Annotated in this window: 38 protein-coding genes and 1 riboswitch (2 of these 39 running past the window's edge); of the genes, 28 read left to right on the forward strand and 10 right to left on the reverse strand. The window is 35.3% G+C overall.

Going from position 1 to position 57,671, the window contains the following annotated elements:
• The 6 genes from ACNFU2_RS15680 to ACNFU2_RS15705 form a co-directional block, all read right to left on the reverse strand.
• Nucleotides 1-101 carry the start of a sugar 3,4-ketoisomerase gene (locus ACNFU2_RS15680; protein ID WP_273650484.1) on the reverse strand. 301 nt of this gene lie to the left of the window's left edge, so 101 of the gene's 402 nt are visible here — the first part of the coding sequence; the start codon lies at nucleotides 99-101; the stop codon falls past the left edge of the window.
• 110 nt (nucleotides 102-211) lie between these two features.
• A complete protein-coding gene (locus tag ACNFU2_RS15685; protein ID WP_273650485.1) occupies nucleotides 212-1,474 on the reverse strand; it encodes an ABC transporter ATP-binding protein in 1,263 nt (420 codons plus the stop codon).
• Nucleotides 1,475-1,492: 18 nt separating this feature from the next.
• Complete coding sequence (locus ACNFU2_RS15690; protein WP_273650486.1) at nucleotides 1,493-2,341, reverse strand: ABC transporter permease; 849 nt, start codon at nucleotides 2,339-2,341, stop codon at nucleotides 1,493-1,495.
• 171 nt (nucleotides 2,342-2,512) lie between these two features.
• Nucleotides 2,513-3,376 carry a glucose-1-phosphate thymidylyltransferase RfbA gene (rfbA, locus tag ACNFU2_RS15695; RefSeq protein ID WP_273650487.1) on the reverse strand — a complete coding sequence of 288 codons (864 nt, stop codon included), beginning with the start codon at nucleotides 3,374-3,376 and terminating at the stop codon, nucleotides 2,513-2,515.
• A gap of 75 nt (nucleotides 3,377-3,451) precedes the next feature.
• Complete coding sequence (gene rfbB, locus ACNFU2_RS15700) at nucleotides 3,452-4,531, reverse strand: dTDP-glucose 4,6-dehydratase (RefSeq protein ID WP_273650488.1); 1,080 nt, start codon at nucleotides 4,529-4,531, stop codon at nucleotides 3,452-3,454.
• A gap of 131 nt (nucleotides 4,532-4,662) precedes the next feature.
• Nucleotides 4,663-5,979, reverse strand: a complete 1,317-nt coding sequence (locus tag ACNFU2_RS15705; RefSeq protein ID WP_273650489.1) for a UDP-glucose dehydrogenase family protein — start codon at nucleotides 5,977-5,979, stop codon at nucleotides 4,663-4,665.
• A 214-nt stretch (nucleotides 5,980-6,193) separates the two neighbouring features.
• Here ACNFU2_RS15705 and rimP point away from each other — a divergent pair, with 214 nt between their 5' ends.
• The 15 genes from rimP (at nucleotide 6,194) to pckA (ending at nucleotide 31,208) form a co-directional block, all read left to right on the forward strand.
• Nucleotides 6,194-6,661 (forward strand): ribosome assembly cofactor RimP, encoded by a 468-nt coding sequence (rimP, locus tag ACNFU2_RS15710; RefSeq protein WP_273650490.1) that lies wholly within the window; start codon nucleotides 6,194-6,196, stop codon nucleotides 6,659-6,661.
• Nucleotides 6,662-6,677: 16 nt separating this feature from the next.
• Complete coding sequence (gene nusA / locus ACNFU2_RS15715) at nucleotides 6,678-7,913, forward strand: transcription termination factor NusA (protein WP_172282359.1); 1,236 nt, start codon at nucleotides 6,678-6,680, stop codon at nucleotides 7,911-7,913.
• 78 nt (nucleotides 7,914-7,991) lie between these two features.
• Nucleotides 7,992-10,952: a translation initiation factor IF-2 gene (infB, locus tag ACNFU2_RS15720; protein ID WP_273650491.1), complete on the forward strand. Its 2,961-nt coding sequence runs from the start codon at nucleotides 7,992-7,994 to the stop codon at nucleotides 10,950-10,952.
• A 306-nt stretch (nucleotides 10,953-11,258) separates the two neighbouring features.
• Entirely contained in the window at nucleotides 11,259-14,126 is a 2,868-nt protein-coding gene (locus tag ACNFU2_RS15725) for a SusC/RagA family TonB-linked outer membrane protein (protein ID WP_273650492.1), read from the forward strand.
• Between the two features lie 19 nt (nucleotides 14,127-14,145).
• Entirely contained in the window at nucleotides 14,146-15,753 is a 1,608-nt protein-coding gene (locus tag ACNFU2_RS15730; RefSeq protein ID WP_273650493.1) for a RagB/SusD family nutrient uptake outer membrane protein, read from the forward strand.
• A 17-nt stretch (nucleotides 15,754-15,770) separates the two neighbouring features.
• Nucleotides 15,771-16,574 (forward strand): hypothetical protein, encoded by an 804-nt coding sequence (locus tag ACNFU2_RS15735; RefSeq protein ID WP_273650494.1) that lies wholly within the window; start codon nucleotides 15,771-15,773, stop codon nucleotides 16,572-16,574.
• 30 nt (nucleotides 16,575-16,604) lie between these two features.
• Nucleotides 16,605-17,255, forward strand: coding sequence for a hypothetical protein (locus ACNFU2_RS15740; protein WP_273650495.1), 651 nt, complete (start codon nucleotides 16,605-16,607; stop codon nucleotides 17,253-17,255).
• Nucleotides 17,256-17,568: 313 nt separating this feature from the next.
• On the forward strand, nucleotides 17,569-20,550 hold the full coding sequence (locus ACNFU2_RS15745; RefSeq protein ID WP_411249982.1) for a SusC/RagA family TonB-linked outer membrane protein: 2,982 nt from the start codon (nucleotides 17,569-17,571) through the stop codon (nucleotides 20,548-20,550).
• 5 nt (nucleotides 20,551-20,555) lie between these two features.
• Nucleotides 20,556-22,007 carry a RagB/SusD family nutrient uptake outer membrane protein gene (locus ACNFU2_RS15750; RefSeq protein ID WP_306613438.1) on the forward strand — a complete coding sequence of 484 codons (1,452 nt, stop codon included), beginning with the start codon at nucleotides 20,556-20,558 and terminating at the stop codon, nucleotides 22,005-22,007.
• A gap of 66 nt (nucleotides 22,008-22,073) precedes the next feature.
• Nucleotides 22,074-24,014, forward strand: a complete 1,941-nt coding sequence (locus ACNFU2_RS15755; RefSeq protein WP_418122255.1) for a putative porin — start codon at nucleotides 22,074-22,076, stop codon at nucleotides 24,012-24,014.
• Between the two features lie 14 nt (nucleotides 24,015-24,028).
• Complete coding sequence (bshC, locus tag ACNFU2_RS15760) at nucleotides 24,029-25,615, forward strand: bacillithiol biosynthesis cysteine-adding enzyme BshC (RefSeq protein WP_418122257.1); 1,587 nt, start codon at nucleotides 24,029-24,031, stop codon at nucleotides 25,613-25,615.
• Between the two features lie 38 nt (nucleotides 25,616-25,653).
• Nucleotides 25,654-27,603, forward strand: a complete 1,950-nt coding sequence (locus ACNFU2_RS15765; RefSeq protein WP_306613440.1) for a LysM peptidoglycan-binding domain-containing protein — start codon at nucleotides 25,654-25,656, stop codon at nucleotides 27,601-27,603.
• Nucleotides 27,604-27,671: 68 nt separating this feature from the next.
• Entirely contained in the window at nucleotides 27,672-28,547 is an 876-nt protein-coding gene (gene fabD / locus ACNFU2_RS15770; protein ID WP_172282380.1) for an ACP S-malonyltransferase, read from the forward strand.
• A gap of 11 nt (nucleotides 28,548-28,558) precedes the next feature.
• A complete protein-coding gene (locus tag ACNFU2_RS15775; protein WP_418122260.1) occupies nucleotides 28,559-29,461 on the forward strand; it encodes a GYDIA family GHMP kinase in 903 nt (300 codons plus the stop codon).
• 130 nt (nucleotides 29,462-29,591) lie between these two features.
• Nucleotides 29,592-31,208, forward strand: coding sequence for a phosphoenolpyruvate carboxykinase (ATP) (pckA, locus tag ACNFU2_RS15780; protein ID WP_172282384.1), 1,617 nt, complete (start codon nucleotides 29,592-29,594; stop codon nucleotides 31,206-31,208).
• Between the two features lie 50 nt (nucleotides 31,209-31,258).
• Here the strand turns inward: pckA and ACNFU2_RS15785 are convergent, their stop codons facing one another.
• The gene (locus ACNFU2_RS15785; protein WP_273650502.1) at nucleotides 31,259-31,663 is read right to left on the reverse strand and encodes a type II 3-dehydroquinate dehydratase; all 405 of its coding nucleotides are present in this window, start codon (nucleotides 31,661-31,663) and stop codon (nucleotides 31,259-31,261) included.
• Nucleotides 31,664-31,908: 245 nt separating this feature from the next.
• Nucleotides 31,909-32,005: riboswitch (SAM riboswitch) on the forward strand.
• Nucleotides 32,006-32,088: 83 nt separating this feature from the next.
• Between ACNFU2_RS15785 and ACNFU2_RS15790 the strand changes: the two genes are divergently transcribed.
• Both ACNFU2_RS15790 and ACNFU2_RS15795 read left to right on the forward strand, forming a co-directional pair.
• Nucleotides 32,089-35,004: a SusC/RagA family TonB-linked outer membrane protein gene (locus tag ACNFU2_RS15790; protein ID WP_306613443.1), complete on the forward strand. Its 2,916-nt coding sequence runs from the start codon at nucleotides 32,089-32,091 to the stop codon at nucleotides 35,002-35,004.
• A 24-nt stretch (nucleotides 35,005-35,028) separates the two neighbouring features.
• Nucleotides 35,029-36,522, forward strand: a complete 1,494-nt coding sequence (locus tag ACNFU2_RS15795) for a RagB/SusD family nutrient uptake outer membrane protein (protein ID WP_306613445.1) — start codon at nucleotides 35,029-35,031, stop codon at nucleotides 36,520-36,522.
• A gap of 452 nt (nucleotides 36,523-36,974) precedes the next feature.
• Here ACNFU2_RS15795 and ACNFU2_RS15800 read toward each other — a convergent pair whose 3' ends face one another.
• From ACNFU2_RS15800 to ACNFU2_RS15810, 3 genes are read right to left on the reverse strand one after another with little or no spacing between them, the layout of a single operon-like run.
• Nucleotides 36,975-44,009: an RHS repeat-associated core domain-containing protein gene (locus ACNFU2_RS15800; protein ID WP_418122264.1), complete on the reverse strand. Its 7,035-nt coding sequence runs from the start codon at nucleotides 44,007-44,009 to the stop codon at nucleotides 36,975-36,977.
• 36 nt (nucleotides 44,010-44,045) lie between these two features.
• Nucleotides 44,046-44,546 (reverse strand): hypothetical protein, encoded by a 501-nt coding sequence (locus ACNFU2_RS15805; RefSeq protein ID WP_418122266.1) that lies wholly within the window; start codon nucleotides 44,544-44,546, stop codon nucleotides 44,046-44,048.
• 7 nt (nucleotides 44,547-44,553) lie between these two features.
• Nucleotides 44,554-45,408, reverse strand: a complete 855-nt coding sequence (locus ACNFU2_RS15810) for a cell wall anchor protein (RefSeq protein ID WP_306613451.1) — start codon at nucleotides 45,406-45,408, stop codon at nucleotides 44,554-44,556.
• Between the two features lie 266 nt (nucleotides 45,409-45,674).
• On the opposite strand from ACNFU2_RS15810, the gene ACNFU2_RS15815 reads away from it, so the two are divergent.
• Nucleotides 45,675-45,998, forward strand: a complete 324-nt coding sequence (locus ACNFU2_RS15815; protein ID WP_306613453.1) for a DUF6660 family protein — start codon at nucleotides 45,675-45,677, stop codon at nucleotides 45,996-45,998.
• 139 nt (nucleotides 45,999-46,137) lie between these two features.
• The gene (locus ACNFU2_RS15820) at nucleotides 46,138-50,496 is read left to right on the forward strand and encodes a CusA/CzcA family heavy metal efflux RND transporter (protein ID WP_418122270.1); all 4,359 of its coding nucleotides are present in this window, start codon (nucleotides 46,138-46,140) and stop codon (nucleotides 50,494-50,496) included.
• A 1-nt stretch (nucleotide 50,497) separates the two neighbouring features.
• Complete coding sequence (locus ACNFU2_RS15825; RefSeq protein WP_306613457.1) at nucleotides 50,498-51,742, forward strand: efflux RND transporter periplasmic adaptor subunit; 1,245 nt, start codon at nucleotides 50,498-50,500, stop codon at nucleotides 51,740-51,742.
• Between the two features lie 45 nt (nucleotides 51,743-51,787).
• Nucleotides 51,788-52,528, forward strand: a complete 741-nt coding sequence (locus tag ACNFU2_RS15830) for a methyltransferase family protein (protein ID WP_306613459.1) — start codon at nucleotides 51,788-51,790, stop codon at nucleotides 52,526-52,528.
• Nucleotides 52,529-52,558: 30 nt separating this feature from the next.
• On the forward strand, nucleotides 52,559-53,431 hold the full coding sequence (locus ACNFU2_RS15835) for a bestrophin family protein (protein ID WP_172284652.1): 873 nt from the start codon (nucleotides 52,559-52,561) through the stop codon (nucleotides 53,429-53,431).
• Between the two features lie 20 nt (nucleotides 53,432-53,451).
• A complete protein-coding gene (locus tag ACNFU2_RS15840) occupies nucleotides 53,452-54,348 on the forward strand; it encodes a cation diffusion facilitator family transporter (RefSeq protein ID WP_273651073.1) in 897 nt (298 codons plus the stop codon).
• Nucleotides 54,349-54,363: 15 nt separating this feature from the next.
• Entirely contained in the window at nucleotides 54,364-54,783 is a 420-nt protein-coding gene (locus ACNFU2_RS15845; protein ID WP_172284650.1) for a Fur family transcriptional regulator, read from the forward strand.
• Nucleotides 54,784-54,827: 44 nt separating this feature from the next.
• Nucleotides 54,828-56,792 (forward strand): heavy metal translocating P-type ATPase, encoded by a 1,965-nt coding sequence (locus ACNFU2_RS15850; RefSeq protein WP_306613462.1) that lies wholly within the window; start codon nucleotides 54,828-54,830, stop codon nucleotides 56,790-56,792.
• A 135-nt stretch (nucleotides 56,793-56,927) separates the two neighbouring features.
• Entirely contained in the window at nucleotides 56,928-57,287 is a 360-nt protein-coding gene (locus ACNFU2_RS15855) for a hypothetical protein (RefSeq protein ID WP_306613464.1), read from the forward strand.
• A 108-nt stretch (nucleotides 57,288-57,395) separates the two neighbouring features.
• Nucleotides 57,396-57,671 carry a YHS domain-containing protein gene (locus ACNFU2_RS15860; RefSeq protein ID WP_172284645.1) on the forward strand — a complete coding sequence of 92 codons (276 nt, stop codon included), beginning with the start codon at nucleotides 57,396-57,398 and terminating at the stop codon, nucleotides 57,669-57,671.
• On the forward strand, nucleotides 57,658-57,671 hold the beginning of the coding sequence (locus ACNFU2_RS15865; protein ID WP_373428015.1) for an SCO family protein. Its footprint extends 670 nt past the window's final position; 14 of the gene's 684 nt are visible here — the first part of the coding sequence; the start codon lies at nucleotides 57,658-57,660; the stop codon falls past the right edge of the window. The genes ACNFU2_RS15860 and ACNFU2_RS15865 overlap by 14 nt, the downstream gene beginning before the upstream one ends.

A 57,671-nucleotide genomic window follows, 5' to 3' on the forward strand; every position in this document is an offset into this window, starting at 1 on the left:
TTTATTTCAAAAGGAGTGTCTTTTTGTGTTTCTGCAACAGTAATATATCCCAAATCCTGGGAGCCAATTTTAGAAAAATTTATGATATGTGGGATATCCATCGAATGAATATAATTAGTTAGTAATAAATTATTTCAAGTAAATGTATAAATTTTATATAACAAAGGATGTAATGGACTTTAATAATATGTTATCCAGATATCCATTATTTTTACATTTTCTCATAATTTACATTATGTGTGATTTTTGGAAATAAAACTCCTGGAGATTTAATTATTTCCCCGAATTGATTTTGCATTCCATTTACTTCAAAACCAAAAATTTGTGTTCTGAATGCTATGTCTGATCTATTAACACCCCAGAAAAAATCAAAATAATAGGAATCCTCATTAAGGGTATATGGAGGTATTTCAAATGTAACAGTATAATCTCCTTTTTGAGATTCTCTGTTAGTACTTAACATCAGTCCAGTACTCATTACTGTAAGATCGTGGCTATTTTTAAGAAGAAAGGAAAGATCAATATCGACATTCGCCATCTTTGACATAAAAGAAACAGTTACAAGGATACCCGACTTTATATTAATCATATCTCCATTAATTGGTTCGGTTTTGAAGGATTTAATTAAAATCTTTTCATTTTCAAGTTTTATAGGATCATCCAAATAATTGTAGAAAAATTTGGCTTCATTATTTTTTTGATATTCTATAATACATTTATTAATATCCCCTTGATTAATTAATAAGCCTTTATCTAATAATAATGCAGTGTTACAAAGCTCTTTAATAGCAGTAATATTATGACTTACAAAAAGTACAGTTCTTCCTTCTCCTTTGGTGACATCACCCATTTTCCCCAGGCATTTTTTTTGAAATTCTGCATCTCCAACAGCCAAAACTTCATCTACAATAAGAATTTCCGATTCTAAATGGGCAGCCACAGCAAATGCCAGACGTACATACATACCTGATGAATATCTTTTTACCGGAGTATCTATATACCTTTCTACGCCAGAAAAATCAACGATCTCATCAAACTTTCTTGTGATTTCCTTTCGGGTCATACCCAAAATTGCCCCATTTAAAAATACATTTTCCCTGCCTGTCATTTCCGGATGGAAGCCAGTTCCAACCTCAAGCAAAGAAGCTATTCTTCCTTGGGTGTAGATTTTTCCCGTTGTGGGTTTGGTAACTTTACTTAAAAGTTTTAATAGTGTTGATTTTCCTGCACCATTTCTGCCAATAATTCCTAAAGCATCCCCTTGCTTTGTTTCGAAATTAATATCTCTAAGTGACCAAACATATTCGGAATCTCCTTTTGAAGTTCTATCATTAGCTTCTCCAATTTTCAAATAAGGATCTTCTTTACCTCTTAACCTGTACCAGAATCTATTAAGGTCATGAGAAAGTGTGCCTGTTCCAACTTGTCCTAAACGATATTGTTTTGATATATTTTCTGCTTTTAAAGCGAGCATATTTTTTTAGTTTAATAATTATACAGTATCCATAAATGTTTTTTCAACCTTATTGAAAACAACAACTCCTATCCCCAAAAGAATAAGGATGATTATAGTACTTATTCCAAGCATCAATGGTGAAAAATCTCCAACACCTAACCATCCATACTTAAAACATTCAAAAATACCGGTTAATGGGTTGTAATAGGCTAACTTTTTAAAATATCCGGGTAGTGATGATACAGGATAGATAACCGGAGTTGCATACATGTATAAGCTTACACCAAAGCCCAATAGCATGTTAAGGTCTTTGTATTTTGTTGTAAGAGAAGAAAAGATCATACCAACACCTAATGCGAAAAGGGCCATAAGAACGACCAAAAGCGGAGTAGCCAAGATCCATATGTTAAAATGAATATCTCCTTTAGCGAGATAGTATCCCCAAACAATGATGAACAAAAAGAATTGAACACCAAGACGCATTAAATTTGAAATTACAATTGAAATAGGGGTGACAAGTCTCGGGAAATATACCTTTCCGAAGATAGCCGCATTTCCTGCAAATGTATTTGAAGTACCAAGTAGTGCACCTGAAAAATAGTTCCAAAGAGTAACCCCAGCTAGATAAAATAGCAATGGTGGTGCACCGTCTGTAGGTAAGTTAGCAAGTTTCCCAAAAACAATCAGATACGTAATTGTGGTGAAAATCGGATTAATAAAAAACCATATAGGTCCCAGAATCGTTTGTTTGAAACTGGATATAAAATCCCTTTTCACAAACATATAAATAAGATCTTTATATCTCCATACTTCTTTGAGCCTTAAGTCAAATAAAGTATGGTTGGCCTCAATGGTTTCTGTCCACTTTTGTTGTGGTTCATTCATTTGTGTTAAGTTTATGCAAATTTATAATAATTAATTTTCTCATAGTTCTATATATTATGAATTGTTATTCATGTAAAAACTAAAAATAATAACTAATATATTGATATTTATTATTATAAACAAAAGCTGTAATCATTGAAGATAACAGCTTTATAAATTCCTGATTTAAGATTATTTGTTTACGAGTTGCGTAAGGTATTTGCCATATCCGCTTTTTCCGTACTTTAAAGCTGTCTGTAATAACTTTTCCTCGTTAATAAATTTATTTCTAAATGCAATTTCTTCAATACATCCGATTTTAAATCCTTGTCTCTTTTCAATAACACTTACAAACTCTGAAGCATCATGAAGAGAATCAAAAGTTCCGGTGTCAAGCCACGCTGTCCCTCTGTCCAAAACCCCAACTTCCAGCTTGCCTTTTTTAAGATAAACATTATTTACATCTGTAATTTCAAGCTCACCTCGTGCAGAAGGTTGTATGTTTTTTGCAATTTCAACAACTTCATTGTCATAAAAATATAAACCGGGAACTGCATAATTGGATTTTGGATGTGTAGGTTTTTCTTCTATAGAAACAGCTTTAAAATCATCGTCAAACTCTACAACTCCATATCTTTCGGGGTCGGAAACGTGATAGGCAAAGACAACTCCGCCATCAGGATTTGTTTTGTTTTTTAAAAGGGTTCCCATTTCAGATCCATAAAAAATATTATCTCCCAATACTAGTGCTGCCGGATCATTCCCAATGAAAGAATCTCCAAGAATAAAAGCCTGAGCAAGACCATCCGGGCTTGGCTGCACCACATATTGAATATTGCAACCTATCTGAGATCCATCTCCTAGTAGTTTAACGAAACCTTCCTGGTCATGAGGGGTTGTTATAATTAGTATATCCCTTATTCCCGCTAATAATAATGTAGATAAAGGATAGTATATCATTGGTTTGTCATAAACAGGCATTAACTGTTTACTTACTGCAATGGTAAGAGGGTAAAGTCTAGTACCGGAACCACCGGCTAAAATTATTCCTTTCATGTATTTGTTTTTTTATTTTTTCAATTATGTTCTATTGGAACATTGCATTTGGTGAAATGATTATTTTTTGATGGTTTAGTTGTATTGTTTTTCGTAGTATTTTTGATAATCTCCCGAGGTTACGTTTTCTAACCACTCTTTGTTTTCAAGATACCAGTCAATTGTTTTTGATAATCCCTGCTCAAATGTCACTGATGGTTTCCATCCCAGGTTTTTATTCAGCTTTGATGCATCAATAGCATAACGCTTATCATGGCCTGGTCTGTCTTTTACAAAAGTGATTAATTTTTCAGAGTAACCAGATGGTTTTCCAAGTTTTGCATCCATTTGCTTGATTAATTCTTTTACCAGATCAATATTTTGCCATTCATTAAATCCTCCGATATTATAAGTTTCACCTGTCTTGGCTTCATTAAATATCTGATGAATTGCTTTTGCATGATCAATAACAAATAACCAGTCGCGGGTATATTTACCATCGCCATAAATAGGTAACGGTCTTTCATTAATAATATTGGAAATGCAAAGAGGAATCAACTTTTCCGGGAAGTGATTGGGACCATAATTGTTTGAACAGTTGGATACGATAAAAGGCATTCCGTAGGTATTTCCATAAGCTCTTACTAAATGATCAGAAGCTGCTTTAGAAGCGGAATAAGGAGATTGTGGATCGTAAGATGTTGTTTCCAGGAAGAAACCAGTTTCTCCTAAACTGCCGTATACTTCATCCGTGGAAACATGATAGAATAAATTCTTTCTGATTTCATCTGGAAATCTTCCATGGGTATGTTCGGGATTAAGCGTCCAGAATTCTTTACACAAGTTAAGAAGATTGGCAGTACCATTTACATTCGTATTAATAAAAGCCATGGGGTCAGTAATACTTCTGTCTACGTGACTTTCTGCAGCTAAATGTATAACAGCATCAGGGTTATATTTTTCAAAAATTATTCTTAATTCTTCCGGTTTTGTTATGTCTGCTTTTTCAAAAACGTAATTGGGTTCGTTTTCGATATCTTTTAAATTTTCTAAATTTCCAGCATAAGTAAGGGCGTCCAGATTGATTATCGTGGTGTTAGGGTTATTCTTGACAAATTCTCTAACAACGTGGGAGCCAATAAAACCTGCTCCTCCCGTAATAATTATATTTTTCATTTTAATATTTTGAAACAGTTAAGATTAAAGTTACTAAGGTATTAATATAAATTCTATACCTGCTATTATAAATATAGGGTATTGAATTTTTTATACAGAAAATAAACGGTACTTTGTTTTTGTTATTGAGCTTATGGATTCGGGATAGTTTGTCTTCCAATACTTTTATAATAGAATCCATGTTGTTTGGGAACCTCCAAAGGATACATATTTCTTCCGTCAAATATAACTTTATTGTTCATTTTTTCGACCATCAGATCAAAATTAGGATTTTTGAATTCCGGCCATTCCGTAGCAATAAATAATGCGTCAGCTCCTTCTAAAGCATCGTACATCGTTTTTGCATATTGGATCTGGTCTCCAATAATCTGACGAACATTGTTTTCCGCGACTAGATCATACGCGGTTATTTTAGCTCCTTTTTTCAACAAAAGATTAATGTTGTCCAAAGAGGAAGCTTCACGTATGTCATCGGTATTTGCCTTAAAAGCTAGTCCCCAAATTGCAATCTTTTTTCCATTAAGATCTCCTCCGAAATATTTTTCAATATCAGAAACCAGAATAACTTTTTGAGTTGTATTTACATTTTCTGTAGCTTCTAAAATCTGGAAATTAAAATCTTCCTGCTTCCCAGATTTAATTAATGCCTTCACATCTTTAGGGAAACAACTTCCCCCATACCCAATTCCGGGAAACAAAAAGCGGTGACCAATTCTGTCATCACTTCCCATTCCCAGTCTTACTTTGTCAACATCAGCGCCTACTTTTTCACAATAATTGGCAATCTCATTCATGAATGTAATTTTCACCGCTAAAAATGAGTTTGATGCATATTTGGTAAGTTCAGACGATTTTTCATCCATGAATATAATAGGAATTCCTGTATTGGTAAAAGGCTGATATATCTTGGACATGATATTTTTAGCTCTCTCTGAACTTGATCCGACAACAACTCTTGCAGGGTTCATAGAGTCCTCTACAGCAAAGCCTTCCCTTAAAAATTCCGGATTGGAAACAACATCAAAAGGAATGTTTGTTTTTGAAGAAATAACTTCTCTTACTTTTTCTGCCGTTCCCACGGGAACTGTACTTTTGTTAACAATGACCTTATATTCAGTCATCAGTTCGCCAATACTATTGGCAACACTCAACACATAAGAAAGATCAGCAGATCCGTCTTCCCCGGGAGGAGTAGGTAAAGCAAGGTATACGACTTCGCTTTTATCTAATGCTTCTTTTAAATTGGTGGTGAAAAATAACCTTTGAGACTGAATGTTTCTATGGAACATCTCTTCAAGGTTCGGCTCATATATGGGAACAATGCCGTTTTTCATGCCTTCAACTTTTTTTTCATCAATGTCAACACAGTATACTGAATTGCCAAGTTCTGCAAGGGTAGTTCCGGTAACTAATCCTACATAACCTGTTCCTACAATTGTTATATTCAAAATGTTTGTTTTTAAAATTCATCACAAAAATAATAAAAATACTGTCAACCCCTCTTTAAATTTAATGTTAATACATTGTCGGGTTATTTATCTGATAATAAGATGATTTTGCTTTTTTAGAAAAAAAATCTTATATTTGCATTGGATTTACGGAAAAAAATGGGAAGGCTTCGGAAGAAAGCCTTTTTTCGTACTGTAAATCAAGCATAAAATTATGGAGTTTAGAAAGAAAATTGAAGAATTATTAAATGAATTCCTTGAAACCAGAAAAGATTTATTTCTTATTGATCTGAAGTTTTCTGCAGGGGATGATATTACAGTGATTTTAGATGGTGATAATGGAGTTTCTTTGCAGGATTGTCTTGATGCAAGCCGGGCAATAGAGTTCAATATGGATCGTGAAGAACATGATTTTAGTCTTCAGGTTATGTCTGCGGGACTAAGCGAACCATTATCTACTCCCAGACAGTTTAACAAAAATATAGGAAGAGAAATTGAAATTGTTCTTGAGGATTCTTCTAAAATAGAAGGTGAATTGTCAAAAGTGGATGAAGAAAAAATCACACTTATTTTACGATACCGAAAACCAAAAGATATTGGAAAGGGTAAAGTAGATGTGGAGGAGGAAAAGGAAATTCCTTACTCTGAGATAAAAAAAGCATTAGTAGTAATTAAATTTTAAAAAGAAAAAAGAATAAATGGATAATATAGCGTTGATTGAATCCTTTGGTGATTTTAAAGACGAAAAAGGGATCAGTAAAATTGATCTTATGGCAATTATTGAAGATTCACTGAAAACTCTTTTGAGAAAAAGGTTTGATTCAGATGATCATTTTGATGTGATTGTAAACCCTGATAAGGGGGATTTTCAGATATTTTTAAATAAAACAATCGTAGAGGATGAGATGTCGGAAGACGATGATTTGGAAATTGAAATTTCTGAAGCTAAAAAAATCGATCCGACTTTTGAAGTAGGGGAAGACTTTACAATGGAGATTCCTGTTGCACAGCTGGGAAGAAGAAATATATTAACTTTGAAGCAGATTCTCGCTACAAAACTTCAGGAGCATAATAATGCAATGTTGTATGAGCAGTTCAGAGACAGAATTGGAGAGATTGTTGTTGGAGAAATTCATCATATTCGTCACAAACATGTAATTTTGTTAGATGATGAGGGTAATGAATTTATTTTACCAAAAGAAAACCAGATTCCTTCTGACTTCTTTAAAAAAGGAGAGAACATCAGAGCTATCGTAGAGTCAGTTGATTTTAAAGGTTCAAAGCCACAAATTATTATTTCCAGAACTGCACCTAAGTTCCTTGAGAAATTATTGGAGCTGGAGATTCCTGAGATTCAGGATGGAACGATTATGCTTAAAAAAGTGGTAAGAATTCCTGGTGAAAAGGCTAAAATTGCCGTAGATGCTTATGATGATAGAATTGATCCGGTTGGTGCTTGTGTGGGTGTAAAGGGATCCAGGATTCATGGGGTTGTAAGAGAGTTGAAAAATGAAAATATAGATGTTATTCAGTGGTCTAAAAATCCTGAAATTTTAGTTAAGAGAGCGTTAGGTAACGTTACAATTAACAAAATAGACATCAATGAGAACAGTAGCTATGCGTTAGTTTATACACCTGTAGAAGAAATTTCTAAAGTAATTGGAAAGCAAGGTCAAAATATCAGACTGGCTTCTTGGTTGACAGGGTATGAAATAGATGTTTATAGAGAGTCTAGCGAGGATGACGATGTTGATTTGAGAGAATTTAATGACGATATCGAGCAGTGGATTTTGGATGAATTTAAGAAAGTAGGTCTTACTACTGCGAAATCAGTATTGGATAAGGATACTGAAAGTCTTTTAAATATGGTTGACCTTGAAGAAGAAACCATCGAAGATGTAAAGCGCATTCTGAGAGAAGAATTTGAAGATTAAGATTTTAAATAAATTTTAATAAAAAGTAAAAAAGAAATACTTTAATTTTAGAAATTAAAAAAACAGTAAATAATATAAATGCCAAAAATAAGATTAAATAAAGCGGTTAAGGAATTCAACATTTCGATGTCCAGATTAGTAGAGTTTTTACAGTCAAAGGATTTCGAGGTTGAAAACAATCCTAACGCTCAATTAGAAGAAGCGGCATATTCTGCATTGGAGGCTGAGTTTGCCAAGGATGGCGAACAACGTAAAGCTTCCCATGAGGTGGTGATCATTAAAGTTCCGGAAGAAAAACTGGAAATAGAAGAAAAGAAAACCCCTGAAGTAATAAGAGCTAAAGCTAATAAACCAGAAACTAAAATTTTAGGTAAAATAGATTTGGATTCTAAGAAACCTGAGGCTGAAGAGATTTCTGAGGCTCCGGTTGTTCCTGTAACTCCTCCGGTTGAGAAGAAGGAAGAGATAGTGTCAGAACCGGAACCTGAAACTAAAGCAGCTACAGAGAAACAGGAATTTAAAGTTCTGGATAAAATTGACTTGTCACAAATAGAGTCAAGAAACAGACCAGTTAAAAAAGATAAACCAAAAGTGGAGGAGAAAAAAGCTGAAGAAAAACCAATTGAAGTTGTGAAAGAAACTCCAAAACCAGTTGTTGAAACTGAGGCCAAACCAATTGATGCTGTGAAGGAAGAATCTGTAAAAGATGACGAGCAATCTCAGGAGCCTCAGAAAATTGAAACCGTTTATCAAAAATTAGACGGACCTAAGATTGTTGGTGAAAAAATTGATTTAACGCAATTTGCTCCTAAGCCTAACTCAGGTGCGAAGAAGAAAAGAAAAAGGATTGAAAAACCTGGAGGACCTAATCAACAGAATACAGGGAACAATCAACAGGCTGGAGGAAACAATCAGCAAGGGGGGCAAGGAAACCGTCCGCAAGGGGGTAATCAAGGCAACCGCCCACAAGGTCAGGGTGGCCAAGGTAATCGCCCGCAAGGTCAAGGTGGTCCTGGTGGAAACCGTCCGTACAATAATAACAATCAAGGAAACCGTCCACAAGGTCAGGGTGGTGGATTCAAGAAAGGGGGTCAGAATAATAGACCGGGGCAAAGAACAATGCCTGTGGAGCTAACTGATGAGCAAGTAAAGAATCAGATTAAAGAAACCCTTGAGAAGTTAACTAATAAAGGAGGTAAATCTAAATCTGCTAAGCATAGAAAAGATAAGAGAACTTATCGTAGAGAGCAGGATGAACGTCAGCAAGAGATTGATGCACAGGATAGAACATTAAAAGTTACTGAATTTATTACAGTAGGGGAACTTGCCAGTTTGATGAACGTTTCTCCAACAGAAGTTATTTCCGCATGTTTCTCTCTAGGTGTTATGGTAACTATGAACCAGAGACTTGAAGCTGATACCTTATTATTGGTAGCTGATGAATTTGGTTATAAAATTGAGTTTTCGGATGCTGATCTTGAAGAAGCAGAATCTGAAGAAGATATGGATGCAGAGGAGGATCTTTCTCCAAGAGCACCAATTGTAACCGTAATGGGACACGTTGACCACGGTAAAACATCCTTACTTGATTACATCAGAAAAACCAATGTTATCGCTGGTGAATCAGGAGGTATTACACAGCACATTGGAGCATATAATGTGAAGTTAGAAAACGGGCAGAGGATTACCTTCCTGGATACTCCTGGTCACGAAGCCTTTACGGCTATGAGAGCAAGGGGTGCTCAGATTACCGATATTGCTATTATTGTAATTGCAGCCGATGATGATGTAATGCCTCAGACTAAAGAGGCGATCTCTCACGCGCAGGCAGCAGGTGTACCAATGATTATCGCTTTGAATAAAGTTGATAAGCCGGGTGCAAATCCTGATAATATCCGTCAGCAATTATCTGGTATGAATATTTTGGTTGAAGAATGGGGTGGTAATGTTCAGGCGCAGGAAATTTCTGCGAAGTTTGGTAATAATATTGATCTTTTATTGGAGAAAGTGTTGCTTCAGGCAGAAATGCTTGAACTGAAAGCTAATCCGAATAGAAATGCTCAGGGAGTTGTAATTGAAGCTTCTTTAGATAAAGGAAGAGGATACGTAGCTACGATGCTGGTGCAAACCGGAACTTTAAGAGTTGGTGATTATGTACTTGCAGGGAAAAACCATGGTAAAGTGAAAGCAATGCTTGATGAACGTGGTAGAAACCTTAAAGAGGCAGGGCCATCAATCCCGGTTACTATTTTAGGTCTGGATGGTGCTCCAACAGCAGGGGATAAATTTAAAGTCTATGCTGATGAGAGTGAGGCAAAAACTATTGCCAATAAGAGAGAGCAGCTTCAAAGAGAGCTTTCTATCAGAACTAAGAAACATACAACGCTTGAAGAACTTGGAAGAAGAATTGCTCTAGGTGAGTTCAAGGAGTTGAATATAATCCTGAAAGGTGACGTGGATGGTTCTGTTGAAGCGTTATCAGATCAATTGCAAAGGTTGTCAACGGAAGAGATCAGTGTTAATATCTTACATAAGGGAGTTGGTCAGATTACAGAATCTGATGTTAACTTAGCTACAGCTTCGGATGCTATTATCATTGGATTTAATGTTAGGGCTGGTGGTAATGCTAAAGAATTAGCAGATAAGGAAGAAATTGAGATCAGAACTTATTCTGTAATTTATGCAGCTATTGATGAGGTTAAAGAGGCAATGGAAGGTATGCTTTCTCCTGAAATTAAAGAACAGGTAATTGGTAATGTGGAAATCAGAGAAGTATTTAAAATTTCGAAGGTGGGAACAATTGCCGGATGTATGGTTCTTTCAGGGAAGGTTACAAGAAGTGCTAAGGTAAGAGTTCTAAGAGACGGTATCGTTAAATTTGACGGGGAACTGGAGAGTTTAAAGCGTTTTAAAGATGATGTGAAAGAAGTAACCAAAGGTTACGAATGTGGATTGAATTTAAAAGGTTATAACGATATTGAAATCGGCGATATTCTTGAAGTATATGAAGAAGTTGCAGTGAAGAAGAAATTGAAATAATTTATTAATTATCTAAATATTTGAAAACCACTTTTTTATAAAAGTGGTTTTTTTTGTTTAAAAACATAATTTATATTGATTCTAAATTGTTTTTTTAACATTTTATTATATTATCATTATTTAAGTTAAATAGTTATAATAATGTTTTTTTTATTTAATATTTATATGTTTTTATTATAAATAATTATTCAATTTAATGTGATTTTTGAATTAAAGTTAAATTTGTTTTATATTATTAATTTAATGTATTTGTAAATATTAGTATTAATTAACATATTTGTCTTGTATATATTAAAATATGTTAATATGAATGTTAAATTACGGGTGGTGAGTGCTGGCGCGTTGTTTTTTATATGTGGCCTATATAATGCACAAACTGTTAAAAAAAATGATACAATCAAATCAAAAGATATTGAGGAGGTTGTAGTTTTAGGGTACAATAGAACTTTAACTAAGCCTAAGGATGTCAGTGCGAATACTACTGTAAATGCGGAGGTTTTAGAGAACAGACCAAATGTTAGTTTTCTAAACTCATTACAAGGTTCTGCTCCTGGTGTTACTATTGCGTCTAATTCGGGTTCTCCTGGTTCTGCAAAAATTGATCTGGTTATTAGAGGGATTTCATCACTTTCGGCAGATACAGAGCCATTAGTGATTATTGATGGGGTTCCTACTGGGGCTAATCAGTTTAGGAATTTAAATTCGGAGGATATAGAATCTATCTCAATTTTGAGAGATGCGGCAGCGACTTCAATTTATGGAAATAGGGGAGCAAATGGAGTATTGTTGATTAGAACTAAAGGAGGTAAGTTTAACTCAAAATTGAGATTAAGCTATAGTACTATGACTGGGGTTAGTGTTATGCCTAAAAACAAATACAATATGGCAAATGCTCAGCAGTTACTTAGGATTCAAAAAAATAATAATCAAACAAGTCTTACAGGGGGAAAGCTTACTGATGAAGAAATTGCAAACTATCCAATTAATACAAATTGGGAAAAAACTTTCTTTAAGGCAGATGTAACCCAGCAACATAATGTTTCTGCAACTTTTGGTGGTGAAAATACATCGGTATATTCATCATTAGGATATTTGGAGCAAGGAGGTTTGGTTCCGAATACTAATTTTAAGAGATTTACATTTAGAAATAATATCACAGGTAGATCAGCTGATAAGAGGTTTAATTATACTGCTATAGTTGGTTTGGGGTATTCTGCTAGAAAACAGCTGAATCAAGAAAGTAATTCGGGTATAAATGGAAATTATGTTCAAAATCCATTAATAGGATCTTTTCTGGCTTTGCCTTATATTGCTTCTGGGCAATATGCTAATGGTCGCGATTTATTTAATGCAATTGGGACTAATTCCGGAGCGGAGGGTAATTTTGCTTACATTCTTGAGGATGTACTTAGGGGTGATCAGTCCGTATTTGGGCGTTTCAATGAAACTTCTATTTTCACTAATGTAACTACATCCTACAAACTTACAGATGACTTTACGCTTAATAATAGAACGGGGGTAGATGTTAAAATAGGGAATTCAATGGCAGGAAGAAATCCTAATGGGTATCTTTCGTTGGTGGTTGCTGCAACAAATGGGACAGAGTACGGAGGTAGTGAGACTATTGGTAACTCCAGAGAGCTGAACTTTACTACAGTTTCTAGCGTTAATTATAATAAAGTATTAGGAGATCATACTATTGGAGTAGGAGCATATTTAGAGTATAATAAGGTTCATTTCTATTCAAGTAGTCAAACTCAAAATGGTTTAGATCCAAGATCATTTGCGATTGGGTCAGGTGTCGGGTATATTGCTTTCGATCCTGTGAGAAATATTTATCTACCATCGGTTTCGGCATTTAAGGCTACTGCTGGTTCCCTTTCTTATTTTGCAACGGCAGATTACGATTATAAAGATAAATATGGTTTTAGTGGAACATTAAGACGGGATGGTAGTTATAGATTTGCTCCTGGTAATAAATGGGGAACGTTTTGGTCTGTCGGAGGACGTTGGAATATTGATAAAGAAAACTTTATGCAGGGATCAATATTCGATATGTTGAAGTTGAGAGCTTCTTATGGTACCCAAGGGAATGCTAACGTAATTGCGGCTGGAGATGATACGAATCCTATGCTTTTAGGAACTGGTATTACAAGGGATTTGAATGTGGTTGGAAATGGGTATTCCAACACTTCAGGTTATTTTGTTAGTAATATAGCAAATCCTACACTTCGATGGGAAGAGGTTAAACAAACAAACTTCGGGTTGGATTTTAAATTGTTTAAGAATAGGCTGGAAGGTAATTTTGATGTCTACAGAAAAGATACCGATATGCTTTATTATAATATTCCTTCATCAGCAATTACCAGTCAATATACTTATAGAGGTAATTATGGAGCTTTAAAAAATGAAGGTTTTGAAGCGGTGCTGAGATATAATATTTTTAACAAATCAGATTATAAGTTAACAATATTTGCTAACGGTTCATATAATAAAAATACTATTAAAAAACTGTCAATTCCAGTAAGTACAGGATCTTTACTTTTAGTAGAAGGAGGTAGCATCAATGAATGGAATCTAGTGCCTTATTTAGGGGTGAATCCTAATAATGGAAATGAGTTATATTTGGATTCAAACGGAAATGTATCAGAACAAGCATTAGATAAAGACAGAAGAAAAACGGGGAAAAACTATTTTCCAAAGTACACGGGAGGTTTTGGCTTTAATAGTGAATATAAAGGGTTTTTCTTAGATGCATTATTCTCATTCCAAGCTAAGTTCTGGAGATCAGACAATCAGTTGGCATGGGCATTAAATCCATCATATATGCGTGCTGGAAATAATGTTTCTGCTGATTTGCTTAATGCGTGGACCCCTACTAACACTAATACAGATATTCCTTCGTTAAATGCGCCCATGTCTAGCATTACTGATAGACTTCTGTATGATGCATCCTTCCTGAGGATGAAGAATGTAACTCTAGGGTACAATGTGCCTAAAAAATTCTTTAATGAAAAATCTATACTGAAGGCTGCTAGAATCTTTATTCAAGGTGAAAATATTTTTACCTGGACAAAATGGAGAGGGTATGACCCTGAGGGATTGGGTACATTTCCTTTAAGTGTTTATCCAAACCCAAGAACGTTCTCAATTGGAGCTAATTTAGATTTTTAGTAATTATTAATTATTCAATATGAAAAGTATTTTTAAAACAACAATATTATCCTTAGCTGTTATTGTAAGTGTATCTTCTTGTAATGATGCATTGGATATCACGCAGGCGGGAGAACTGAATGGTGAGTCGACATTCACTAATACAAACGATTTAGATAAATACCTTAATGGTGCTGTATATACTAGTTTAGATATTACCAATAATTTATTTTTATCTGCTCAAATAACTGATGAGTTGGGGATGGGGCCTCAGAATTCTGAGTTGGCACTTAGTGCTCATCAATTTTACCTTGATATTACTAATGGGCCTACTTCTGGTATCTGGCTCGGGAATTATACAACAATAAATAGGGCTAACAGGCTTTTGGTAGGAGCCAAGGGTATAGTGCCGGCAGAGTCTGAACGAGCTAGATATAATAATGTGGTTTCGCAGACCAGACTAATAAGAGCATTTTCTTATTTTACTCTTTTGTCCTATTTTTCTACAGACATGAAAGATCCTAATGCTTTAGGGGTTATGCTAATAGAAGATGTCCCTGAGTTGACAGAAACTAAACCAAGGGTTGCGAATTCTCAAATTTTTGCATTAATTGATGCGGATGTCGCCTTTGCAGAAAGTAATTTGACAACCAGTGGTGATTATTACAGGATTACGAAAAATTTTTTAAATGCCTTTAAAGCAAGGTATTATTTATACAGAGGTATGTATCCTCAAGCTAAAGCTGCGGCACAGGCGGTGTTAAATACTTCTGGTTTATCACTTACGGTGGCAAGTCCTCCTAATCCAGGTAATTTGGCTCAAAATAATCAGGCTCATAAAGATCTGAATGCATATACTTCCAAGAATCCATACGTTAAAATGTGGAATAATACAGATACTGGTAATCCGAGAGAATTAATATTTTCTTTAAACAGGCCGCAACTTCAAAGCTGGGGAAATATTGTAACTCTGTTTGCAACCAATGCGTCGCAGGCTAATGGATCTATTTTGTATGATATGGGTAGAAAAACTTTTAACCTGTATGCTAGTACTCCTGGAGATATTAGGAGGTTTGCCTATATTGATCCTACTGCTGTAATTAATTCCAATTACGCGACTATAGATAATTACAGAGCTCTGGATGTGCTTGTGATAGATAAATATCCTGGCAGAGCAACTTTGGCGCCTGATCCAATTCCTACAGACCCTACACGAGAAAAGGTTTTAAGTCAGAATGTATTAAGAAACGATATTCCAATTTTCAGGTTATCTGAGATGTATTTTATTTTAGCTGAATGCGCTGTTGAAGAAGGTAGTTTCACTACGGCTGCAACACTTATAAAGAATGTTAGGGATGCGCGTAACTACCTGGGTCCTGTGGATTTACCGGTATATTCAAGTAAACAGCAGGCATATGTTGATATCCTTTTGGAGAGAAGGAAAGAGCTCTATTTGGAAGGGCATAGATATTTAGACTTAAAGAGATTGGGGGCAATTGCTGGAGTGGCTATTGATAGGGATCCCACAGACGATGTGAAAACGATCCCGGTGACTATACCAATTAATGATTATCGTATGAGGTCGCTGCCTATTCCAAGAGCTGAGCTGCAAGGAAATCCAACAATTCAACAGAATCCTGGGTATTAATTAAAAAAAACTTAGAAATGAAAACAATAAAGTATATATATCTATTTCTTGTTTGTCTTGTTATGTCATGTACAAATGATGAAATTCATTACGAAGGTGAGCCATATTTACATTTTGTAACAGCAGGTTCGGATCAGTTAATAGAACAGGGTAGTGGACATAAAGATGTTGAAGTTAAATATGGAACAATTTCGCAGGTATCTGGAGATAAGGAGGTGAAATTAGTTTTAGATCCAAGTTCAACTGCAAAAGAAGGAGTTGATTTCCAACTTGTGAAAGGTACTGATAATCCTTCTGGTAAGGTTAATGGAGTTTTCGTTGTGCGATTGTTGGAAAGCGGAGCGACCAGTGTGGCTAAAAAAGCTGTTTTTAAATTACAATCGAATTCTATTCAGAATGCTATTATAGATTATCAAACATATACAATGAGTATGTCATTGAAATGCTCGGCTACGTTGATGAATGGTAATTTTAAAAATACAGAGGCTTTTTGGAATACTCCAAATGGAAATTATGATATTGTTCAATCGTCAACGACGAATCAATTGAAGGTAAAGGACTTTTTAGACGTAGGTATAGATTTGGTGTTAAATTATAATCCGGATACATATGTAGTTACTATTCCGGATCAATATACGGGATCAAACTATAGTGCTGCTCCATATGCCGGAGCTCCTATTTGGGTTAAGCAATCTACTGATGCTTCACAAGTTTCATCATTTAATCCGTGTACAAAGACTTTAACTGTGTATGGGAATTATTACCTTAAAGGTACTACGGCGGCTTACGGAAACAAAAAAGAAGCGTTTGTAGGAAATTAACAACCTCAATAAAAAAAGAAAATATTTAAAATGAAAAAGACGGGAATTATATTGTCATTTTTAGGCTTTAGCTTCTGTTTTGGGCAAAGTGCTGTGCTTTACAATCTTAATAACAATAGATTGTTGTCTAATTCGGTTAATAAAATTGGCGTTGGAGAAAGTGCCGATAATGATAATTATGATGGGTCTCCTTTTTTAGAAAAAGAGTTTTTGCCATCAATGATTAAAGGAGAGAGTGGAGCTTTTCTTTTAAGATATAATATCTATAATGATGAAATTATCTTAAAGAATGATGATAAATATTATAAAATTCCAAAAGAAGAGGCTGATTATTTTAAAATCAATAATGAATATGTTGTGAGATTGATTAATGGGAAATATTATATTGATTCCTCTTCGGATAAAAATAATTATGTAATTGTTCGAAAAGAGAATATAACCTTTACGCCAGGAAAAGTTGCGGAGAATACCTATGATCAAGCTAGGCCCCCGAAGTTTTCAAGAACTAAACCAGATTATTTTTTGTTTGATATGGCTAAAAAGGTAATTACTCCATTGAAAAAAGATGAAATTAAAGCATTATTTCCTAATAAATCCGAGGAATTAGATCAAAATTTTAAAAAAAATAAATTCAAAAATATTGATGATCTTAATAGTTTATTAAGCATTATTGCTGGTTAAATTAAGCATACAAATAAATTCAGAAGAGCCTATTGAAAAATAGGCTCCTTTGGAATTTATAACCGTCTGATAATTTATAATAATTCTAAATAATATTTTTAAGGATGATAAATGTTTGTTAAAGATATTTTGAACTGTGGAAAATTTGTTTTATTGAAATGTTAAATGTTATTTTTTGTTAAATTTTAATGTACGAAGTAAAATATTAATTTTTATATATCGTATTTATCATAATTATCGCCAAATTAAAAAGTTGCCAGTATTAATATTTATTAACATATTTGCTCTCTTAAATATATTAAAATTTGTTAATATGAATGTGAAATTACGTGTATTAAGTGCTGGCGCATTGTTTTTTTTAGGGCATACAGCTTTTGCACAGAAAACAAAAAAAGATTCTGTTACTAAAGAGCAGCAGATCGAAGAAGTTGTTGTTGTTGCTTATGGTACTCAGAAAAAGCAGAGTATTACAGGGTCAATTACGACAATTAATGCAAAACAGTTAGAGGATGCTCAGGCATCAAATGCTGTTCAATCTTTAACCGGAAAGGTTGGTGGGGTACAAATCTCCGCTAATTCGGGACAACCAGGAGATCCTCCGCAGGTTAGATTTAGAGGTATTGGATCTCTTTCTTCTTCAAATAATCCTTTGTATGTTGTCGATGGGGTGCCTTTTAATGGTAATATTAATGCGATTTCAAATCAGGATATTGAAACCATTTCATTTTTAAAAGATGCATCAGCAAACGCATTATATGGTAGCCGAGGTGCAAATGGGGTTATCCTTATTACAACAAAGAAAGCTAAAAAAGGTAGGTTCTCAGTTACTTTTGACACTAAGTTCGGGGTGAACTCACGAGCCGTTAAAGAATATGATATCATTACTGATCCGGGAGAATATTATGAAGTTTTCTATAATAGATTGGTAACTGATGGTGTTTATAAAGGAATGTCGATGGGTAATGCCGTGACAAATGCAATAAACACAATGATCCCTGATTATTTGGTTTATAATAATTATAATGTCGCTGATAATCAGATTATAGACCCTGCGACAGGGAAAATTAATAAAAATGCAAAATTGTTGTATCATGATGATTGGAACAAAAATCTATTTAAAGATAGAGTTCGTCAAGAATATAACATTAATATAGCTAATTCTTCTGATAAAAATGATACTTACTTGTCTTTTGGTTATCTTAATGATGAAGGGTATGTTATAAATTCTGGATTTGATAGGTATACAGCTAGATTAAATAATGAATTAAGACTTACTTCTGATATTAAAGTTGGTGTTAATTTAAACTATGCTAGAACTGAACAAAATGCACCTATCCAAGGTGCTTCATCTAGCCAGTATAGTAACCTTTTCAGTTGGGCAAGGAATATTGCTCCAATTTATCCGATATGGGCAAGAAATACAAATGGAGGTTTTATACTTGATTCTAACGGTCAAAGAGTATATGACTTTGGAACTCTTACTGGACCAATGGGATTAGCCCGCCCTTATGGTGGAACTTTAAATCCATATGGAACTACTTTATTAGATATTAAAAGAAATTCGGAGGATAATTTAAGTGGTAGAGCTTATGCTTCTGTGAATTTCCTTAAAGATTTCAACTTCACATATAATTTAGGGTATGATTTATTAAGTGGCTATTACACTAATTATTCTAATAACATTGGTGGTGATGCTGCAGGGTATGGAGGTACTATTACTAATGCAACAACAAATGATTATACTGTGACCAATCAGCAATTATTAAATTGGAATAAAACATTTGGAAAACATAGTATAAGTGCAATGGTTGGTCATGAAACTTCCGATTTTACCAGCAAGATGATAGCGGGAGTTAAAAATAATATTGCAATTCCAGATCTTCCAATATTAAGTAATGGAACTAAATATTCCGCATTAAATGGGTTTAACGATTTATATAAAGTAGAAGGTTATCTTTCAAGAGTTAACTATAACTATGATAATAAATACTTTGTAAATGCAAGTTTTAGAAGAGATGGTTCTTCTGTGTTTGCTCCAGAAAACAGATGGGGTAACTTTTTCGGACTTGGAGCAGCATGGGTTGCTACTAATGAGAATTTCTTGAAAGGAAATAAAGTGGTAACAAATTTAAAGCTTAAAGCAAGTTACGGGGAGCAAGGAAACGATAATATCTTGTATGCTGGGAATGTAAACCTTAATAATAGAACATATTTCGGATATGGAAGAAATTATTATGCTTATGAATCTCAATATGAAGTTGTTCCAGATTCTCAAGGAAATGCAACAATTGTGCAAGTTTACGAAGGAAATAGAGATATTAAGTGGGAGGTTTCAAGAAACCTTAATGCTGGCTTTGAATTAAGTCTTTTCAACAGGATTAATATTGATGCTCAATATTTTGAAAGAGGGGTGAAGGATATGATTTATAACAAACCATTACCATCTTCTACTGGGACAAGATTTATTTCAACGAATGTTGGAGATATGAAAAATAGAGGAGTTGAAGTTTCAATAGATGCAAGTATTATTAATAATCAGGATTTTACTTGGAATTTATTTGCTAACGCAACTCACTATAAAAATGAGATTACATTCTTACCTGCAAGTTTTGTATCAGGTATTTTCAAATTTGATAAAGGATCTTCAGCGTATACTTATTACCTAAGACAATTTGCCGGAGTTGATAAGAAAAATGGTGATGCTTTATGGTATATGGATGATGCTTCTGGAAATAAGGTGACTACTAATGATTATACGAAAGCAAAATTATATTTGAGTGATAAAACTCTAAATCCTAAAGCATACGGTGGTTTCGGAACTAATGTGAGCTATAAAGGGGTAAGCCTTGCAGTTAATTTTGCTTTCCAATTTGGTGGTTATATGTATGATAATGTTTACCAAGGAATGCTTCCTTCAGGACCAGATAATATTGGACAAAATTATCATAAGGATGTTTATAACACTTGGACACCTACCAATACTGATGCACCACTTCCAGCATTAGACTTATCAAGACCGAACCAAATGGCTGCTTCTGATTTATTCTTAATCAAATCTGATTATATCAGTTTACAAGATGCCTCTATTAGTTATGATTTTGATAAAAGTATTTTGCCTCAAGGTCTTTCTGGACTTAGATTTGGTCTTTATGGAACAAACCTTGCAATGTGGAGTAAAAGAAAGGGAATGGATCCTAGATTGGCTAGTATAGGTGCTTCTGCTAACAATGGCCTTTCTTTGAATAATTATGGAGTTGTTAGAACAATCTCTTTAGGTTTAACAGTTAAATTTTAATTAAAATGAAAAAAATAGCAATATATTCACTATTAGTATCTTCTTTATTTGTTACAAGTTGTAGTGATGACTATTTGGATACAAAACCTCAATCAACTATTAATGAAGAGCAGTTAGCAACTTCCCCTGCAGGTCTTCAAGCGCTATTGGATGGTATATATACAGGATTTAGAACCTTTGGTAATACTAATGGCGGAAATCACGAAGATTATGGTCATAAATCCATTCTTGCAGGTTTGGATATGATGTCAAATGATAATGTCATGACTAAATCTAGCTGGTATTCTAGCTGGTATAATTATACGGGAATTATTCAAACAAATAGTAGATCTCTTCTTCCTTGGAATACTTATTATCTTCAAATTAAATCTACAAATACAATTATTAATACAATTACTAAAGTAGGAGTAAATGATCAAAATAAATCTGTTTTAGGACAGGCGTATGCATTAAGAGCGCTCTCTTATTTTATGTTAGCAAGAATATATGGGCCTACTTATGTTGGACATACTTCAGACTTATGTGTTCCTATATATACTACTGTTGGATTTGAAGGGAAATCAAGATCTTCAGTTGGTGAGGTTTATTCTTTAATAGAGAGTGATCTTTTGAAATCAGTTGATTTGCTTACGGGTTACACAAGACCAAATAGAGAAAAAGTAGATAAATCTGTAGCTCAAGGCTTCCTAGCTCAAGTATCCCTTGAAATGGGTAAATATTCTCAAGCTGCACAAAATGCTAATGCTGCTAAACAGGGTTACGCTTTAGGGACAGAAGCTGATTGGCGTAATGGTTTCTATGATCTAACAAAAACAACTGATGCTATGTGGGGAGCTGTTATTACTGGTGATAATACTTCTTTCGTAGCAAGTTTCTTTGCACACTTTGATAATACTAATAACAGTGGATATGCAGGAGGGCTTGGAATTTATAAATTAATCGATAAAAGATTATATGATAATATCTCAGCTACTGATTATAGGAAAAAAGCTTTTGTAGCACCTGGAGGAAATCCTAGTTATCCTGCGTTACCTGCTTATGCAAATCTTAAATTTATTGATCCTACCGTTACTGATGGGGATTATATTTACTTAAGAGCTTCTGAAATGTATTATATTGAAGCAGAAGCGCTTGCTAGATCTGGAAATGAGCCTCAAGCTAAGGCTGTACTTGCCCAAATTACACAAGCTAGAGATGCTTCTTATACAACATCTACTAATACTGGTGCAGCATTAATAACTGAGATTACGACTCAAAAAAGAATTGAGATGTGGGGTGAAGGTTGTGCTTGGTTTGATATGAAGCGATTAGGTGTTGGATTAAATAGAGTATATACAGGGACTAATCATCCAACATTTGGACAACTTACCTATCCTGCTAATTCTAACAAATTTTTATGGCAAATTCCGCAGGCAGAAATAGATACTAACCCAAATATTGTTCAAAATCCTAATTAACATCAAATTTTTATATAAGAGAAAATCTTAAATAATAATTATTAAATTTGTACTTCATAAAATCTTATGAAGTACATTTTTTTTTGTTTATTGATCTGCTCTTTTTTTTTGAGAGCACAAACGGTAAAACCATCCTCAACTGAAAAGACCAATCCAGTCAAAGACAAGGATACTTTAGTTATTGACTCTGGAAAGAAGGATTCTTTAAAAATATTCAAACCTACCATCAATGATTATCTTTATCAGACTCAATTTTCTGAAAAGAAAATATTTGATACGGTGATGACTTACGAAAAAACATACGTCTTTTCACAATATAACAATAAAGATAACTTTGGGAGAGTTCAATTTCCTAATGTGGGAGCTGGATTTAATCCTCTTTCTTATGAGGTAAATGCAGAGCAGGATCTTTCACTGTTGCCTTCCAATAAATCTTATGGAATTATTGGGATTAATGACGTGAAATATTATGACGTAAAAACTCCAACAGCAACTTTTGTTTATCATAATTCTATAAAGAACGGAGCGGTTTTAAGATCTACCTACACCCAAAATATTGGGAAACGATTTAATTTTGCTTTGGAATATATGGGACTGCGATCACAAGGTCTTTACAGGAACTCATTGGCAGCTAATAATAATACACTATTCTCTGGACACTATCTAAGTAAGAGCGGAAATTATGAATTATTTGCTCATTACCTGCATCAAAATGTTAATAATCAGGAAAACGGAGGAATTGTGGCTGATGATCTGTTCCAGAGTGGGAACAGTGATTTCAGAAACAGAATCAATGCAGAAGTGAATCTTGCATCTTCAAGTTCGCAATTTGGATACAGAAGATATTATTTAAGCCATCAGTTTACTCCTTTTAACGCTGAAAAATTTCCTTTTAGGATCAGGCATACCATTTTTAACCAAGGGAATAAATATTATTACTCTCAAAATGCTTTAGAAGGGTATTGGTACGATACACCCGCCGAAATCGTTAATGGTTTTCCTCTTTCAACAAAGAAATATTCCAATAATCTAAGCAATACTGTTAGTCTGGTTTGGGATAATGAAAAGTTCAAACTGGATGCAGGAGTGCGTTATCAAATGATAAAGTTTGGAGCAACGCAAGTTACTCTGCCTACATTACAGATTCCAAATGAGATTAAAGAGAATAGAATTGGAGCAGTAGGAAACTTACAGATAAAGCTTTTAGATAAAATCCAGCTTAATTCATTTGCGGAATTTTCTAATGGAAGTCAGTTCGGAACTTATGTAAAAACTACTAACAACATTAAATTTGAACCGATCAAAGATTACTTTGTAAATGCTAAAGTAAATTTCCAGAGTGCTTATCCTTCTTTTAATTATCTTTTGAATACTTCTGTTTATAATAATTTTAATTATTACCTTCAGAATGTTAAAAACCAATCGATAACTGAGATTGGTGGGAATATTAATTTAAAATGGTTTAAAACAGAATTGTTTGTTAATTATTTCAGAATAGACAATTTTACTTATCTCGATGCGGCATCAATGCCTAAACAAAGTCAAGGGTCGCTGAATATTTCTCAGATCGGAGGAGATGCTACATTCAGTTTTGGTAAATATCATTTAAATACAAGAGTGCAGTTTCAGAACGCGCTAACAAATAAAGATTTGTATCCGATGCCTGGATTTATAGGCCGTGCTAATTTCTTTTATCAGACCAAAGCGTTTAAAAATGCTGCAGAAATCCAAGCTGGACTGAAAGTTTACTATTTCTCAAAGTTTGCTTCAAGAGAATATTTTCCGATACTTAACGAATACATTTTACCAAGAGCGGATTCATTTTCAATCGGGGGACAGCCTATTGCCGATGTTTATATCAATATGAAAGTTAAAAAAATGTTCTTCTTTATTGAAGGGCAACAGATAGGTACACTTATCTCATCTAATAAAGCCTATGCATTTCCACATTATCCGGTTTATGATTTTAGACTGAACCTTGGAATTGTTTGGTATTTGTTCAACTAAAATCATGACACCAGTTGAAAACAATCAGTAAAATATCATTTAATGATATAGAAAATATACCTCAGTTAATAAAAGATTTTTTAAATCATAAAATTGAGGGTTTTGAAGAAAATACATTTTCATTAGACCATTTTAGAAAAAAAATTCATCTAAAACAAGAATCTTTTACTTCAGAACAGAGAGTGGTATTATCCACCGCTCTTGAACAACAGTTATCCGGACTCATACTTTCTAAAAAGCAAAGGGAAAATTTAAACAACATAAAGCTTCCTAATACTTTTACTATAACAACAGGTCATCAACTAAACCTTTTTTCGGGGCCTGTTTTTTTTGTGTATAAAATTTTACAAACTATTAAGACTTGTTCTTATTTAAAATTTAATTTTCCGGACTTTAATTTTGTTCCTGTATATTGGATGGCTTCTGAAGATCACGATTTTGCTGAGATCAATCACTTCAAAACCGAGAATAATTATTACGAAATTAATGAAAAGTCTGGTGGACCTGTCGGGAGAATTCAGATAAGCGATACATTTTTCATTTCTGAGTTTGAAAAGGAATTTAAGGATTCTGTTTTTGGGACAGAGCTTATTTTAATGCTTAAAGAAGCTTACAAAGTCGGGAATACTCTTACAGAAGCTATAAAGACATTAGTGAACAGACTTTTTTCAGAGTTTGGTTTGTTAATCATTGATGGGGATTCAGGCATATTGAAAAATCAGGTCAAAGAAATTTTCCGGGAAGAGTTAATTCATTCTGCATTATATCATGCTTCTAAAGAAAAAGTGAAATTTCTCACAGATAAATATGGAAAGGTTCAGGTGAATCCCAGGGAAATTAATTTGTTTTACCTTTCTGACACGAGAGATCGGATAGAATTGGTAGGAGATCATTATAGTGTGGTGGATACTCCCATCCGGTTTACAAAGGAAGAGATCTTAAATGAGTTGGATAAAGCCCCGGAAAGATTTAGCCCTAATGCATTAATGCGTCCGGTTTATCAGGAAAAAGTATTGCCTAATTTAGCCTATATCGGGGGTAATGCAGAAATTATGTATTGGCTTGAGTTAAAAGACTATTTTACTAAAATAGATATCCCTTTTCCTGTTTTGATTCCCCGAAACTCAATGTTGTTCTTACAGGAGAAAGTATTAAAAAAAATAGATAAGCTTGATCTGAAAGTTGATGATTTCTTTCAGAATTTTGCAGCTATTACGAACAACAGGATCTTAGATAATAGTAGTATTCTCAGGTTACTTGAAGAAAAAGAATCTCTTTTGATCAATAGCTTTTCTGAATTACGGTCTATCGCCGAAACTACCGAGAAATCTTTTGGAAATATGGTTAAGGCGGAAGAAATTAGACAGCTCAAATCTTACAAAAGGATGAAAAAGCGACTTCTTCATGCAGAAAAGATAAAACAAAGTGAATTGCTTGAAAGGTTGGAAAATTTATTTTTAAACGTACATCCTTCTAAAACATGGCAGGAAAGGGTTTATAATTTTAGTGTATTTTTCGCTGATTATGGATATTCATGGCTTGAAACTTGTTTAGAAGAAATGGTGGTTCAAGAATCAAAATTAATAATTGTTGCCATTTAATTTTAAAGGAGTATTTTTGTAAATTATAATTATCTACTATGATAAAAAGGTTTTTTATTCTATCCAGTTTATGTATGGTTTTGGGCGTTTCCGCTCAACAATCACATACCGTAGTTAAAGGAGACAATCCTTATAATATTGCCAAGAAGTATGGTATAACGGTGGATGAACTGCTGAAACTAAATCCAAAATTTAAAGATGGAAAGTTGACAGTCGGTGATGTGCTTACAGTTAAATCTGATAAAAGCACTTCTGCTCCTGTTACAAAAAGTGCTGTCATTGAAAAAGCTAAACCCAATGCTCAGCTTGGTAAAATTGTATTACAGCCGAAACAAACCATCTATGGAATTACAAAGCAATACCGTATTTCTGAAACTGACTTGAGAAAGCTGAATCCTGAATTGGATTCTCATATGAAGATCGGTGATGAGATTACATTACCTTTTGAAAGCATAAAAAAATATGGAGGCAACCAACAACCTGTTGTAGCTTCAAAAACTGTAGGAGCAACTGCTAATAATACTCCATCAACTGCCGTGGCAACGGATGAGGATAGCTATACAATTCAATCAAAAGATAATTATTACAGAATTACAAAACAATTTGGAGTTAGCCAGCAAGAGCTGTATGCTTTAAATCCTGGATTGGAAGAAAAAGGATTAAAACCAGGAGAGGTTATCCATGTTAAAAAATCAAATAGCAATGTTGCTAATGTGATTACGGAGCCTGTTAACCCTAAAACTAAAATTGATTCAGGCAACGAAAAGTCATCTGCTAATACTTCCTCTAACGTGAATGCGGAGGCAGGAGATGAATATGTTACTTACACTGTTCAGCAAGGGGATACTGTTTTCTCTATTGTGAATAAATATGGTATTTCCATTGACGAATTAATCGCTTTAAACCCGGATTTGACCCACGGACTAAAGACCGGAATGGTTTTGAAAATTAAGAAGCTTGATCCTGCATACATTAAGAAAAGCGGAGATGCTTTAAGTGTTGTTTTGATGCTTCCTTTCGGCTATAGTACAAATGAAACTCAATATAGGGGAATGGCAATGGATTTTCTTACAGGAGCTAAATTAGCCATTGAAAGAAATGCAAGAAACGGTCAGAAACTGGATATTAAAGTAGTTGATTCCGGTAATGAAGCTTCATTTAGGAATTCATTGACTCAAATCAATCCTAATAATACAGATTTAATTATAGGCCCATTCTTTAAATCGAATGTCATTGATGTTTTAGATTTTACTAAAAGCCAGAAAATTCCAATTGTAGCGCCGTTTGCAAATTCTCCGGAATTGTATAACTACAGTAATCTGGTTATTATTGAAACGAATGATCAAACCTATGCGGATAAAATTGTAGATGAAGTAAAAACTGTATACTCGGATCAAAAAATTTATATAGTTGCAGACAGCAAAAAGGAAAATGCAAATTATATTAAAGCTGGTCTCGAAAAGGCAGTGAAAAATCCAAATGTAACAATTGTAAGTTCTCCTGCAGAAATTAAGGCAGACCAGAATATGATGACGGGACAATCTGCTCCTGTAATAGCTATTTTAGCGAGTGATAACGATAGTACGGGGGAGGCTTTTTCAAATAGAGTTATTGCCCTGACAAAAGAAGTACAGGGAATAAAAGCTTTTAGCATGTATTATGCTCCAAGTTTTGAGAAAAAGGTAGACGACCTTAGTCAGGCGAGTCTGGTTTATTTAATGGACAGAAAAATCAATACGGACGGAAGTTTTGAAAAAGAGATTTTGGCAGCCTATAAAGGTAAATATTGCAAGACTCCTCCCAAATATGCAATTATTGGTTTTGATGTTGTCAATGACATGTTAACCAGAGAGAATAAAAAAGGAGAAATTTTTAAACAAATGAATAAAGTTCAAACTCAGCTTGCAACCAAGTTTGAATTTGTAAAGTCCAAAGCTAATGGAGCTTATGTGAATACTGGTTATCGTGTAATCCGATTAGTTCCTTAGTGAAGTACATTGGATGAAAGAAAATCTTCACATTATGTTTATATTTGCATAATATTTTAAATTATTAGATGAAAGCACTTGTATTTCCTGGGCAGGGTTCTCAGTTTGTTGGGATGGGAAAAGAACTATATGATTCTCGAAAAGACATAAAGGACTTGATGGAATCTGCCAATGAAATTTTAGGTTTCGATATTTTATCCCTTATGTTTAATGGGACAGAAGAAGATCTAAAGAAAACCGAGGTTACTCAGCCTTCTATTTTTATACATTCTGTAGCTGCTTTAAAAGCTGTAAATGGACTTGGTGCTGAAATGGTAGCCGGTCACTCTTTAGGAGAATTTTCAGCATTGGTCGCTAATGGAGTTCTGTCTTTTGATGACGGTCTCAAATTAGTTTCTGAGCGAGCAAAAGCAATGCAGGAAGCTTGTGATATTAATCCAAGCTCAATGGCTGCAATTTTAGGATTGGAAGATGCTAAAGTTGAAGAAATTTGTGCACAGATCAATGGGATTGTTGTTCCTGCAAATTATAATTGTCCTGGGCAACTTGTAATTTCAGGAGAAACTGCTGCCGTAGAAGAAGCTTGTATTAAATTGAAAGAAGCGGGAGCGAAGAGAGCATTATTGCTACCTGTTAATGGGGCTTTTCATTCTCCATTGATGCAACCTGCACAAGAAAGATTGGCCGCTGCTATTGAACAAACTAAGTTCAGAAAAGCAACGATTCCAGTTTATCAGAATATTACCACGACTGCAGTTACAAATCCTGACGAAATTAAGAAAAACCTAATTGCTCAGTTAACAGGTCCTGTAAAATGGACACAATCTGTTCAGAATATGATTAAAGACGGAGCATCTAACTTTGTAGAAGTTGGACCAGGAAAAACTTTACAGGGATTGATCAAGAAAATTGATAGTTCTGTAGACGTTGCTTCGGCAATCTAAAAAATAAACAAATGGGCGAAATATTTTCACCGGGAAAGCTCATGCTTACTTCAGAATATTTTGCTATAGATGGAGCTCTTGTCCTAGCGGTACCAACCAGGCTGGGACAAGAGTTTTTCTTTGAAGAAACGGAAGATGGGAAATCATTGGTTTTTTGGGAAGCTTACCATCAAAATAAACTATGGCTGAAAGTGGTCATTGATTATTCCTCTTGGAAAATCCTTGAGACAAATATAACTCCCAGTGCCCAATTTCTTATAAAAACGTTGAAAAACGTCCAAAAGCTTTCTACTCGTAAATTCCAGAATGCAGATTCATACTTTTTAAAAACAAATCTACAGTTCCCTTCCGATTTTGGATTGGGAAGCAGTTCAACATTAATGAACAACCTTTCTGTGTGGGCTGATACAGATCCTTTCATGCTAAATAGTCTAAGTTTGGGTGGAAGTGGTTATGATATTGCTGTCGCAAAGGAAAAATCAGCAGTTTTGTATCAGAATAAACCGGTAATACAATATAAAAGAGTAACCTTTGATCCTATCTTTAAGGACGACTTGATTTTTATCCATTTAAATCAAAAACAAGACAGCAGGGAAGCAATCGATCTGTATAAGTCTAAAATAAAATCCCGGAAACTGATCGAAGTATTTTCTGCCCTTACCAATGAAATTCTATTATGTAATGAATTAAATGATTTTTGTCATTTAATGACTGTTCATGAAAGAAAAATTTCTGATTTTCTGAATATTCCTACCGTTAAAGACAAATTCTTCTCCGACTGTCCGGTTTTTGTGAAAAGTTTGGGTGCCTGGGGGGGAGATTTTGTAATGAGTGCCAAATTTAGGGGCTTTGAGGACTATTTTCGGGGAAAAGGTTTTGCGACTATTTTTGAATGGACTGATATAATTGCTTGATATTTAATAATTTGCCGTTCTGTTTTTTTCTTTGTCATTCTGACTTATATCATTATATTTAACCACCTGTAACACTAAATTAATATTTAATTTTGTTGGACTAAAAAAAGAAATAGAAAATATAAGTAAAATGAAACACGCTAAAATCATCCAGGATTTGCAAAAATTAGGGATTAAGGGAGACTACGAAATAATATATAATCCCTCATATGAGGAATTATTTCAAGCAGAAGTTTCTCCTGAAAATCAGGGTTTTGAGAGAGCTGAACTTACGGAATCTGGTGCAGTATCAGTAAAAACAGGAATTTTTACTGGCCGTTCTCCAAAAGACAGATACATTGTTCAGGATGATGTTACAAGAGACACAATTTTCTGGGATGGCAAAGTGAACTTGCCTACAACAGCAGAAATCTTCAAGTCTTGTAAAGAATTAGTGCTAGACCAACTTTCTTCTTCTAAGAAAATTTATGTAGTGGATGCATTTTGTGGAACAAATGCTGACACAAGACTTAAAGTGAGATTCATCGTAGAAGTTGCATGGCAGGCGCATTTCGTTACTAATATGTTCATCCGTCCATCTCATTATGAGCTGGAAAACTTTGGAGAACCTGATTTCACTGTTGTGAACGGTTCTAAAACAACGAATCCGAATTGGGAAGCTCAGGGACTAAATTCCGAGAATTTTGTAATGTTCAACCTTACGGAAAAATTACAGATCATTGGAGGAACCTGGTATGGAGGAGAAATGAAAAAAGGAATGTTCGCAATGATGAACTACTACCTTCCGCTAAAAGGAATGGCATCTATGCACTGTTCTGCAAACGTAGGAGAAGAAGGAGATGTTGCTTTGTTCTTCGGCCTTTCCGGAACAGGTAAAACAACTTTATCCGCTGATCCTAAAAGATATCTTATTGGTGACGATGAACACGGTTGGGATAACAATGGAGTTTTCAACTATGAGGGAGGTTGCTATGCAAAAGTAATTGACTTATCGGAAGAAAAAGAACCGGACATTTTCAGAGCAATTAAAAGAGATGCTCTTCTTGAAAATGTTGTTGTAAATAATGGTGTTTCTGATTATACTGATAATTCAATCACTGAAAACACGAGAGTTTCTTATCCGATTTACCATATTAACAAAATTGTACTGCCTTCTAAAGCTGGGCATGCTAAGAAGATTGTTTATCTTTCAGCTGATGCATTCGGAGTATTACCTCCGGTTTCAATTTTAGATGAAAATCAGGCTCAATACCACTTTTTATGTGGATATACTTCTAAATTAGCAGGAACTGAAAGAGGAATTACTTCTCCAGAACCTTCATTCTCTCCGGCTTTTGGTGAGGCATTTCTTACGTTACATCCTACCATGTACTCTAAAACCTTGATTGGTAAAATGAAAGAACATGGAGCAAAAGCTTATTTGGTAAATACAGGATGGAACGGTACAGGAAAAAGAATCTCATTAAAAGATACAAGAGCCATTATTGATGCAATAATTGATGGATCTATTGAGAACGCTCCTAAGGCACAAGTACCTATTATGAACTTGGAAATTCCTACTTCTTTACCCAATGTTTCAGAAGGCATTCTGGATCCAAGACATACATACAGTGATGCTTCAGAGTGGGAAGAGAAGGCTAAAGACTTAGCATCAAGATATATTAAGAATTTTGAACAGTATTGTAACACTGAAGAGGGGAAAAAGCTGGTTGCTTCCGGACCTCAATTACAAGAACAAACAATATAAAAAAAGAAAAGCCTCATCATTGATGAGGCTTTTTTATGTATTAAAACATCCTAAAAGCTTAATAAAGCCAGTCTGTATCCTTTCATTCCAAAGCCGGATAATACAGCATCTGTGTGAGCCGCTGTTACTGACTTTTGCCGGAATTCTTCTCTTTTATAAATATTGCTGATATGTACTTCAATCTTAGGTTTCTGTATATTCTTTAAACAGTCGGCTATCGCATAAGAGTAATGAGTAAAAGCCCCCGGATTGATAATAACAGCATCAAAATCATCTTCCTGAAGTCTGTTAATTAATTCTCCTTCAATATTCGATTGATAATAGTTCAGTTCGTAAGAAAGGAATTCATCTTTTAGTTTTTCCAAATATTCATCCATTGAAATTATTCCATAAATTTCAGGTTCTCTTGTACCCAACAGATTTAGATTCGGTCCGTTTATGATTAAAATTTTCATAACATAAAATTAAAAAGTTTTTTTCGATTAGTGCGGATATTTTACGGGTTTTATTTGAAGAAGATGTTTTACATTATTTTTAATGATATTTCTCATGTTTAAAAATTTAACATTTTCTCTAATGGTTTATTAACAGGTGTTTTAAGTGAAAATTAAGTTAATTTTTGAGAATTTAAAATAAAAAATAAATTAGTCTACTTGTTTTATAGACTAATTGTTTTTAGATTTGCATCCATATTTCGATCGGCTTATAAAGAAAGATGGAGGGAACTGACCCTACGAAGTCTTAACAACCTGCATGATGCAAGGTGTTACATTCAGCCTTTTAAGGAAAAATAAGCATTTGGTTAAATCAATTTCTTGACGCCCTTTGCTGTGTTTTCCGCAAAGGGTATTTTTTTAATATTTAACAAATAAAATTGATTATGGTTAGTAAAAATTTATTCAAAGCTGGTGTTTGGATTTCACCCGGTGCTTTGTTTTTCTTAGGCATTATTAGTGTTAATGGGCAGGAGATAAAGCAGAAGAAAGATACGCTTAGGGAAAAAGATATTGATGAAGTCGTTGTAGTAGCTTACGGTAAAGCGAAAAAGACGAGTTACACAGGTTCTGTAGCGACGATCTCCAGCGAAAAGATTAATAATCGGCCGGTAACCAATATTACAAAAGCTTTGGAAGGGCAGGTAGCGGGATTGCAGGCAGTAAGTGCTTCAGGCCAACCGGGTGCTACGGCAACAATCCGTATCAGGGGGATCGGATCTATTAGTGCCTCAAGTAATCCTTTATTCGTGGTGGATGGAATTCCTTTTGATGGAAATATCAATTCTATCAGCCCAAATGATATAGAATCAATTAGTGTTTTGAAAGATGCTACGGCAAGCTCTCTGTATGGATCAAGAGGTGCTAACGGAGTGATTATTGTGACTACAAAGTCAGGGAAAAAAGGAGAATCACGAATCAATTTTAATATCAGTCAGGGATTTTCCAGCAGGGCTGTAAAGGACTATGAACAGGTTACCACGGATCAGTATTTTCAATTATATTGGGAAGCAATGAGAAATGGTTATAAATCAGCACAGGTTTCAGCACAACAGGCAGCACAAATGGCCACAGATAATCTTGTGAATAACCTGGGCATCAATCCATATGGTTCTAACTATGCAAAACCGGTAGGGACAGATGGAAAACTGCTGCCTGGAGCAAGGCCTTTATGGAATGATGACTGGAGGGATATACTACAAAGAGTGGCCTCAAGAAACCAGGTTGATCTTGATTTTAGTGGCGGAAATGAAAAAGGAAACTACTTTTTCTCATTGGGATATCTTGATGATAAGGGTATTGCCATAGGATCCGGATTTACAAAATACAGTACGAGATTGAAGATTAATAATGAAGTGAAAAAATGGTTAACAGTTGGAGCAAACCTTAGCTATACCAATAGTCTTCAGGAGGCACCACCATCTTCCGATTCAAGAACTGATAATATTATTAATGCATCCAGAGTAATTCCTTCTTTTTATCCATACTATGAAAGAAATCCTGACGGAAGCTATAAGCTTGATGCTAACGGAAATACAATTTACGACTTCGGAAAGTACAGGCCGACAAGTGCTTTGCAAAATCAAAATGCAGCAGCAACTTTGCCATTAGACAAAAATGAAAACAGGGAAGATAACTTTTCAGGAAAAGGGTATTTGGATTTTACCTTCTTACCGGAATTAAAATTTAAATCCAGTTTTTCAATTGACTTGGTAAATTATAATGGCCATTATTATTCAAATCCGTTACTTGGGGAAGGTAGTGAAATCGGAGGTTCAGTGACCAAGACAAATTCACGGACATTATCTTATACAACCAGTAATATCTTGACCTATGACAAAAAATTCAATCAGCATCATTTCAATATTCTAGCCGGACAGGAGTTTTATCATTATGAGTATCAGACGATATCCGGAAGCCGAAGTCAGTTTTCTTTACCTTATTATTATGAACCGGATGCAGCGGCATTATTAGGAGGTTTTAGTGGTAATAGTGATAAATTAGGTTTACTGAGTTTTTTAGGTAAAGCAGAGTATGATTTCAATAACACTTATTTTATTTCCGGATCTGTAAGATCAGACGGATCTTCCCGTTTTTCACCTCAAAATAGATGGGGAACTTTCTGGTCAGTAGGAGGTTCATGGAAGGCGTCTAATGAGCAATTCATTAAAAATCTAAATTTCTTTAACCAGCTAACCCTTCGTGCGAGTTACGGAGGACAGGGAAATGATAAGTTGAGTACTTATTATGCTTACCAGAGTCTTTACGCATTTTACAATAATCTGGGAGAAGGAGGAACAGTTGCTAGCAGGCTTCCCACTCCTGATCTTAAGTGGGAAACCAATCTTAACTTGAATGTGGGGCTGGAATTTGCTATTCTTAAAAACAGGGTTAAGGGTAATGTGGAATATTTCCAGCGTCAAAGTAAAGATCTTTTATTTGACAGGCCTTTGGCTCCGTCTCTTGGTTTTAGTGGCTATTCTGCGAATATTGGAGAACTGAAAAATACAGGCTTTGAATTTTCATTATTCACAACTCCTGTTAAAACGGACGATTTTCAATGGGATGTGGATGTTAATGTAACAACCCTAAAAAACAGAATTACGAAACTTCCTAAAGGTCCAATTGTAACAGGAACTAAATTATTGCAGGTTGGCGGTTCTGTTTATGATTTCTTTATTCCGGAATGGGTTGGAGTTGATCCAAGTAACGGTGCTCCGCTATGGAAATATGTTTATCAGGATGCCAATGGGAATACAGTAGAAGGAACAACTTCCGAATATGCAAAGGCGACAAAAACATTACAGGGTTCTTCTTTGCCTAAATTTTCCGGTGGAATCACTACAAATATTACATATAAGGATTTTGATTTATCCGCGCTGCTAACTTTTAGTGTTGGAGGAAAAATTCTTGATACAGATTACACCATGTTAATGTCAAATGGAAGCAATGCTGGAAGGGCATGGAGTGCAGAGATGTTAAACAGATGGACGCCTGAAAATCCCAATACGGATGTTCCGGCTTTAAGTACAACGACAAATAACTGGACTTCAACGTCCTCAAGGTTTTTATACTCGGGGACTTATGCCAGATTGAAAAATGTGAGTATCGGATATACGTTACCTTCAGATTATTTCGGAAGACTGGGACTGAAAAAGTTCAGAATTTATCTTCAGGCTGAAAACCTTTTAACTTTCTACAAGCACAAAGGAATGGATCCCGAGCAAGCTATAGATGGTACCACTTATTACAGATATCCGGCAATGAGAACAATAACATTCGGTCTTCAGGCTACACTTTAAGTTTATATTAAAACAATCAAAACAATGAAAAAAATAAAATATATATCATTTATACTTATAGCAGCTTTCTCTTCTACTGCATGTACTAATGATTTGGAAACAGCTCCTACTAATCAGGCTAATGAAGCCGAGATATTCAAGACAGCTGAAAGTGCTGAAACGGTGATTAATGGGACATGGGCAAAATTCAATGATGACGGGCCTACCTATGCTAACATTGGCTATTCAACAGTATTACGGGCCAGCGATGCTATGGGAAGTGATGTCGCTGTCCTTACTAATAAATATGGCTTTGCATCGGCTTACGCTTTTACCGATTTAGTGAATAGTACCGGAAGCCGTTCTCAATTTGTATGGAGTTTATTATATTCTGCAATCAATAACATGAATAATGTGATTAGTCGTATTGATGGAGTAGAAGGAAGTCAGTCTAAAAAGGATCAGGTTAAGGGCCAGGCAAAAGCTTTACGTGCTTTTTGTTACTTGAATTTAGCCAGCTTTTATCAGTTTAGCTATTTAAAAGACAAAAACGCTTTGGTGGCTCCAATTTATACAGAACCTACATCCATAAATTCTGTAGGAAAAAAGAGAGCTAGCCTTGAAGAAATTTATACTTTGATTAAAAACGACCTATCAGAAGCAGGACTTTTATTAGCAAATTATACAAGAAATAATAAGGATAAAATTGATAAGTCTGTAGTATATGGATTATTGGCCAGGACTTACTTAAATACGGGTGAGTGGACTAAGGCTACTGCTGCTGCTCAAATTGCAAAAGCTAGTTTTCCGTTGATGGCTCCCGAAAAGTATAAGGACGGGTTTAATGATATTACCAATGGGGAATGGATCTGGGGACATGGTCAGACGCAGGAACAATCAGGAGAAAGTTATGCATTCCACTACTTAGATGTTTCTTCATCAGGAAGTTACTACTACAGTTTTATGGCAGATCCATATTTTAAAGATTTATTTGACACCCATGATATCCGGTATCAATTATTTCAATGGGATGGGCTTCCTGGAAGAGAAGGACTTTTAAGATATGCTAAATTTAAATTTAAAGCTAATCTCATTGCTGATATTGTGTTTATGAGATCAGCTGAAATGTATTTAATTGAAGCTGAGGCAGAAGCCAGAAATGGGAATGTGACCAATGCTGTGGCAGTTTTGAATCAACTGAAATCAGCGAGACAGGCTAATCTGTACAGTGGATCTTTAGCCCAGAATGATGTGATCAAAGAAGTCCTGATCGAAAGAAGAAAGGAATTGTTTGGAGAAGGATTTTCATTGTCTGATATCATAAGAACTCAGGGAACTGTAGTAAGAAAACCTTTTACTGATTCCAATGGTCAGCCAATTAAAGTACAAGTAACAACTCCGGATGGAACTGTAAAAACAGTGAATGGAAGAGGACATTCTGTATTTTCTTTTCCTGATCAATCTGCCTTTGCGCCGAACAGCAAGTATTATTTGTTTACGATTCCGCAGAAAGAGGTGGAGAATAACCCGAATTTGTAAATAAGAATAATAATTAAATTATGTCATTTAAGATATGATATATAAAATGTGAATTCTTATTGATAAAATAAATTCCGTCTCAAAAATTGAGACGGAATTTTTAATAATGATTAAACTTTAAATCTTATTTATAAATAGCGAATACTATAATATTAGTTAATATCAATACAATAAAACTAATCCATAATATTTTATAATATGATTTATTTCTAAAGATTAATAAAATAATGATTTGAACAAAAGCGACTAAAATGAAGTCGGTCAACATTAGGATTGGAATAGTTTTAAAAAGATCGTCATTCCACCTATTGGTAAATCTGCTTATATGTATATCTTTTGAATACAATAAGTCTACCATAAAACCTGCAATTTCGTCTTCTTTTTTCCATTCAACTAACCTAAATATAATAAAACCTAAAAATAATTGAGGTATAATTAAAAAATAAATTAATTTATTTTTTAGGAGAGTAAGTTGTGGCTGTTCCATCTTTGTTAAATACAATTTTCATATTATTATTAAGGTAGAAATCAGTTAAGATTTGAGATTTTGCTATAGATTTTACACCCAAAACTTTAATTCTATAAACATCTTCTATTTTACTTCGGAATGTGATTTTTGTTTTATTAATTACAATTTTTGCATTTGATTCTAAAGCTAATCTTCCTGTCGTAATGCCTCCTGTTCGTTCTACAGTAAAATCTGTTGCACTAACTTTTGTTATACTAACAATATAATCTCCAATATCTTCATTAATAAAACTTAGTTCAGATCCTGATATTTTTTGACCCACTTTTAGCTTACTAAGCTTATTTTCTAATTTACTCTCTAGTGTGCCTTGCTGTGGTTTATCAGTTTTAGGCTGTGTTTTCTGAACGGGACTATCCATTTCATGCAAACCGTGGTTCAGTCCAGCAACAATCCCACCAATAACTGCGCCTTGCCAGAAGTTACCTCCAGTAAGTTCTGCACCAATGCCCCCTGATATAGCACCAAAGGCAATTTGCCCAAGTAGTTTATTCGCAGCATCGTTAGCTATTGCACCAAAAGCCGAGGCTCCTAAACTACCTAATGCTCCAGATAACAGTGCTTGATGGAAAGAACCTCCTTGCATTAAAGATAAAGCGCCTTGAGCGATACCATGGGCTGCAGCTTGTACAAATACTGTTCCCACAGTTCCTAAGCTTTTAGCAAAAGCTGTTGCAACTTGTACACCTTCCTTGGCGACCGAGAATATGCTTCCTACTCCAAATGTGACGGCACCTGATATGGCACCAAATACCGTGGATTTAAATAATCCCAGGAGAGAAAGCTTCTGTCCTGTAATAATTGCACTTACAACATAACTTGCAGCACCAATGATTGCTCCGATTACTACTGCTGCTAATAAAGCAGATTCTATACCGAAAATATATTCTCCACTTGGATCATTAAACAAGAGTGGATTGTTCATTACATACCCGTATTTATTGTAATTCTGAGTATTGTAAGGATCCTGGATATTTTCATCAGCATTTAAGAACCTTCTGAGTAAAGGATCATACAGTCTTCCGTTCATGTGGATGATTCCCACTTCTGCAAAATGTTCATGGCTGGTGTATCCTCTTTCAATAAGTAGCGCAGTATTATCAATAATATTTTTATCGGTAGTAATAACTCCGTTTCCTATCTGAAGATGGGTGAAATTACCCCATGCGTCGAAGTGTCTTTGTTCAAGCTTGTTTCCTGTTTCATCACTAATTGCCAGAATACTTCCGAGATAATCCTTGTGCAAAAATTTATACGAACCATTAGTCTCGTTATAATCTTTGAGGAAAATGATGTTACTTTCATAAGGTGTTCCTCCAATGTAAAGAACATGCTTTTCTTTACCTGTAGTATTGTCAACCACTACTTCAAAGCTTCCATCCCCATTATAGAATTTAGTAAACTTCCCGTCTCCATCAGCTGCAAAATTACCCCCATAAGTAACCCTTTGTCTCATACTCGTCAGTCCATATTGGAAGGCTACATCTCCTTTTTGTCCATCAATGAATACGGGATCATTGTTCTCGTTATAAACAATACTCTGGATCAGATCATTGTTATAATTCTGTGTTCCTGCTGCATTCAAGGTCATTCCTGTAGGCTGGTACACCTTAGCTGCGTTATTAAACTTAATGGTTCCCACCTGGTCGTTTTCCAGAATCCTTCCTTTTTCATCATAGATATTACGATTGTTTGAAGGTTTAATGCCTGTTACAGGATTGGTCCAGTTGATCAGTCTGTTGTTGTCATCATAGTCAAATGACTCGACAATATTAAAATCCCCTCCTGTTGTCCTGCTTTTCAATTCATTTTTAATGGCATCAAATGAATAAGAAAGTTGTAATATACCAGGTTTGACCTGTGAAGAGTGATTTGCGTTAGTTAAGAATCCATTTGCATCATAGGTATTATTTATCTCTGCAGCTCCCAGTTTTGATTTTAAAATCTGGCTTTTAGCATTGGTTTGCTCTAAAGCCCATAGCACTTTTCCAGAGGTTTTGTCTTTTATCTGATATAGCTCACCATTCCAGTTGCTGTACACATTTTCAATATCAACCTTGGTAAGGACTCCTGAAGAATAAAGACTCTTTTCATAGGAAATGACTCTTGCCTTATCATCATAGGTGACTCCTTTTTGCATGTAATATTTGCCGTTACTATTTTCAGAAGTAGATAACAGTCTTCCCTGAGGATCATATGATAGGTTCGTGCTATACGCTTTTCCTTTGGAAGTTCCTGTTTTTGAAATAACCCTTCCTTTATTATCGTATACATAAGAAATCATCTTATTGGTCGTAGCACCTGCATCTACTGTTGAAATTTCTTTCTGACTAATAAGCTGTCCAAAATTATTGTAAATGTATTCCTTAGTTCCTTTGGGGCTTGTGATTTTTTTAACCTGATCAAAACCGTCATACTCATACTTGTAAACTCCATTAGATGGATCATTAAACTCTGTTTTTCTTCCCCAAACATCATATTTCGACGTTACGATATTGGTTCCATATTGAGCTGTAAGTTGTTTCCCTATAGAATTGTAGGTGAAGTTAATAGTCCCTCCTTTGTCTGTTGTAGAGATTACATTTCCTAAAGCATCTACCGTTTTGGTTGTTGTTCTTCCATAGCCGTTAAGCTCTTTTAAGGTGGTAACAGTTCCTGAAACAAAAGTTTCCGTTTGTTTACCGTTAAAGAAAGAGGCTGTAACTTTAGCCGGGAATACCGTATCATCATAAGTGAATGTATTCCACTGAACATTTGCAGGTAATTCTTCTGTTGCCTGATCAAAATAAGGCTCGGATTCTTTTGTTTTCCTACCTAATGCATCAAACATACGGTAAACTGCCACAAATTTACCCTGCTCAAAACCTTTAGTTTGAGTTTTATATTCCTGGCCTAATTTATTAGTATATTTTCTGGAAATGTTTCCATCAGGTTCATATTCAATAACTATGGTATTGTCCTGGTTATCTTTTGTATACTGATAGGTGGTAATCCCTTCTAAATTTGTTTTAGAAGTTTCAATTTTGCCCCAGAAATCATACGTATTAGTAAGTGTATTTCCCAGAGGATCAGTTTGTGTCAAAATTTGACCCCAATTATTATAGGTAATGTTGGTTTCTAATCCAAGGTTGTCTGTTTTCTTTGTAACGAACCTCCCCTTATCATCATAAATGCTTGTATTAATTCTGACTTGTGAGTCACTTCCGGCTGTAACTTTCTTCTCAATAATGTTACCAAATCCATCATATTTATAATCTTCGGTAAGATTGTCTGAGAAGTTATTGGAGAAGTTATTCCCAGAAACATTAATAATTGTTTTGGGAAGATTATTTTGGTATAAATAGTATTGGCTTACCTTATCGGTTGTATTGTAAGCCGTATGCTGTATAGTTTTTGCATCTAGGTGACCAATGAAATAATCTTTTCCAATCCCTGATGGGTTATTGGCATAAATAATGTCGGTCGTAGTTACTGAAAAATTACCGTTAACATTAGAAGTAGTTTTTGACGGCAGGTAATAGCTATTGTAAACAGTTGTTCCTGTTGTCGTAACGTTCGTCAAAAAATCTTTAGCTAAAGTAGAGGTAGTGACAGTAGCTGTTACTACTTTAGGCTTGTCAGCATCGGAAACAGTTGTAACTACTTGCCCGTTGAGAAGTTTGTCTTCCTTATAAATTGTCGATTTATAGCTCAATAACTGAGTATTATTCTCAGAGATATCTGCCGGGAATATCAGGCTTTCATTATCAGTTCTGATGGACCATTCTTTTACCGGAACTCCGTCCAATAAAGGGTCTATTTGTTTACCCGACCAAATTTTTGCATTTTCAAATCCAGCAGCGTATAAAGAGGAGCGGGCAGTTTGACGGAAGCCAATCACCCCTTTTCCTGTAAAGTGACTTAAAAAACCTCTGTATCTGAAATCCTGAATCAGAGTACCGGCTGGCGTATACTGTTTAATCTGTGATACAGCAGCGGATAATGGTGCTTGCTCCAATTCAAAATAAGGATAAAGTTCTTTTTGTACGGGCTGATAAAAATTAGCATCTGTTTTTGAGTTAAGTTCTTTGTAGCTAATCTCTGTGGTGATTCCTCCTTGCTTGATATTCTTAGCTCTTGCCAAAGCGGGCACATAAGGATATCCGTACTGAATCACATAGTTGTAACCGCACCCGATAACTCCAGAACAATCATCTGGTTTTCCTAAAAGGATAACCTGTTGGTTGTCTTTATTAATGGTCAAATTACTAAAAGGAATTACCTTTTCGTTAAAAGACTTTAACCAGTTTCTTGTTTTGTAGAAGTTGATACCACTATTAGTTTGGATCGAAACTGTGTTTTCAGTATTATAAGGTTGTGGAATGCTTGCTCCCAGAATAGTAATAGGAGGATTGTAAACAATACTTTTATCATTGGCTCCGGATACTTTGTTAACAGAGTAAACTGTAACATTGGTATTAGTCCATTCCTTGTCATGGTGAGCATTCCATGTATGGTCAGTAATTAAAACATTTGAAACAATAATTTCAGATTTTCCATCGCCATCCAAATCTGCTGTATTATACTGGAAATATCTGCTCATACCATACGCACATCCACTTTCAAAGAAGGTATTATGAACACCTTGTGTTAAGGTTTCGGTTCCTGAAGAGTAGAAAATAAAGTTATTGATGTAGAACTGATTCAGCTTTTTCCCATCAGATAAAAATAAATTCCAGTTATAAGATTTATTCCCTTGAGGAACTAAGACATCAATTTTGCTGTCGCCATTAAAGTCACCGTATAGTGCACCATTGAAGAATCCTCCCAGCGCTTGTCCTGTGAAGTTTCCTACATTGGATAATACAAAGTTTCCTGCAGATATTTTATTGATATTAAATACTTTGGTCATAGTACCATTGGAGCTATTGAGCCAGATAATATCCTGGATTCCATCTCCGTTAAAATCTGCAAACTGGATTTTCTTTGCAGCTCCAGTTCCTTCGTCATATTTGTAAATGCTTTCGGCAACCGGAAGGTTTTCACTTAGATCAAATAATATGGATGAGTAAAAACTTGTTAAAGTACTTCCTGGAATAATGTTTACCTCTCCATTGTCGATCGGAGGTACTCCATATTCTTCAGTATTGGATGAGTTAACTGAAGGCTCGATATAAGGGAGTGTAGGAGGGGGAGTTTCATCCAGGGTAATAGGTTCTTGAACTGACTTGCCAATAGGTTCCGGATCAAACCCTCCATTAATACATGTTCTCGTTCTTCTGAAATTAAAAAGAAGTTCCGTAATTCCATCACCATCATAGTCATAACTTGTTAAATCCGATAAGCTTACGACTGAATAGTTACAGCCCGTCATAGGAAGGTCGTCATCTCCGGGATCACCAATAGCATACTGATCATACGTAATTAGTTTCGAATATTCCAGCTTGAATCTGAAATCTGAAATATCTACAGAGTATACCAATAATTCATAATTGGGTTTTTTAGGATCTCCTGTAGCAACGGTATGAGGAATAACGATTCCTGCTTTGTTTTTTACGTATCCGTCTTTTTTGAAAGTCACAGATGTCGCCTTACCAAATTCAGCAGCTGTAAATCGATTAAGTTCATACTGTAACGGCATAACCGGAACATCTTTGTACACAGAACTCTTAAAGTTCAGAACACCTACCTGTGTGGAACCTGCAGTCCCTGGAGTGGGAACATATTCCAGATAGTCTGTGATGCCATCCATATCAAAATCACCATACTTTTTGGTATTGGTAGTCGTGATATTATTTTCTTTGGTTGTTTCCTCTCCCGACGTCTGAGCAGGCTCATATTCTATGGCTATGGGATTGGCTGCTTCATTATTACTATTATATTCAGTGATCTTATTAACAAACTGATAACTCGTACCATTATCCGTATACTCTAAAGCATATCTTCTAAACTGACCGCCGTTAGTGGAAACAACCACCTCATTTAATAATTTGTCCTGATTGTAATAAAATCCCTGATGATAGGAAATCTCCTTAAAAGTCCTATCCAGGTTATAATTGAACGAAATTTCATTGAAATGTGGTTTATTCAGGGTTTCATTCCCACCCCATTTTATTTTCTTTATCCGGGTAACATCCCCGCCTGGAACTGGTTGAGAAGTAAGATATTGGTTCTTCTCATATTCATAGGTGATGTAATTCCCCTGGGCATCCATCCATTTTACAAGATTGTATCCCGTAGACGTTCTGGCTGCACTATAGTGCTCCGGATCGCTGTATTCAGTATCTCCATACCATGCCTGCGAGCCGTCATCAAAAGTAACATGGAACAACATGGGTCCTTGAACTCCATTTTTTGTTCCTAATGATTTGATTTTGATATTGGAGTATTTCTCAGTAACATATTCAGCTCCATCTTTTCCATATTCTCCGGATTTAAGAATGAGCCTCTGTCCGTTAAAGCTATAATTATCTGAATAATCAAGTTGTACCGATTTGGTTATTCCGTCTTTTTCAATATTCTTACTTATTCTAGATACTGCTGTTATTCCTGAAATATCCCAACCATAACCCGCAATTCCATTGACAGAACCACTTGTATATGTCAGGTTGATCTGAGGTGCTACACTTTTTATTCCCGGAGGTAAAGCTATTGGTAAGCTAAATTGCAGTTGTCCGGTTCCGGAAACCTCTATATTTCCTTTGGTATCATGGAAACTCTGGCCTACCGGTGCGGATGTCCCTGTTGGATTACCGGCTCCCGCGCCGGAATCTGTAGGTCCCCCACCTGGGTTTTCAGTAGAAGGCCCGATCTTTGCCACAAAAGGATTTGAAGTGCCGGAGGAGGCCTTAAACCCTTGAGCCAAGACCACGGTTTGCGGATCCTGTACTGTTCTTGAAGTACTTTCCTGCTGATAGAGTATGGTCTGGGAATAGCCCAACACCGAAAAGAGGGAAAGTACCAATGATGAAAGAATCTTCATATTCTTGGTTGTTAGTAAATTGTTATGATTAAAAGTTTATCGTTTTGTAATATTTCTGCTGAAGACCCTGCCGTCTTTTAATGTAAAGTGTAAAACATATACACCCCATTCGTAATTGGACATATTGATCTTTAGCTGCTTATTTAATCCCGGAGTATTCTGTTGCTGGAATTTCCAGTGAACCGTACTGTGCTGGTAAAGAGAAACGGATTCTATGAGTCCGTCTACTTCATCGGTCCAGTCTATAGTAAGGAAATCATTCACAGGAACAGGATACAGCCTGATCTGTTTCCAGAATTCTTTTTCATCCAGAACCGGTTGTTGCTTGATCTCAGCGATGGTCTTTACCTCTTCAGCTTTAGGTTTTTCTTCGGTCTTAGCCAAATTTTTTAAGTCTTCAGGTGCTTTTTTACCACTCACATCTGTCCCTCTGTATCTTTGGTTTCCGGCTTCGTCATACTTGAAGTAGACTTCGGTTTGTGAGAATCCGAAAACACCAATCAACAAAGAAAATAAGGAAAGTAATTTTCTTTTCATAGTTTACTTATTTTGTTTTTTCTGAAAGAAGCAACAACAATTGTTTTTCAAGCTTTTCAATCTTATCGGATTGTTGTTTCAACGTTTTATTTTGCTCAATAGAATACAATGTTAATTCTTCAATTTTTTCAAGCAGCTTAGCATCCATTTCTCCCAGGTTGATTCCATTTTTTTCTACTTCTCCGGCAGAAGGGATGTTTGGTAAATGTCCTTTTTCTGAAATATGCTTTTCAACATCTTCCAATGATCTCAATTTGTAATCCTTTTTAAATACATAATCAGCCCATCCGTTGGTTGCGGGATTTTCCACTTTTATTTGTTCAGCCTTTATTCCTTTTCTTACATAAAAGATGAAATTAGGGTCATTATCATACTGATCAGTTCCTACAGTTACTTTTCCGGTATTGAAAACCACAAGACTGCTTGGGTGTACTGAATCTGTAAATTTTATCCTGGTGATTCCGGATGAATTAGGAGTTGAAGTATCAGAGTTAGGATCAACTGCATTGTCATTAGGCATATGGAATTCCAGATTATGACTTCCCAAAGTTCTGATCACTGCATCTGATGCAACAGACCAACGTGAAGCACAGCCGTTACAAAGAACTGTTGCAAGCTCTAACTTGGCTCCGTTAACGGTTCCTGCAGCCGCAGAGTTTCCGATAGCAATACCATTGGCATAAGGTCCGTTAAATACCTTAAGTCTTTCCATGTTATTTGTTTTGATAACAAGTTCCTGGTCATCAATGGTGCCTATGAAATTAGACGGGGGAGTGGTTCCTGAGTTTCCTGTAAGATTCCAGGATTGGGCAAAAGCCATAGAGGATACGGCTAACAATAGCGGTACAAGTGTCGTTTTCATGAATTGTTAATTTTTGTTAAATTTTAAAACGCGAATATAATTTATATTTATTAAAACTTTATTGATTTAATATTTTTTTTAATATATTAAATATTAAGAATTATTTTCCTGGTCAAAGATGTAATCATTTGAATAATTGTACAAATAAATACTATATAGATTCATAAATTTATATAGTATTATGATGGTCTGTTAAAAATATGCTAATGGAGTATGTTTAATTTTATTTAATATTTTTTTAATAAAAAAATTCTACCTTTGTCCAGATGAACTTCTTAAGATTGATTTTAGCGCTTTATTTTGCGGCATTATCCATAATGCCATGTGAAGATGTGCATAAACAATCGGGTTCTTCGAAAGTTGACTTTTCATTAAGCGTTGAACAGTCTCATTCAAAGGATCAGGGAGATATCTGTTCTCCTTTATGTGTTTGCAATTGTTGTCAGATAACGGTTGCGGCTTTTAAAATGGAACCTCAGATAAATATTCCAAGACAAGAACAGGCTTACTTTTCCAAAAAGATTCTTTTCCACAAAAATAACTTTGCCTATCAGGTTTACGAAAATATCTGGCAGCCTCCTAAAATTTAATTTTATTGATTTGGGGAAAGCACAGCTTTCCAACCTTACGTGAAACTTTGCAATTCTATTGCATGGATCTTCATGATATTTTTGCACTTGACATTTTAAAATGTCTGTGCATATAATTTCAATAAAATAAATCTTTTTTGTGTTAGATAAAATTATAAAATTCAGTATTAAGAATAAGTTCATTATTGGTTTAATGACTTTACTGTGGATTATCTGGGGAGTCTGGAGTGCTACCAGATTACCCATTGATGCGGTACCTGATATTACGAACAATCAGGTTCAAATTATTACGGTATGTCCTACATTAGCGGGACAGGAGGTAGAGCAATTGGTTACTTTTCCAATTGAACAGAGTATAGCAAATGTTCCAGGCATTGAAGATATGAGAAGCGTATCAAGGTTTGGACTTTCTGTGATTACAGTTGTTTTTAAAGAAGATGTTGATGTTTATTTTGCGCGACAGCTTATTAGTGAGCAACTTAAACAAGCTGTTGAAGAAATTCCCAAAGGAGTGGGCGTTCCGGAACTTGCTCCGGTAAGTACGGGATTAGGAGAAATATATCAATATATTCTGCATCCGAAAAAAGGAAGCGAAAAAAAATACAGTGCTAAAGATCTTCGGACCATGCAGGACTGGATTGTTCGAAGACAGCTTAATGGAACTCCTGGTGTTGCAGAAATCAACAGTTTTGGAGGTGAGTTGAAACAATATGAAGTTGGTATTAATCCCAATAGACTAAAAGCGATGGGAGTAAGTATTTCCGATATTTTTACTGCTTTAGAAAAAAATAATCAGAATACCGGAGGTGCTTACATTGACAAAAAACCGAATGCCTATTTTATCCGCGGGGTCGGAATGGTCACTTCGTTAGAAGATATTCGGAACATAGCAGTGAAAAATGAAACAGGAAGTATTCCTATATACATAAAAGATGTCGCAGATGTTCGTTTTGGAAGTGCGGTGCGATATGGAGCGATGACCTATAACGGAAAAGTAGATGCCGTGGGTGGAGTCGTAATGATGCTGAAAGGAGCGAATAGTAATGAGGTGGTGAACAATGTGAAAGCTAAAATCCCTACTATTCAAAAATCTCTTCCTGACGACGTAGTCATTGAGCCTTTCATTGATAGGACTGATCTCGTGGGAAGAGCAATGAAAACAGTGGAGAAAAATCTGGTAGAGGGTGCATTAATTGTAATTTTCGTACTTGTTGTTTTTCTTGGAAATCTTCGTGCCGGGCTTATTGTTGCGTCAGCAATTCCTCTATCCTTATTATTTGCTTTAGGAATGATGAATGTGTTTGGGGTGAGTGCCAACCTGATGAGTCTGGGGGCAATTGATTTTGGACTTATTGTAGATGGAGCCGTTATTATTGTAGAGGCAACATTGCATTTATTACATAATAAAAACAGCGGGAAGCTTACGCAGATCCAGATGGATAAGGAAGTAGGAAGGGCAGCGTCCAAAATGATGAATAGTGCCATTTTTGGACAAATCATTATTCTGATCGTTTATATTCCAATACTTTCTTTAGCTGGAGTAGAAGGTAAAATGTTTACCCCAATGGCAAAAACAGTAGGATTTGCAATTATTGGAGCTACCATTTTATCCATTACTTATATTCCAATGGTAAGCTCGTTGTTCCTTTCTAAAAATGTTAGTCATAAAAAGACACTCAGTGACAAAATTATGGACTTTCTTCAAGGTATTTATAAGCCTTTGTTGCAAAAAGCCATTCGATTGAAGCTCGTAATTGTCACTATAACGATTTCTATTTTTGTGATTTCAATTTTCATATTCAAAAATATGGGTGGGGAGTTTATCCCGCAATTGCAGGAAGGAGATTATGCATTTCAATGTATCCTACCTCAGCAAAGTTCATTAAGTCAAAGTTTGGAAACATCCATGCAGGCATCAAGGATCATCAAGTCATTTGATGAGGTAAAAATGGTTGTAGGAAAAACCGGATCAGCCGAAGTACCTACTGACCCGATGCCACCAGAGGCTTCAGATATCATTGTGGTGCTAAAACCACAGAGCGAGTGGAAAACAAAAAAATCATATGCGGAACTGGGAGATGAGATCAGTAAAAAACTGGAAGCGATTCCCGGGGTATATTTTGAAAGAAACCAGCCGATCCAAATGCGTTTTAATGAATTGATGACGGGAATTAGACAGGACGTAGCCGTTAAAATTTTCGGGGAGAATCTGGATTCCCTGGCCATTTATGCAGAGAAAGTTGGAAAGGCGATACAATCGGTAAACGGAGCTAATGCTCCTCAAATTGAAAAAGTGGGTGGACTTCCACAAATCAATGTTACTTATGACAGAACAAGAATGGCTAATTACGGAATCAATATTGAAGATGTAAATAACGCCTTAAGTACCGCGTTTGCAGGAAAAAGTACCGGTCAGGTTTTTGAGAATGAGCGACGTTTTGATCTGGTTGTTCGCTTGGATAGTCTTAATAGGACTAATATTGATGATGTTAATAACCTGATGATCAATACTAAAACAGGAGCACAGATCCCGCTTTCACAGGTCGCAGATGTCAAATACAAAATGGGTCCCGCACAGATCAGCCGCGAACAGGCAAAACGTAGAATTGTTGTAGGCTTTAATGTTAAAGGACGTGATGTACAGAGTGTGGTTCAGGATATTCAGAAGAAGCTTGACAAAGACGTTAAGCTACCTGCAGGATATTATTATACTTACGGTGGACAATTTGAAAACCTTCAGGAGGCTAGCCAGCGTCTTATGATTGCGGTACCTATATCGCTGTTGTTGATATTTTTATTATTGTATTTCACTTTCAACTCTTTAAAACAGGCAGCATTGATTTTTACAGCCATTCCAATGAGTGCTATTGGTGGGATCTTTGCCCTTCTTGTAAGAGGGATGCCTTTTAGTATCAGTGCCGGAATTGGATTTATTGCCTTATTCGGAGTAGCGGTTCTTAATGGAATTGTATTGATAGGAACCTTCAATGAATTAGAAAAAGAAGGCGAAAAAGATATCTTTAAAAGAGTGATGGAGGGGACTAAAACAAGGCTTCGACCAGTATTAATGACTGCAACGGTAGCATCGTTAGGATTTTTACCCATGGCAATTTCCACGGGCGCAGGAGCTGAGGTTCAGAAACCATTGGCAACCGTTGTAATCGGTGGATTAATCAGTGCTACTTTTCTTACTTTATTTGTGTTACCAATGCTGTATATTATTTTCAATACAAAACTTCGAATTAAGAAGGTGAAAATGAAACCATTTACACCGGTGATTATTCTTGGATTTATAATGTTGGGTCAATTCGCCAGCGCTCAATCCAGAACATTGACTGTAGAACAGGCAGTAGAACAGGCCGTGGCGAACAACCCCGGACTGAAATCCAAAGACCTGGGCATTGAGGCTGCAAGGGCTTTAAAACCTACGGCTAAAGAATTGCCAAAAATGAATTTTAATGCACAGCTCGGGCAGTATAATAGTCCTACTTTTGACCAATCTTTTGCAATTTCACAAAGTATTCCTTTTCCTACCATATTCAAGGCCAGAAAAGAATTAATTGCGGAAACTATAAAAGGTAAACAGATAGAGAAGGAAATTTCTATGAATGAGCTTGTTAAACAGGTTCGCTCCTATTATTATCAGATTGAATATCTGCAATATAATAAAGCGCAATTAAAGAATCTGGACAGCCTGTATCGCGATTTCATTCGTATAGCCACCGTAAGGTTCAAGGCTGGGGACATAAAAAAGATTGAGATCAGTACTGCTGAAACCCAACAAGGAGAAATCAACCTTTTGCTCAATCAAAATCAGGTATTTTTAAATAACGCATATAAAAATTTAAAGACACTTTTAAATATTTCTGATGACATTGAGGTTCCGTTTAACGGAAATTATGAGCCACTTAAATCCGGAAATATTCTGGACAGCAAAGAGGTTGATAATAACCCTACAATTAAAGCATTTTATCAGGAAATGGAAATTGCTGAAAAAAACAAAAATGTAGAAAAAGCACAGGGACTTCCGGAATTCAGTTTAGGATATACCAACCAGTCTTTAACAGGATCTTATCCAGTAAACGGACGGGAAGTATTTTATAACTCAGGCAACCGGTTTAGCTTTGTAAATGTAGGAATAGCAATTCCTCTAACTTTCGGAGCGACAAAGGCGAGAATAAAATCTTTGGAATTTCAGAAGCAGGTTGCGGAAACCAATGCTATGTATCAGAAGAATCAGCTTTCCACTCAATTGCAAAATGCATTAACCCAATATCAACAGGATACGCAGCAATATAATTACTATGTGGGGCAAGCGATTCCTAATGCTGAGAAAATTGTAAAAGCTGCTCAGTTAGGATATAGAACAGGTGAAATTACTTATGTAGAGTATCTTTTCGCCTTGCAGACTGCGACAAATATTCAATTAAAATACCTGGAATCCATCCAGCAGGTGAACCAATCTGTTGTAACGATTAATTCAATAATTAATAAATAAAATGAGAAAAAAACACATCATCATATATTGTATTGCTCTTTCTTTGTTAACTGTAAGTTGTAGTAAAAAGGAAGAGGTGGCGGAAAATCCTGCGGGAAAAGCAGAGCAAAAAATTGAGAAACCCGCAGAAGCTTCCGAGACTATTGCTTCATTAACGGAAGAACAAATAAAAGCTGTTGGAATTACAATGGGAACCATTGAAATGAAGGAGTTAACTTCTACCGTTAAAGCCAATGGTACCTTGGATGTACCTAATAACAGTAAAGCCACCATTACCTCTTTATATGGAGGAATTATTAAAACGCTTACTGTTCAGGTAGGTAGTGTGGTGAGAAAAGGACAGGTGATCGCAACAATTGCCAATCCTGAATTTATAAGACTTCAGGAAGAATACCTGACTGTGAATAGTAGAATTACATTTGCGGAACAGGAGTACAGAAGACAAAGAGAGCTTTTTGATAATGATGCAGGAGCCAAGAAAAACCTGCAGAGTTCCGATGCAGAATTAAAAACCCTCAGAACGAGGAAGGCCTCTTTGTTGAGGCAACTTCAGATGATGGGAATAAGCCCCGGTGCTGTTAACAATGCAAATATGAGATCAGGTTTGGTAATAACATCACCTATCAATGGAACTGTGAGTAGTATTTCTGCACAAATAGGGAGCTATGTTGATGTTTCATCTCCGGTGGCTGAAGTTATTGATAATGAATCCATTCACTTGGATTTACAGATATACGAAAAAGATCTTCCGAAAATGAAAGTTGGGCAAATTGTTCATTTTAATCTAACCAACAACCCAGAGACAGAGTATGATGCCAAAGTATTCAGCATAGGTTCATCTTTTGAGAATGCGAGTAAGACCATTTCTGTACACTGTAATGTAATCGGGAATAAGGAAGGATTAATTGATGGAATGAGCATTACCGGAGTTGTAAGTCTCGAAAAAACAACCACACCGGCTGTTCCTAATGATGCAATTGTAGAAGCAGATGGCAAGTCTTATATTTTTGTTCAAACGGATAAAAAGCCTGCTGAAAATCATGATGAAGAAAAACCTAAGAAAGAAATGCCTAAAGAAAATGTGAAAATGATCAATTTTGAGAAGATTGAAGTGGTAAAAGGTTCTTCTGATATGGGTTATACAGCAATAACTCCGGTAACAGAAATTGCCCCTGATTCTAAAATAGTAGTGAAAAGTACATTTTTTGTAAATGCGAAGCTCACCAATGCTGGCGAGCAGGATTAATTAAAAGCCTTCCGACAAAAAAACACAATAATATTATTTCACAAGATGGCTTTAAAAGAAGAACTTGAAAAACAAGGGAATTGGCTTTTCAAATATAGAAGCACATTACCGATAGGTATTTTATTTATCGGTTTTGTGGTTTCTGTTCAAATGAATTTAAAAGAAGAAACAACGAGCTGCGAAATTCTATACGAATTTGCCTGCCTTTTAATAAGTGCTGTAGGTTTAGGGATTAGAGTTTATACAGTGGGATATACACCTAAAAATACCTCGGGAAGGAATACCTCAGAAGGTCAGGTAGCTGATACACTTAATACAACAGGGATATACAGTGTAGTAAGAAATCCTTTATATCTTGGGAACTTTTTTATGTGGCTGGGACTTGCCTTATTTACAGAAAATTTATGGTTTGTCGTTGCCTTCATTCTTTTTTACTGGATTTATTATGAGCGGATTATTTATGCAGAGGAACAATTTTTAGAAAGAAAATTTGGAGAAAAATATAGAAGCTGGGCATCCAAAGTACCGGTTTTTATTCCTAACTTAGGATTGTTTAGGAAAAACGAACTCTCATTTAGTCTAAAAAAGGTGTTGAAGAAAGAAAAGAATGGGCTTTTTGCTATGTTTTTGATCTTTACGCTGTTCGATATTACAGGAGAATGGATTAGAGATCATTCTGATCATAATTTGTTGTTCATTTCTGGTACGATCATTACAATGATGATGTACTTTGTACTTAAAGTATTAAAAATGAAAACGAAACTTTTAGAAAACAACAGATCTTAAAGGGTTAGAACTTAATTTAAAAAAATAATTATGTTATTAAACAAAAGATTATCCATTTGGTATTTCATTAATGAAATAAAATCTCAGATTCTTTTCATTTGCATATTTGCTTTTTGTATAGGGCTTTTAGATTTACTTCCCGGATTTAGAAAAATATCACTTCCTCTGAATATTCCTGCATTAGTGGGAACGGCCGTTTCTCTGTTATTGGCTTTCCGTACTTCACAATCTTACGAAAGATGGTGGGAGGCAAGAATTGTCTGGGGAGCCATTGTAAACGATTCCCGGACTTTGATCAGATTAGCGATTCAGTTTTTACCTGAAAAACAAGCACAGGAATTCGCGGAAAGACAGATCATCTGGACTTTTGCGTTAGGGGAATCGCTTAGAAAGCTGCCCTTTTCTGTAAAGGTACAGGAATATCTTACTGCTCATCAAATTGATGCTTTAAATGTTCCGAATGCATTACTCGATGAACATTCCAGGCAGGTAAGAAAAGCTTTTTCTTCAGGGGAAATCTCAGAATTTCAACAATTACAACTTAATGATGCCATTACAAAGCTTTGTGATAGCATGGGAAAATGTGAGCGATTAAAGAATACGGTTTTCCCCCGGTCATATAGTATTTTGGTCCATGTGTTAATCTATGTATTTGCTGCTATTTTACCATTTGGATTGGATGATAATCAATTGATAATCGAAGTATTGGTCACTATTTTAGTTCCTACAATGTTTATCGCTATAGAAAGAACATCAATCATCATGCAGGATCCTTTTGAAAATACCCCTGTTGATACCCCAATGACTTCTTTAGCACAGACAATAGAAATTAACCTGAGACAGATGGTCGGGGAAAAGAATGTTCCTATGAAGAAAGAAAATCCTTTGTACTACGAAATGTAACCCAACTTATTTTTGAAATGATGAACGAAAAAAACACACAAACAGTTTCCGCAGCCAGTAAACATAAAAAGAATCTTCTTATTGTATTATCGTTTAGTGGAGCATATCTTATTGCGGAGGTTATTGGAGGAATTCTTACCAATAGTCTTGCGTTGCTTGCAGATGCCGCTCACATGCTTACAGATGTGGTAGGATTGTTACTGGCTTTTATTGCAATAAAAATCGGAGAACGGAAAGCGGACTCCAAAAAGACTTTTGGATATTACCGTACAGAAATATTGGCAGCGGTGATCAATGCCGTGGTACTGCTGGGAATCTCCGTGTATGTTTTATTTGAAGCTTATCAGAGATTTAAAAGCCCTCCAGAAGTGCAGAGTAAATCAATGTTGATTGTTGCAGGAATAGGACTTTTAGTAAACATTGCAGGAATGTTGATCCTTAGAAAAGATTCCGAAGCGAGTCTTAATATGAAAGGTGCGTATTTTGAAGTTCTTTCGGATATGCTTACTTCTGTAGGAGTTATGATTGCAGGTGTAATTATGCTTACAACCAACTGGTACTATGCCGACCCATTGATCTCGGCAGCAATTGGCTTACTGATCTTTCCCAGAACCTGGCGACTTCTTAAGGAAGCTGTTAATGTATTACTGGAGAGTACTCCCAAAGATGTAGACATTGATCTGTTACGTAAATCACTGGAACAGGTTCCTGGTGTAAAAAGCGTGCATGATCTCCATGTGTGGTCCCTTACTTCCGGCGTAAATGCAATGAGTTCTCATATTGTTAAAGATGATACAATTACTCAAAATCAGCTGCTGGAAAAACTGACCGAAGAAACAACATCCAGATTTACCATCAGCCATACTACTTTTCAGATTGAGGAAGAAAGTTATCAGGAAGATGTTACCCATTATTAATAAAAAATATCAGAAATGAAAAAAGATATAGAAGATAAGCTTATAGACAAAAATACGAAGCCAACAAGTATGCGTATCCTGGTATATGATTTTTTGAGCTCTCAGGAAGCCGCTTTGTCATTGTCTGAAATTGAAAGTCATTTTGATAATGCAGACCGAACAACTATTTACAGGACCTTAAAAACTTTTGAAGAGAAAGGAATTGTTCACGGGATACAGGAAAATACAACTACCAAGTATAAGCTTTGCGATGATGATTGTGACGAGAAAACACATAAAGACTGGCATCTTCATTTTTACTGTAAAATTTGTAAGCAAACCACCTGTAAAGAAGATATTTCATTTCCAGATAATATCCAAACTAATTTCCGGATTGATGAAATAAGGCTTTTTGCTAAAGGGATTTGCGAAGATTGTTTGGAAAGTTTGCAATAGTATTGCACTTGTTTTAAAATTAATTTTGTTGAAAATTATAAGTTATGGAAGAATGCTGTAATACAAAACCTCAAAAAAAAGAGCACAATCATTTTGAAGGAGATGGCCATGATCACGGTCACTCTCATGATACCTCAGATAAAACGACTTTCCAGTTGTTTTTACCTGCAGTAATCTCTTTTGTTTTATTAATGATCGGTGTCTCTTTAGACAATTATATAAAAACAGAATGGTTTACCGGTTGGGTTCGGATCGTTTGGTACTCAGCGGCCTATATTCCTGTTGGACTTCCAGTATTAAGAGAGGCTTATGAAAGCATCATTAAAGGAGATGTGTTTTCAGAATTCTTCTTAATGGGGATTGCAACAATTGGGGCATTTGTTATTGCCCAATATCCTGAAGGAGTAGCAGTGATGCTTTTTTATGCCGTTGGAGAAGTATTTCAAACTTTGGCCGTTACAAGGGCGAAAAGCAATATCAAATCATTATTAGATCAGCGTCCGGATGAGGTAACTGTTTTAAAAGGTGGGCAACCCCAAATAGTGAAAGCAGAGACTGTAGGTATAGGAGAAATTATTCAATTGAAATCCGGAGAGAAATTAGGGCTGGATGGAGAGTTGCTTTCAGAAACTGCTTCATTTAATACAGCTGCACTTACAGGGGAAAGTAAGCCGGATACCAAAACCAAAGGTGATGCAGTGCTTGCGGGAATGATCAATTTAAATACTGTTAGCCAGGTTAAAGTTACCACTGCATATCAGGATAGTAAACTGAGTAAGATCCTGGAGCTGGTTCAAAATGCTACAGCGCAAAAAGCTCCAACCGAATTATTCATTAGAAAATTTGCGAAAGTTTATACTCCGATTGTTGTTCTGCTTGCTATAGCAATTGCATTATTACCTTATTTCTTTGTAGCGGACTATCAATTTAAAGATTGGTTGTACAGAGCTTTAGTATTCCTTGTGATTTCTTGTCCATGTGCATTGGTGATCTCAATTCCTTTGGGATATTTCGGAGGAATTGGAGCGGGAAGCAGAAATGGAATTCTGTTCAAAGGAAGTAACTTCTTAGATGCACTTGCTAAAATCCAGAATGTTGTAATGGATAAGACCGGAACAATGACAGAAGGTGTTTTCAAAGTTCAGGAAGTGGACTTCAAGCCTGAGTTTGATAAAAATGAAATATTGAAACTGGTAAACCTTTTAGAAAGCCAGAGTACGCACCCTGTAGCAACAGCTATTCATGAGTATGTAGGAGAAATAGATCATTCCATTCCTATGGAAAACGTAGAGGAAATTGCAGGGCACGGGCTGAAAGCAACAATTAATGGAAAAGATTTATTGGTTGGGAATTTCAAAATGATGGATAGATTCAATATTCAGTATGATATCAACCCGGATAATATTGTGTATACATTAATTGCGGTCGCTTATGATAATAAGTTTGTAGGATATCTTACTATTGCAGATACCATTAAAAACGATGCACAATTAACGATCAATAAATTAAAAGTATTAAATATAAAATCAACCATGCTGAGTGGCGATAAAAGCTCAGTTGTAAAATATGTAGCGGATACTTTGGGAATTCAGAACGCTTATGGGGATTTACTTCCAGAGGATAAGGTGAATAAAGTAAAAGCTATCAAAGCTAAAAATGAGACGGTTGCTTTTGTGGGTGATGGAGTGAATGATGCTCCGGTTGTAGCTTTGAGTGATGTAGGAATTGCAATGGGTGGACTGGGAAGTGATGCAACGATTGAAACAGCTGACGTTGTAATACAGGATGACATGCCAAGTAAAATTCCTATGGCCATTAATATAGGTAGGAAGACCAAACAGATTGTATGGCAAAACATTACCCTGGCATTTGTGGTAAAAGGAATTGTTTTGATCCTTGGTGCAGGAGGTTTGGCGACCATGTGGGAAGCGGTTTTTGCAGATGTCGGAGTTTCACTGATTGCAATCCTGAATGCCGTAAGGATTCAAAGGATGAAATTTCAATCATAAACCATAATTAAACTTAATTATAAGAAGCCTTGCTGGATCTCAGTGAGGCTTCTGTCTGAAAAATATCGATGACTTTCATCATAAATTATACTTAAAAAGAATTTGAGTAGTATATTTGTGGAATAGAATTGATCATTGAAACTTTTCATATCCATATTCATTATTTTTACCATAGCAATACGTCCTGTATTGCCATTAGTGAACTATGCGGTTAACTATGATTATATTGTAAAAAATCTCTGTGAAAACAGAGATAAACCGCAATCTACATGTAAGGGTAAATGTTATGTAGAAAAAGAACTCGCTAAAACAGAAAAGCAATCGGGGCCACAAACGATAAAAATTTCTGTTATTGATGTATTTCTTTCCAATGATATTCTTTCATTTGCTGATGCCAAAGGATTTGAAATCTTGCAAAAAGTTGCTAATCCAGGCTATATCAAATCGCATTCTTCAGATTATTTTTCCAGGATATTCCATCCTCCTTTAGTATAATAACTAATTTACTAGTCGAATACCTAATCTTTATTAGCTATTTATTATGTGATTAGTTTTAATCACATCTCTGAATTAATCCATTATTATAAATTTCATTTCAATCCAATGAAACATATATTCATTTTGACAGCTTTGCTGCTGTCAGTATCATTTATTTCCTGTGCCCAGGAAACACCTAAAGTAAAGCATAGTAAAAGTATGATGACTCCAAAGGAGAACCTTAAGGTAAAAGTAGTCAACGCTGAAGATCCTGTATGTCATATGAAAACGGCAGATTATTTAAAATTTACAGCAACATATAAGAACAAGGTGTACGGTTTTTGCAGTGCTTCCTGTAAGGACGAATTCAACAAAAATCCTGAAAAATATGTCCAAAAATAA

The sequence above is a fragment of the Chryseobacterium sp. PTM-20240506 genome, assembly GCF_048296755.1.
In the GTDB taxonomy this organism is placed as follows: Bacteria; Bacteroidota; Bacteroidia; order Flavobacteriales; family Weeksellaceae; genus Chryseobacterium; species Chryseobacterium proteolyticum.

What these genes read in the sequence shown, in the direction of transcription:
- ACNFU2_RS15805 (WP_418122266.1), bottom strand. Translation starts at nt 44,546, where the DNA reads ATGAAAAGAAAATTACTTTCCTTATTTTCTTTGTTGATTGGTGTTTTC.
- ACNFU2_RS15835 (WP_172284652.1), top strand. Translation starts at nt 52,559, where the DNA reads ATGTTATTAAACAAAAGATTATCCATTTGGTATTTCATTAATGAAATA.
- ACNFU2_RS15790 (WP_306613443.1), top strand. Translation starts at nt 32,089, where the DNA reads ATGGTTAGTAAAAATTTATTCAAAGCTGGTGTTTGGATTTCACCCGGT.
- ACNFU2_RS15685 (WP_273650485.1), bottom strand. Translation starts at nt 1,474, where the DNA reads ATGCTCGCTTTAAAAGCAGAAAATATATCAAAACAATATCGTTTAGGA.
- ACNFU2_RS15690 (WP_273650486.1), bottom strand. Translation starts at nt 2,341, where the DNA reads ATGAATGAACCACAACAAAAGTGGACAGAAACCATTGAGGCCAACCAT.
- fabD (WP_172282380.1), top strand. Translation starts at nt 27,672, where the DNA reads ATGAAAGCACTTGTATTTCCTGGGCAGGGTTCTCAGTTTGTTGGGATG.
- ACNFU2_RS15730 (WP_273650493.1), top strand. Translation starts at nt 14,146, where the DNA reads ATGAAAAGTATTTTTAAAACAACAATATTATCCTTAGCTGTTATTGTA.
- pckA (WP_172282384.1), top strand. Translation starts at nt 29,592, where the DNA reads ATGAAACACGCTAAAATCATCCAGGATTTGCAAAAATTAGGGATTAAG.
- ACNFU2_RS15795 (WP_306613445.1), top strand. Translation starts at nt 35,029, where the DNA reads ATGAAAAAAATAAAATATATATCATTTATACTTATAGCAGCTTTCTCT.
- infB (WP_273650491.1), top strand. Translation starts at nt 7,992, where the DNA reads ATGCCAAAAATAAGATTAAATAAAGCGGTTAAGGAATTCAACATTTCG.
- ACNFU2_RS15740 (WP_273650495.1), top strand. Translation starts at nt 16,605, where the DNA reads ATGAAAAAGACGGGAATTATATTGTCATTTTTAGGCTTTAGCTTCTGT.
- ACNFU2_RS15785 (WP_273650502.1), bottom strand. Translation starts at nt 31,663, where the DNA reads ATGAAAATTTTAATCATAAACGGACCGAATCTAAATCTGTTGGGTACA.
- ACNFU2_RS15840 (WP_273651073.1), top strand. Translation starts at nt 53,452, where the DNA reads ATGAACGAAAAAAACACACAAACAGTTTCCGCAGCCAGTAAACATAAA.
- ACNFU2_RS15825 (WP_306613457.1), top strand. Translation starts at nt 50,498, where the DNA reads ATGAGAAAAAAACACATCATCATATATTGTATTGCTCTTTCTTTGTTA.
- rfbB (WP_273650488.1), bottom strand. Translation starts at nt 4,531, where the DNA reads ATGAAAAATATAATTATTACGGGAGGAGCAGGTTTTATTGGCTCCCAC.
- ACNFU2_RS15850 (WP_306613462.1), top strand. Translation starts at nt 54,828, where the DNA reads ATGGAAGAATGCTGTAATACAAAACCTCAAAAAAAAGAGCACAATCAT.
- ACNFU2_RS15765 (WP_306613440.1), top strand. Translation starts at nt 25,654, where the DNA reads ATGATAAAAAGGTTTTTTATTCTATCCAGTTTATGTATGGTTTTGGGC.
- ACNFU2_RS15755 (WP_418122255.1), top strand. Translation starts at nt 22,074, where the DNA reads ATGAAGTACATTTTTTTTTGTTTATTGATCTGCTCTTTTTTTTTGAGA.
- ACNFU2_RS15845 (WP_172284650.1), top strand. Translation starts at nt 54,364, where the DNA reads ATGAAAAAAGATATAGAAGATAAGCTTATAGACAAAAATACGAAGCCA.
- rfbA (WP_273650487.1), bottom strand. Translation starts at nt 3,376, where the DNA reads ATGAAAGGAATAATTTTAGCCGGTGGTTCCGGTACTAGACTTTACCCT.
- ACNFU2_RS15810 (WP_306613451.1), bottom strand. Translation starts at nt 45,408, where the DNA reads ATGAAAACGACACTTGTACCGCTATTGTTAGCCGTATCCTCTATGGCT.
- ACNFU2_RS15800 (WP_418122264.1), bottom strand. Translation starts at nt 44,009, where the DNA reads ATGAAGATTCTTTCATCATTGGTACTTTCCCTCTTTTCGGTGTTGGGC.
- ACNFU2_RS15775 (WP_418122260.1), top strand. Translation starts at nt 28,559, where the DNA reads ATGGGCGAAATATTTTCACCGGGAAAGCTCATGCTTACTTCAGAATAT.
- ACNFU2_RS15725 (WP_273650492.1), top strand. Translation starts at nt 11,259, where the DNA reads ATGAATGTTAAATTACGGGTGGTGAGTGCTGGCGCGTTGTTTTTTATA.
- ACNFU2_RS15750 (WP_306613438.1), top strand. Translation starts at nt 20,556, where the DNA reads ATGAAAAAAATAGCAATATATTCACTATTAGTATCTTCTTTATTTGTT.
- rimP (WP_273650490.1), top strand. Translation starts at nt 6,194, where the DNA reads ATGGAGTTTAGAAAGAAAATTGAAGAATTATTAAATGAATTCCTTGAA.
- ACNFU2_RS15860 (WP_172284645.1), top strand. Translation starts at nt 57,396, where the DNA reads ATGAAACATATATTCATTTTGACAGCTTTGCTGCTGTCAGTATCATTT.
- nusA (WP_172282359.1), top strand. Translation starts at nt 6,678, where the DNA reads ATGGATAATATAGCGTTGATTGAATCCTTTGGTGATTTTAAAGACGAA.
- ACNFU2_RS15745 (WP_411249982.1), top strand. Translation starts at nt 17,569, where the DNA reads ATGAATGTGAAATTACGTGTATTAAGTGCTGGCGCATTGTTTTTTTTA.
- ACNFU2_RS15815 (WP_306613453.1), top strand. Translation starts at nt 45,675, where the DNA reads ATGAACTTCTTAAGATTGATTTTAGCGCTTTATTTTGCGGCATTATCC.
- ACNFU2_RS15830 (WP_306613459.1), top strand. Translation starts at nt 51,788, where the DNA reads ATGGCTTTAAAAGAAGAACTTGAAAAACAAGGGAATTGGCTTTTCAAA.
- ACNFU2_RS15735 (WP_273650494.1), top strand. Translation starts at nt 15,771, where the DNA reads ATGAAAACAATAAAGTATATATATCTATTTCTTGTTTGTCTTGTTATG.